The organism is Bacillota bacterium, from assembly GCA_012518215.1.
Classification (GTDB): domain Bacteria; phylum Bacillota; class Dethiobacteria; order DTU022; family PWGO01; genus JAAYSV01.
In genome coordinates this window covers 1-57,671 of record JAAYSV010000029.1, presented here as the reverse complement: position 1 = coordinate 57,671, position 57,671 = coordinate 1, and the positions used below count along the sequence as shown (strand labels likewise).

The following is a 57,671-nucleotide window of genomic DNA, read 5'->3' as shown; positions in this document are numbered from 1 at the left end:
GCATGTTTCCACGGGGGAAATACTGAGAGAGGCAATCAAGAAGGGTATGCCCCTGGGAATCAAGGCCAGGGAATATATCGATCGGGGGGAGCTGGTTCCCGATGAAGTTATCGTGGGGGTCATCGAGGAAAAACTGGAAAGTGATGGCGGAGCAAATGGCTTCCTTCTGGATGGTTTTCCCCGAACCGTAGCTCAGGCACGCTCGCTCGACGGTGTTCTGGAAAGGAAAGAAAAATCGATAGATGGTGTTATTCTTATCGATGTGGATGAAGAAGAGCTGGTGTTGCGGTTGACCGGGCGCAGGGTGTGCCGGGATTGCGGCGATGGGTATCATGTCAAATTTCTTCCTCCCCAGGTTCGGAATGTTTGTGATCGATGCGGGGGAGAACTTTACCAGCGGGATGATGACAATATAGAGGTTGTAAAGCAAAGAATGCATGTTTATCGGGAACAAACAGAACCCCTGATAGCCTATTACAAGAACAACAATTTACTTGCCAGGGTTGATGGCACTCAGGATGTAGAAGGTGTTTTCAGGCAGATCAGCAGGTTGCTGGACAATATGGCCTGAATGTGGGGTGTCGCGCTGTGGCCAAATATTCGCTGGGGCAGATTGTAAGTTTGAAAAAAAAGCATCCCTGTGGCGAGAATCGGTGGAAAATAATCCGTATAGGCATGGATTTTCGCCTCAAGTGCGAAAAATGTGGGAGGAGCGTCCTTTTACCCCGGGCCAGGTTCGAGCAGCGGGTAAAAGAAATTCTTGAAGATAACAAATAAACAAACATTACCTTGGAAAGGATGAATTGTTTGTCGGTTAGCTGTGGGATAGTCGGGTTACCAAATGCAGGCAAGTCGACCCTTTTCAAAGCATTAACCTCTATACCTGTGTTGATAAAGGATTATCCCTTCACCACAATCGAACCGAACGTGGGCCTGGTTCCTATCGTTGACGAACGTCTCGATTCCCTGGCTCTCATCTCCAAACCAGAAAAAATCACCCCCGCATATCTAAAAATTGTTGATGTGGCAGGGTTGGTTGAAGGTGCCAGCAGGGGGGAAGGTTTGGGGAATCAGTTTCTGGGGAATTTGAGGGAGGTTGATCTGCTTATTCATACGCTTGCCGACTATGAAAAGGGACTTCAGGGAAGTGCATCAGGGGAAGAACTGGTCGAGAAGGCTGAAACCGTGAACCAGGAATTGATTCTATCCGATCTGGCGGCAATTGAACGTCGCATATCGAAGACAGAGAAAAAAACGAGAGGCGGAGAAGATGCTGCCGAGGAATTGGCAAGCTTGAAAAGGGCGCATGTTCATTTAAATAATGGGCAGCCACTGGTCATGATGGAAATGAGTGGCCATGAAGTCGACTTCTTGCAGGAATCAAACTTGCTTACAGGAAAGCGATCGATCTATGTCCTCAACCGCAATGAAGAGAATGTACACGATGAAATACCGCTTGAGATAAAAGAATACGCTGAAAGGCAGAAGGCGTCATTGGCAGTGGTATGTGCCAAGCTGGAGGCCGAGCTTCAGGAGCTGGAGCCCGGGGAAAGGGAACTCTTTCTGACGGAATACAAACTGGGCAAAACAGCATTGAACAACATCGTGGACATCTGCCGAAAGGCGCTGGGGCTGATAACTTTTTTTACCATCAAGGGTGTTGAGACCAGGGCATGGCTGATCAACGACGGCACCAGAGTCGGCGTTGCAGCCGGCAAAGTGCATTCTGATATGCAAAAAGGATTCATTTCTGCCGAGGCAATCTCTTTTGACAAACTGGTAGAATGCGGATCGTTGGCTGCAGCCAGGGAAAAAGGTTTGATCAGAACGGAAGGCAAGAATTATGTTGTCCATGATGCCGATGTCCTCCTTTTTCGTTTTTCCAGTTCATAAATATTTCCCAGGGAATAAAGCCTCTTCAAATTTTGTTGATTTCTCCGGGGGAAAGATAAAGAAAACATTTGTATCTATGCGGGTAACGGAATGCATCTGCGGATTTCGTATACGACAGGGCAAATCGGGAACTGTCCAAAGTGGCGTTTTTACATGACTGAAGCGGGAATTGATGGTTGACAAGTTGGGTTTCAAATAGATATAATTTTAAAGATAATTAATCGATTGTTGAGGGAGCAATGGGAAGCTCGGAGGGTGGTACCTTCTAGCACAATTTGTGGTTCATGCAAATTGTTGGCTTGTCCCTTTGGGCTTCAATCCGGTCATTCAGATGCAGGTGAATTTTCAGCCCCGTGAAGGAAAACGGTCAACATTGATATGGTTACGGGGTTGTAATCAGGTCAAGCCTTTGCCTGCAGAGGCGGGGGCGTTTTTATTTGTAATATTCTTGGAGGGATTATATTGTCGTTAAAAATTTATTTGAACGGGAAAATAGTACCAGAAAATGAGGCCAAAGTATCAGTTTTTGATCACGGGTTTCTTTATGGGGATGGAGTCTTCGAGGGTATCAGGGCATACGGGGGACGTGTTTTCATGTTACGAGAACATATCAAGCGCCTCTATGATTCTGCACGGGCTATAACGCTGGCAATCCCCTGTTCCCAGGAAGAAATGGCCGATGCGGTATTGCTTACTGTGAAGGAAAACAAACTCATGGATGCCTATATCAGGGTGGTGGTTTCCAGGGGGACCGGTGACCTGGGACTGGATCCCCTGAAGTGCAAAAAGGCTTCCGTGGTCATCATTGCTGACAAGATCAATCTTTTTCCGGACGAGCTCTACAGAAAAGGTTTGAAAGTGATCACCGTCAGCACTCGCCGCAATATACCGGACGCTCTTGCCCCGCAAATCAAATCATTGAATTACCTGAATAACATCATGGTAAAAATTGAAGCAAACAACGCCGGAGTGATGGAAGCCATCATGCTCAACAACAACGGTTTCGTGGCGGAAGGATCCGGAGACAACATTTTTATCATGAGGGGCGGCAAACTGATCACGCCTCCTTCCCATGTCGGGATACTGGAAGGGATTACGCGCAATATTACTATCGAATTGGCCAGGGAGATAGGGATCCCGGTTGAAGAAGCGCCCTTCACCAGTTATGATCTTTATGTCGCCGATGAATGTTTTTTGACAGGTACTGCCGCGGAAATAATTCCTGTAATTGAAATAGATGGCCGGACCATAGGCCAGGGGGTTCCCGGTGAAAACACCGTGCAGTTGATGAAATTATTCAAGGAGCAGACCGACGTCAGCGGGACAGAAGTATATCCTCAATAAAAAGGGCCCCACAAAAAATTGCAGGCATTGCCAGGAAGGGACAGAATGATTGTTAACATGATAGGCAATGGGACTTTTTTCTTTGAAACCGGTGGCGGATGGGAGAAAACCACAGGGCTTGAAATCGGGAGGTCTGAACATGCGTAGTGATGATGTTACCAGAAGTGCCGAAAGGGCGCCCCATCGCTCGTTGTTTGCAGCCATGGGATACCATGAAAAGGAATTGAAGGGCCCGCTGGTGGCCGTTGTAAACTCGGCCAATGAAATCGTTCCCGGGCATATTCATTTGCCCCGTATTGCCTCCGCGGTCAAGACCGGGGTGGTTATGGGTGGAGGGACACCGATTGAATTTTCGACAGTGGGTGTCTGTGATGGCATCGCCATGAATCATCAAGGAATGCACTATTCCCTGGCCAGCAGGGAAGTGATTGCCGACAGTATAGAATGCATGGTCGAAGCACATCGTTTCGATGCCATGGTCATGATTACAAATTGTGACAAGATAACCCCGGGGATGTTGATGGCGGCTGTCCGCCTGAATATCCCCGCGCTGATCATCAGCGGTGGGCCGATGCTGGCCGGTGAGCTGGATGGGAAAAAGATAGATCTGAATACGGTTTTTGAGGGGGTCGGGGCTGTCAAGGCGGGCAGGATAACCCCGGAGAAGTTTGATGAATTGACTGTTCGTGCTTGCCCCGGCTGCGGCTCGTGTGCGGGGATGTTTACCGCGAACACGATGAATTGCCTTTCGGAAGCCCTGGGAATGGCGCTTCCCGGCAACGGAACGATACCGGCCATAAGCGCCGAACGAATTCGCCTGGCCAAGGAAGCGGGGATGCGGGTAGTTGAAATTTGGCGAGAAAACAAGTGCCCCCGCGACATCGTCACGGCAGGCGCACTGAGGAATGCGCTGGTCCTGGATATGGCCCTGGGGGGGTCAACCAATACTTTGCTCCACCTGGCTGCCATCGCTCATGAGGCTGGTATGTCTTTGGATTTGAAACTTGTAAATGAGATCAGCGCTTCTACCCCCCAGTTATGTTCCCTGAGGCCGGCGGGAGATGACCATATCGAAGACCTGAACAGGGCGGGGGGGATCCCGGCTGTTATGAAAGAATTGAATCGTGAAGGGCTTGTTGATCGTAACAATCCCGCCGTTGGTGGAGATACGATTGCGGATTGTTTTGACGATGCACCCGAAGTGGATGGTACGGTTATCCGGCGCCTTGAGGATGCGTACCGCCCCAGCGGAGGGCTGGCCGTTCTGTTTGGCAACCTTGCTCCCGAGGGAGCGGTGGTGAAACAGGCGGCCGTGTCGCCGGAAATGCTTTGTTCCAGGGGTGTTGCACGTGTCTTTGAAAAAGAAGATGACGCCGTGGCCGCTGTTCTTGAAGGGAAAGTCAAGGCCGGCGATGTGGTGGTGATCAGATACGAAGGGCCCAAAGGGGGGCCGGGAATGAGGGAGATGCTTGCAGCCACCTCGGCGGTGATTGGTATGGGACTTGGAACAAAAGTTTCGCTGATAACCGATGGCCGCTTTTCCGGGGCTACCAGGGGAGCAGCGATCGGGCACATCTCGCCGGAGGCGACCGAAGGGGGAATCATAGCCGCTGTTGAAGACGGTGATAATATTCTTATCGATATTCCCAACCGGCGCCTGGAACTTCTCGTTCCGGAGGAACAGATCCAGCAACGCTTGAATAATATTGTCAGCCCTGAACCAAAGGTCAACCACGGTTACCTTTATCGATACAGCAAGATGGTTTCCTCGGCAAGCAGGGGAGCAATACTGGAGGTCAAGGAATAAAGATGAAGCTTAAAGGTTCTGATATGGTCATCTCGGCTCTTGAGCATGAAAAGGTGACGACGGTATTCGGTTACCCCGGGGGAGCGGTCCTGCCCCTCTATGATAGTTTGTACGATTCATCTATAAAACATATATTAACCCGCCATGAACAGGGGGCTGCTCATGCCGCGGATGGCTATGCCCGGGCCAGTGGCAAGCCCGGTGTGGTCTTTGCCACTTCCGGTCCCGGTGCTACCAACCTGGTTACCGGCATTGCCAATGCTTACATGGATTCAGTGCCCGTGGTTTTTGTTACCGGCCAGGTGAGCACTCCTTTCATTGGCACTGACGCGTTTCAGGAAGCAGATATCACCGGGATAACCTTGCCAATTACCAAGCACAATTACCTGGTCAAGGATGTTGGAGAACTGCCGCGGATTTTCAAGGAAGCTTTCCACATTGCCACGACGGGAAGGCGCGGCCCCGTCCTGATAGATATCCCCAAGGATGTTCAGAATGCCGTTGGCGAGTTCGTTTACCCGGAAAATGTCGATATCCCCGGATACAGGCCCACGATCGAGGGGCATCCCGGACAGATAAACCGGATGGCCAAAGCGATAAAAGCATCACGCCGCCCGGTAATCATCGGTGGGGGCGGGGTTGTCAGTTCGGGATCGGGCAAATATTTGTTGGAACTTGCAGAAAAAGGGCAGATTCCGGTGTCATTGACTTTCATGGGGCTGGGGGGGGTGCCTGGAAGCAACCCGTTGTTCCTGGGGATGCTGGGCATGCATGGAACCAAGGCGGCCAACTACGCGGTCATGGAAGCGGACCTGATCATTGCTATAGGGATGCGCTTTGATGACCGGGTTACAGGTTCCCTGGATTCCTTTGCGCCCCATGCCAAGGTTATACACGTTGACATAGATCCGGCGGAGATAGGCAAGAACATAGCTGTGGATATTCCCATTGTCGGCGATGTCAAGAAAACATTGAAGAGATTGATGAAGGTCTTCAAAGCGGGGCAGACGGAAAAATGGCTGGAAAGGATAAAGAGTTGGAAAACGGAGGAATACGACGGAGCAACTGATAAAGACTCTTTGAAGGTTCCCAATATCATAGAGGCCATTTCCAGGCTGACCACGGATCGCAAAACGATAGTCACCACCGATGTGGGTCAGCACCAGATGTGGACAGCACTTCATTATTGTTTCGAGGAGCCCCGAACGCTTGTTTCATCGGGAGGGCTGGGCACGATGGGCTACGGTTTCCCTGCTGCAATCGGGGCACAGACGGCTTCGCCGGAATCAACGGTTTTCTGCATAGCCGGGGATGGAAGTTTCCAGATGAATATCCAGGAACTGGCCACGGCAGCCAACTACAATATTCCCGTTAAAGTGGCCATAATGAATAACGGTTATCTGGGAATGGTCAGGCAGTGGCAGGAACTTTTCTTCGGGAAGAGGTATTCCAGTACAACCTTGTCGGGCAGTCCGGATTTCTGCAAGGTCGCGGAAGCGTATGGAATAGCAGGTATACGCGTCGATTCCCCCGGAAAGGTGGAAGAGGCGATCAACCGGGCCCTTTCCGTGCAGGGGCCGGTGGTGATGGATTTCCATGTAGAACCGGAGGGCAATGTTTTTCCCATGGTGGCCCCTGATAGCCCACTCGATGAGATCATGGATGGGAGGGATGGTCAATGAAGCATGTTCTGGCCATACTGGTCGATAACAAGCCGGGAGTGCTGACCCGGGTTTCGGGTTTGTTCAGCCGCCGTGGATTTAACATCGACAGCCTGGCGGTGGGGGAAACTCTTGATCCGGGCATTTCGCGCATGACCATAACGGTTAGCGGCGATGCTTCCACTCTCGAACAGGTTGTGAAGCAGCTGAACAAATTGGTAAATGTCATCAAAATAAGTAACATTACCGAGGAACCTGCGGTAGTAAGGGAGTTGATGATGATAAAAGTGCAAGCTGCTCCGCAGACGCGCAGCGACATCCAGCAAATTGTGGAGACGTTCAGGGGAAAAGTAGTCGATGTATCCCTTGACTCGATGGTCATAGAAATTACCGGCAATGAAGAAAAACTTGAGGCCATGGAAATCCTTCTGCAACACTTTGGCATCAAGGAATTGGTCCGTACGGGCAAGGTGGCCCTGTTGCGAGGAAGCAAAACCACCCGGGAATACAATGCTTGATCGTCACGGAAATGAATTATATGGGCGAATCTGCTTCCGGGGAGGTTGCCACTGCAAGAATCAAGAATAACAGGAGGTGGTAGGGGATGGGGCTGACGATGATAGAAAAGATCCTTGCTCGCGGGGCGGGGAAAAGCCACGTGCGCCCCGGCGACATCGTCAGGGTTAAAATTGATATGTGTCTGGGCAATGATATTACCGCTCCTGTGGCCATAAATGAATTTGAACGTATGGAAGCTTCCAGGGTTTTTGATCCTGAACGTATCGCCCTGGTTCCGGATCATTTCGCACCCAACAAGGATATTGCCTCCGCGCAACAGTGTCAACGCATGCGAGATTTTGCCCGAAAACATCAAATAAAACATTATTTCGAGATAGGAAGGATGGGAGTTGAACACGCTCTCTTGCCGGAAAAAGGCCTGGCCTTGCCCGGAGAGATCATCATTGGAGCGGATTCCCATACCTGCACGTACGGGGCGATGGGTGCTTTTGCCACCGGGGTCGGGAGTACCGATCTGGCAGCGGGAATGGCCCTGGGAGAAGCCTGGTTCAAAGTGCCTCCCACATTGAAATTTGTTTACAGGGGGAAACCGGGAAAATGGATCGGCGGAAAAGATCTTATTCTCTATACCATTGGCAAGATCGGTGTTGATGGGGCACTGTACAAGGCGATGGAATTTTCGGGAGAGGCCATCGACGAATTGAGTCTTGAAGGGCGGCTGACGATGACCAACATGGCCATTGAAGCCGGTGCAAAATGTGGCTATATGGAGCCTGATGAGAAGGTTCTATCCTATGCTCGGGAAAGGGCGGCACGGCATTACGAGCCAATATATGGCGATGCCGATGCTATCTATGAACAGACTTCGATTTTTGATATCGGTGAACTGGAACCCCAGGTGGCTTTTCCACATCTTCCTTCCAACGTTTACCCGGTGACCGAAGCAGGCGATATCAAAATAGATCAGGTTGTTATCGGTTCATGCACAAACGGAAGAATTGAAGACATGAGGCAGGCGGCGTCTATTTTGAAGGGCAGAAGGGCTGATCCCTCGGTGCGTCTGATCATCATTCCCGCAACACAGGAGGTTTACGCCCGTTCATTGCAGGAAGGGCTGATAGATATCTTTATCAGCGCGGAGGCGGCCATCAGTACCCCTACCTGCGGGCCCTGCCTCGGTGGACACATGGGCATACTGGCACCCGGGGAAAAAGCGCTGGCGACGACCAACCGCAATTTTGTGGGGAGGATGGGGCATCCGACCAGCGAAGTATATCTGTGCAGTCCCCTTGTGGCTGCATCTTCCGCGATTACGGGGAGGATAACACACCCGCAGGAGGTGTCTTGACACATGATTACGGAGGGAAGGGTTTGGGTTTATGGTGATGATGTGGACACCGATGTGATCATACCGGCCAGGTATTTGAACACATCTGACCCCGAAAAACTGGCCCGGCACTGCCTGGAGGATCTGGATCCTTCGTTTGCTGCGGAAGTGAACCCCGGGGATGTGCTGGTCGCCGGAAGCAATTTTGGCTGTGGAAGTTCTCGTGAACATGCACCCATAGCATTGAAAGCCACCGGTATTGCGGGAGTTATCGCTACCAGTTTTGCCCGGATATTTTATAGAAATGCTTTGAATATCGGTTTTGCCATCTGGGAGTGCCCCGGGATCGTATCGCAAGTGAAGACCGGAGACAGGATAAGCATAGATTTTGAAGAAGGCAACTTCATATTGCCGGAAAAAGGCCTGAGTTTCACGGCCAAGGCCTTTCCTCCTTTCATGCGTCAACTCATAGAAGAAGGCGGACTGGTTAATTATGCCCGGAAAAAATTGAAGAAATTATAAGACAGGGAGGATGTTTTATGTCAAAATACGATATCAGTCAGGTCAGGAATCTGGCACTTATTTCTCATGGCGGTGCCGGGAAAACCTCATTGGCAGAAGCCTTGCTCTATGTTTCCAGGGCAACCAACAGGCTGGGTAAAATCGAGGCCGGAAACATGGTGACCGATTATGATGACGAGGAAATAAGAAAGCAGATCACAATCAACACTGTCCCCGCCCCCCTGGATTGGAAGAACCACCGGATCAACCTGCTGGATACGCCGGGATACTTCGATTTTATCGGGGACGTTCTAGGGGCGTTGCGTGCTGCCGATGCTGCATTGCTCGTTGTTTGCGCGGTGGGTGGCCTCGAGGTTGGAACCGAAAAAATGTGGAATTACGCCCAGGAGAACAATTTGCCACGCCTGATCTTTATCAACAAACAGGATAGAGAGAACGCCAACTATTTCAAGGCGGTGGATCAGTTGCAGAAAGCCTACGGGAACAAAGTTGTACCGGTCACCATTCCCTGGGGTGAAGAAGCTGACACCAAAGGGGTTATTGACCTGATTGGAAGGAAAGCGATTTCTTTTTCTGATACGGGGCGGTCTTCGCAGGAGGAAGAGATTCCGGCAGAATACATGGACAAAGTAGAAGAGTTGAGAGAAAAACTGATGGAACTGGTAGCCGAAACCGATGATGATCTGCTCATGAAATATCTGGACGGCGAACCGTTGACGGACGATGAGATAAAAGATGGGCTGAAGAAGGGTACCGTCTCCAATACAATAGTTCCCATTCTTTGCGGTTCTTCGACCATGTGTATTGGAATCCAAACATTGCTGGACTTCATCAGCGACTACATGCCTTCTCCCGAAGACAGCGGCTCCGTGACCGGGCAGATTCCGGGTAAAGAAGAAAAAATTGAACGACGGCCATCGCGGGAAGATCCTTTTTCAGCGATAGTTTTCAAAACGCTGGCTGACCCCTACGTGGGCAGAATCAATTACTTCAGGGTCTACTCCGGCGTTTTGAAGCCGGACACCCAGATTTTCAATTGCAGCCAGGAAAAGACTGAACGGATCGGGCAGGTCTTCTTCATGAGAGGAAAAACCCAGATTCCGGCAGAAGAGATCATGGCGGGGGATATCGGAGCGGTAGCCAAGCTTCAGACCACTTCAACCGGTGATACGCTTTCAGATCGCAATGACCCGATCTGCTACGAACGCATATCATTCCCGGAGCCGGTGATTTCTTTCGCGGTCGAGCCCAAGACCAAAGGGGAGGAAGAAAAAGTGGGTAGCGGGTTGGCCCGTTTCCTGGATGAAGATCCCACTTTCCGGCTGGAAAGAAAGATTGAGACCAGGCAGACCGTGATCTCGGGGATGGGCGAGCTCCAGTTGGAAAATATTGTTAACAATCTTCAAAAAAAGTTCGGCGTGGAGGTTGTTCTGTCAACGCCCAGGGTGCCTTTCAAAGAAACGATAAAGGGCCAGGCCCGCACCGAGGCCAAGCACAAGAAGCAGAGTGGTGGCCGCGGGCAGTACGGGCATGTTTTTCTTGAAATCGAGCCTGATATTGAAAACGACTTTACCTTTGAAGACAAGATCTTTGGGGGGGTTGTTCCCAAACAGTACGTCCCGGCCGTCGAAAAAGGCATCAGGGAAGCGATGGAGGAGGGCGTTCTGGCCGGTTACCCCGTGGTGGGCATCAGGGTGGCCCTGGTGGATGGTTCATATCATACCGTGGATTCTTCAGAACTGGCATTCAAGATTGCGGCTTCCGTGGCCTTCAAGAAAGGTTTCATGGAAGCGGAGCCAATTTTGCTGGAACCTGTCATGGACGTTGAAGTAACGGTACCCGAGGATTTCATGGGCGATATAATGGGAGATTTGAACAGCCGCAGGGGGAAAATCCAGGGTATGGAACCTTCAAACGGTATGCAGATGATCAGGGCCCAGGTTCCGATGGCCGAGATGTTCCGTTATGCCATCGATCTTCGTTCCATGACCCAGGGACGAGGGTTTTTCCTGATGAAATTTGCCCGTTACGAAGAAGTTCCGTTCCAGATAGCGGAGAAGATTATCGAGGCGGCCAAAGAAGAGAAAGAAAGCGAATAGAGGAAGTGCCACCGGGGAAAAACAGACATATAATGTGATGTGGGGGCTTCAATCCAGAACCCGGAACGGGTGTGTATAGTTGATGACCAAAATAAAAATCGCTGTGGTTTTTGGTGGGCGTTCGGGGGAACATGAAGTTTCGCTGCGTTCGGCAGCTTCGATAATGGAAACCCTGGATCGCAAGCGTTACGAAATCTTGCCGGTGGGTATTACCCGGGAGGGAACGTGGATTGCCGGGGGTAATTCCTGGGGGGTTCTGTCAAAAAATGAAACCCCGGAAGACTGTTTTCGTGCCACATTGGTGACGGATCCTACCTGTCCCGGCTTTTTTCTATGGGCGGGAAGGGACGATGGCGAGAAATATGATATCCAATCTTTCCGGAAAGTAGATGTTGTTTTTCCTGTTCTTCACGGTCCTTATGGCGAGGATGGGGCCATTCAGGGACTGCTGGAAATGGCCGGGCTACCGTATGTTGGTTGCGGGGTTATGTCCTCGGCAGTGGGTATGGACAAGGCCGTGATGAAGGAGCTGTTTGTTCAGCACGGTCTGCCCGTGGGCCGCTACCTCTATTTTGGACAGCGGGACTGGCTTGCGGATCGGAACGCATGGGTAAGCCGGGTTGAGGCAGAAATAGGCTATCCATGTTTTGTAAAACCTGCAAACCTGGGGTCCAGCGTGGGGATTTCCAAAGCATACTCCGATGAAGAGCTGGTCCGGGGAACGGAAGAAGCATTTGCCTACGACGAAAAAGCGATTGTGGAAGCTTTTATTCCCGGCAGGGAAATAGAGTGCAGTGTCCTCGGAGATTGGGAGGTGCGGGCTTCATTGCCCGGAGAAATTATACCGAACCATGACTTTTATGATTACAGGACCAAGTATATCGATGACCACTCCGAATTGATCATTCCCGTCAGACTTGAAGAGGCGCTGATCGAGGAAGTGCAGGAATTGGCGATAAGATCTTTCAAGGCCATAGATGGCAGCGGCATGGCCCGGGCGGATTTTTTTGTTGATACGGAGAATAGAAATATTTTTATCAATGAGATCAACACGATTCCGGGGTTTACCAGCATCAGCATGTATCCAAAACTATGGGAAGTCAGCGGACTTTCATACCGGGAACTGATCGAGGAGTTGATTCAAATAGCCATGCAGAGAAATGAACGGCGTAAAAGGTTGAGCAACTTGCCTCCAATTTAAGAACGACAGCATAAAACACATTATATATACAAGAACGGATATCACACAATGTTGAAAACGGAGGAGGAGCAGGAAAAATAATGAAAAAAGAATATCTGATGATTCCCGGGCCGACGCCCATTCCCCGGGAAGTATCACAGGCTCTGGGTGCAGAAATTTTCAATCATCGCGGCCCCAGATTCAGAGCCTTGATCGAAGAAGTTACGGGGAAATTGAAAAAAATATTTCAAACCAGCAATGATATATTCATACTTACTTCATCAGGAACCGGCGCAATGGAAGCCGGTATCGTCAATCATATTCCTCCCGGGGAACAGGTTCTATCTCTTTCCAACGGGGTGTTCGGGGAACGTATGGCAGCGATAGCCAAAGCATACGGCGTAGAGGTCGTCGGCATAAATTCTGAATGGGGAAAACCACTCAACTACGATGTGCTGGCCCAGAAATTGGCGGTGGACACCGCCAGAAAAATAAAGGCCATCCTGATGGTACACAATGAATCATCCACCGGGATGATGAATGATGTGGAGAAAGTCAGCAAGATCCGCGGCGAACATCCGGCCCTACTGATAACGGATACGGTCAGTTCCCTGGGTGCGGTCCCCCTTCCTGTGGATGATTGGAAGATCGATGTCTGCTTTACCGGTTCCCAGAAGGCATTGATGTCTCCACCGGGCCTTGCTTTTGTGAGCGTCAGTCCCAGGGCGTGGGCAGCACAAAAAAATGTTTCGGGTTGTTATTATTTCAACCTGAAAAAGGCCAGGGAATTCATGGAGATAGGGCAGACTCCGTTTACGCCGGCTGTCCTGCAGGTTGAGGCATTGAACACGGCATTGGACAAGCTTCTGGAGGAAAACCGCGACCGGGTGCATGAACGGCATTTACGCATGATGAGGGCGGTCAGAGGCGCGGCCAAAGCCTTGCGGCTTGACCTTCTGATTTCCAACGAGAATGATGCTTCCCGAACTGTTACGGCGATCAAATCCCCCCGTAACATTGACGTTAAAAACCTGCGCCTGATCATGCATGAAAAATATGGTGTGGATATTGCCGGCGGACAGGGAAAGCTGTCCAACGAAACTTTCAGGATCGGACACCTCGGGGCTGTTTCCGAATTGGACATCGTGGCTACCATTGCTGCTCTGGAAATGAGCCTTCTGGAAATGGGCTACAACCTGGAATTGGGATCCGGAGTAAGCGAAGCCCAGAAAATAATTATGGATATATAGAAGCGGCAACGATGAATTGATGGAGCCCGGGAGGGCTCTTTTTTTTATTGCAAGTGGTGAATAAAAAGGATTTGTCAGCTGAACGTGGAATAATTTTAAAGACTGTACATATCGGAGATAATATTAAAAGGTTGCAGATCACCGTATCGAAGATTGCCGATTGGCTCGCGAAAAACCGGATTGATCAGGAGGGAAGATGGAACGAGTTACAGGTGGGCAGAAAGATCTGCTCAGCTTGATAAATGATGGTTCCGGGGAAAGTAAAGATCAACCTCGGGCAATGACCATCGAGAAACTGGAAAAGCAGTGTTTGGCCTGTAGACGGTGCTCGTTGAGGGATGGCTGTATACAGGTCATTTTCGGAGCCGGTTCCCGGAAGGCCCGAATCATGTTGGTGGGGGAGGCTCCCGGCGCGAGTGAAGACCAACAGGGTATCCCCTTTGTTGGCAGTGCCGGTCAGCTACTGACCAGGATTTTGGCTGCGGTAAACATCAACCGGGAAGAAGTATATATCACCAATATCGTAAAATGCCGGCCACCGCGGAACAGGATGCCCGAACCTGAAGAAATCAGTTCGTGTCTTGCATATTTGCACCAACAAATTGCGCTTATCAATCCTCGTATAATCGTCTGCCTGGGATCTCTGTCGACACGTACACTTATCGATGAAAAAGCGCTGATCACGAGGATGAGGGGGCAATGGAAAAAAATCGGCTCGCGGATGTACATGCCCACATTTCATCCGGCGGCATTGTTAAGGGACCCCCGCAAAAAGCGGCCGGTCTGGGAAGATTTCAAACAGGTTGAAAAAAAATATCGTGAGATACTAGATCAGGGAGGGTAGTTCATGTACAAGAAAGTGTTAATCGTGGATGATGAGAAAACCTTGGTAAAAGCGTTAAAGTTCAACCTTGAAAAAGAGGGTTTTCAAATCGATGCAGCTTATGATGGCAGAGAAGCGGTCGAGAAGATAAATGATCCCGAACAGAAATATGACCTGATAATTCTGGATCTGATGCTGCCCGGTATCGATGGGTTTGAGGTCTGCCGTATCATACGCAAAAAGATGGATACCCCGATAATTATGCTTACGGCACGCACCGAGGATATAGACAAGGTTCTGGGGCTGGAGCTGGGTGCTGACGATTATCTTACCAAGCCCTTCAACCCCCGTGAATTGGTGGCGAGGATGAAGTCGGTTTTGAGAAGGGTCGAATCCCGGCCGGAAGTCCTCAAAAAACATATCAACGTGGGGGATATCCGCATCGATTTGTTACAGAGAAAAGTCCGTCTGGGGGAAGAAGAAGTTGAACTCACATCGAAAGAATTTGCATTGCTCAGCTTCTTTGCAACCAACACGGGCAAAGTATTTTCCAGGGAAGAATTGCTGGAACAGGTTTGGGGTTACAATTATTACGGAGATGCGCGGACGGTGGATGTACATATCAGGCACCTGAGGGAAAAAATCGAAAAGGATCCCGGGAACCCCGAACTGATCATTACCGTATGGGGGACCGGTTACAAATTTGTAGACCATTCCAATGTTTAAAATTACGAGCATCCGCAACAGGTTAATGTTATATTTTCTGCTAGTTATCTTGCCGGTAATGCTTGTGGCCAGTCTGACATTGTACAACTGGCTCAAGCATTATTATTTTGTTCATCAGGAAGAGATGCTGGTGCGCAGCGGCACCCTTGCGGCAGAGTTTGTCAGGGGTTACATGAAAGACGACATCGACCAGCCCAGATTGATCTCCCTGACCGAGAACATCGGTCATCAGACCCAGCCACCAACGCGCCTCATTGTTGTGGACAGTAAAAAAAATGTGATAGGCGACTCGTTGAGAGTCAACAGCAAGCTGGGCAAGAAACTTGACCGTGTTGAAATCAACGATGCCTTGCGTGGGGAGATTGGCAGGAGTGTACAGTACAGCGAGGAATCCCGGAACTGGATCATGCAGGTTGCGGTACCCGTCAAAAGTGATGAAAATGACAATTCCCCCCCCATCGGGGCCATCTTCCTGTCTGCCTCCCTTCTTGAGGTATATCAAATACTGGGGGATATCCGCATGCTCCTCTTCTGGACAACCATGGCCGCTGTTTTCCTGGTTGCCGTGGCATCATTTTTGTTGGCGCGGCGCTTTTCGGAGCCCCTGGGAGCTCTGACCCTGGCGGCACAAAAGATGGCTGACGGGGACCTCGATCAGAAAATAAAGATTCCATCCGGGGATGAGATTGGCAGGCTGGCGGGACAGTTCAATGTTATGGCCGAACGCATCAACTATATGACCAGAAACCTCCAGGCTTTTGCGGCCAATGTGTCTCATGAACTGCGCACCCCGCTCGCCACCCTGAGCATATTGATACAATCTTTGAAAGAACATGAAATGGAACCCGAACAGCAGCGGGATTTTTTCGAGGATCTGGACCAGCAGACCCAGAGATTGACCAATCTTGTAACCGATCTTCTTGAGCTGACCAAATTGCAACACACCAAAGTCAAGGAACACGGCAAGCATTTTTCCCTGAGAAACATCTTGCTGGAGGTTATCGAGCAGATGTCCCACTGGTTCACCCGGGCCAATGTGAAATTCGTTCATGAAATTCCGGTTGCCGTGCTCATGATTTCGGGTTCCCCGGGACAGATAAGACAGGTGTTCTACAATCTGCTTGACAATGCGTTGAAATTTACCGGAGCGGGAGGGCAGGTAAGCATCACAGCATGGGAAGAGGCAGATACAGTAGAGATAAAAGTGGAAGATACGGGAAAAGGGATACCGATGGATGAACAGAAGCTTATATTCGAGAGGTTTTTCCGCGTGGACACCGCTCGTTCGCGTGATGAAGGGGGAATAGGTCTGGGGCTGGCTATTGCCCGTGAAATTGTTGAGGTTCACGGGGGAACGATACGCGTGGAAAGTCAGGAAGGGCGGGGCAGCAGTTTTTATGTCTCCCTTCCCCGGGTTATCGTTACACAGAAACCGGAAGAAAAGTAGGACGTCAAGGAGAAGAAACCGGGATGCGCCCCGGACTCCACGGATATCTGCAGTTAGTTATTAGCAAGATTTAATCTTGCTGTCCCGGATATTAAAACTTGTTAAACCTTTTGATCATGCAAAGGAGTAAAATAATAATAGCATCCATATGTCGCAATATCAAAGCAATAACAACAGACAGGGCGGATCATCATGGAAAAAAGAAGCAAAATTCTGGGACTGGTTGTGATTGTGGCAGCCTTGCTTTATCTCGGGGTTGCCCTGTACTATGGCCTTTTCCCCTTCAAAAAAACAGACGCGGTTCCGGTTGAGCCATTTATCAGTTTCAAGCATGACGAGGAGAACCTTTTTGAATTAAAATATTACCCCTGCTCCGATGTCCAGGTCCTTGATCTTTCCATCAGCCGCGACGGGGCGGACATATTCTTTGGTAGCGATATAAAGTCAGTTGTATTGACCGATAACGGGGGAAATTTGAAATGGGAAAAGGATTTTGAAAGCGATCCCTTGCAGACAAAGATAAGTGCCTGCGGGCAATACCTGGCGATCGGAACCTCATCGGGAGGCCTTTTCTTGATCAAAGAAAACCAGGAGGTGATCAGGGAAAGTAACTTTGAAGGCCCGGTCACTCACCTGGCCCTTTCTTCTTCCGGAGAATGGCTGGTATCGGGGAGCGGGGGCAAGAACGGCTCTGAACGGCTTGCATATTACAATCATCGGACAGGTCAGGAATGGGATGTGGAGACAGGGACAATTCTCTGCCTCGCGGCATCATCAGATGATCAAGAGATTTACTACACGGAAAAGGAGGAGGACTCTTGCAGCACCGTGGTTCTTGACCTGCAAGGGAAAGAACTATGGAGGATTGAAGGTTCCGAGTTGAAAGCTTTGTCACCTGCGGGCAACTTCCTTGCGATGCAAGATGAAGTCGGCAATATCGTTGTTTACAACAACCTGATGGAGGAGATATGGAGAACGGCATGGAGGATGGATCCTGCGGAAGTTTTCATCAATCCCGCGGGTGACAGGATGCTGGTTTTTGATAAGCAGGGCAACCGGAAAAACAATCTTTATTTCTTTGATGCCCGGGGGAAACTGATCTGGGAAAATCTTGTCGACGTTGATGCCCGGGTTGCCTTTTCCCCGGACGGACGGGGTACAATATACTGCGCCGGGGTCCTGGAGAACAAGGTAAATAAAACCAGGGAGAGTTTTAGCAGGATGGTGCTGGTGAACGAGAAAGGCGAACCGGACAGGGAGATAGATCTTCCCATCAAGGTTGAAAGGGTCGTCGCTTCTCCGTGCAACAATGTATTTGTTATTGGCAATGATGGCAGTGTATATCAGGTCAATCTACTTGGCCGGAAGTAAACCAGAAGAATCCGCCACCCGTTGAAAAACATTTATGTCCCCCGATCCCATCTTTGAGAATATGAACAGATGGGTTTTTTTCGGTCAAAATATGGCCATGGCCGGCCGGGAAGCAATTGTTTTAATGTAAATTATGGGATAAAATATATAAAAAAAGGAGGAAGCAATAGGATCATGCTGAGACTAAAAAAAGAAATCAGTCAGTTGCTTTCCCCCTGGACAAATATAGATGCGGAGCAGATCCAGGAACTGCTGGAAATCCCCCCGGAAAAAAACATGGGGGATCTTTCCTTTCCCTGTTTCGTTCTGGCCAAGGAGAGACGCAAACCGCCGGCATTGATTGCCGGGGAACTGGCGGACCGGTTGCGCCACCAACAGGGGATCTACTGGAATGCCGTGGATTCCAAAGGCCCCTACCTGAATTTCCATATGAATTTCAACGCACTTGGCGGCAGGGTCATCGAAGAGATTCTTGCCGGAAGGCAATGGAATGAATGGTGCCATGAAGGCGAGGGGGGCACGGTAGTGATCGATTATTCTGCACCCAATATCGCCAAACCTTTTGGGGTCGGGCACCTGCGTTCCACGATCATCGGTAACGCCCTGTATCTGATTTACCGTGCTCTGGGGTACAATTGCGTGGGAATCAACCATCTCGGGGATTGGGGGACACAGTTCGGGAAACTGATAACCGCATACACCCTGTGGGGAGAAGAGCAAAAATTGCAGGATGATCCCGTTGATTATGCCTACGAGCTCTATGTCAAATTCCATCAGGAAGCAAAAAACCAGGAAAGCCTGGAAGACGATGCCCGCGATTGGTTCAGGCGCCTCGAGGGCGGTGAAAAGGAAGCCCTGTCTCTCTGGAAAACCTTCTGCCAATTCAGTCTGGAGGAGTTCAAGCGTGTCTACAGGATCCTTGGCATCGAATTTGATTATTATCACGGGGAAAGCCATTACAATCCATATCTGGAACAAACCCTGAGCCTGATAAAAGAAAAAGGCATCACCAGGATGAGTGACGGGGCACTGATCGTTGATCTGGAAAAGTACGGCCTGCCAACAAGCATTCTGCAGAAAAAAGACGGTACAACTCTTTACATGACCAGGGATATAGCCGCGGCAATTTACCGCCACGAACAATTCAATTTCTCAAGGATGCTCTATGTGGTGGGGTCGGAGCAGACTCTGCATTTTCAGCAGATGTTCAAGATACTGGAGTTGCTCGGCTACGATTGGGCCGAAAATTGTGTTCATGTCCCGTTCGGGCTTATCCGTTTCAAGGAAGGGCGGATGTCCACACGGGAAGGGAATGTTATCCTCCTTGAAGAGGTTGTCGACAGGGCCATCGCCCTTGCCGGGGATATAATAGAAGAAAAAAATCCCGATCTGCACGACAAGGAAAATGCGGCCCGCATTGTGGGCCTGGGGGCCATAAAATTCGGTGATCTGAGCAATGATCGTATCAAAAATATCGATTTTGATTGGGAGAAAGTCCTGGATTTTTCGGGTGAAACGGCTCCCTATATCCAGTATGCCCATGCCCGTATCTGCAGCATAACAAGGAAGGCCAGGGAGGAGCATCGCCACCTGCTGTCCGGGCATACCGATACAATGGAAATGATCAAAGAATTTACCGCGGAAGAGGAAGAATGCCTGGTAAAGGAACTGGCACTGATGCCCGATGCAATCTTGCGTTCGGCGGAAGCTGACAAGCCATCGCTGCTTGCCCGTTACCTCATCAATGTGGCGCGTGAGTTCAATCGTTTTTACCACAACTGCCCGGTTCTTGGTGCCGGGGACGACAAAAAGACATCATCCCGGTTGATTCTGATCGATGCCACGCGGATAGTGCTGGCCGGTGGACTGGAATTGTTGGGTATCGAAGCCCCGGAGGAAATGTAAGACAATCAGGGGATGGAGCAATGCTATGGGAAAGGGAGGTATCAACCATTGCTGGACGTTAAATTTATCAGAGACAATCCGGACGTGGTCAGAAGAGCGATGCAACTGAAAGGCGACGAGGCCAATCTTGACAGGCTGCTGGAGCTGGACAACAACAGAAGGGTCATGCTCAAGGATGTCGAGGAACTGAAACATCGACGCAATGTAGTCTCCAAAGAAATCGGCAATCGGAAAGCAAAAGGGGGGGAGGCCGGGGAGAAAGTTGCAGAAATGCGGCAGGTTGCAGACCGTATCAGGGAGATGGACGACAAATTGCGCCTGCTCAACGAGGAGATGGAGCAGATACTCCTGCATATCCCCAACATTCCCGATGAAGAGGTCCCACCGGGTGCTACCGAGGAGGACAATGTGGAAACCAGGCGGTGGGGAGAGCAACCACGGTTCGACTTTGAACCAAAAACTCACTGGGACCTGGGAGCCGATCTGAACATTCTCGATTTCCCGCGGGCCGGAAAGATAACGGGAAGCCGCTTTGCAATATATTACGGATTGGGGGCGCAACTGGAACGTGCCCTGATCAATTTTATGCTCGATCTGCATGTCCGGGAACATGGCTATCATGAAGTATTCCCTCCCTTCATGGTCAACAGCGAGAGCATGACCGGTACGGGCCAGCTACCCAAATTTGCCGAGGATGCCTTCAAGATCGAGGGACGGGATTACTACCTGGTGCCCACCGCGGAAGTTCCGGTAACCAACCTTCACCGCAACGAAATACTGCAGGAGGATGAACTGCCCATTTATTATGTGGCCTATACCGCATGTTTCAGGGCGGAAGCCGGCGCTCATGGTCGGGATACCCGGGGGCTGATACGCCAACATCAGTTCAACAAGGTAGAGCTGGTGAAATTCGTGACACCCCGGAGTTCTGATGACGAGCTGGAAAGCCTGGTGGCCAACGCGGAGAAGGTATTGCAGCTGTTGAATATTCCCTACCGCGTGATGCTCATGTGTGCAGGGGATCTGGGTTTTGCCGCCGCCAAAAAATACGATCTGGAGATATGGATGCCCTCTGCCCGGACCTACCGCGAAGTATCCTCCTGCAGCAATTTCCGCGATTTCCAGTCCCGCAGGGCGCAGATACGTTTTCGCCCGGCGGACAGGGAAAGGGTAGAATTTGTCCATACCCTGAATGGCTCGGGGCTGGCCATAGGCCGCACGGTTGCTGCATTGATGGAAAACTATCAACAGAAGGATGGAAGTATTGTCATTCCCGAGGTTCTGAGGAGATATTTCCCCGACCCGACGATTACCGTTATCCATTCGAATCGTTGAAAGGATGATACCTCCGAAAATGGGGTTAAAGAGTGATATTTGTAAAAGCATCGCAGGATTGCAAGTAAAGGCTGACGGCAGTCATTTCCTTTTTCACGGCCTTTGAATCAAATTGCCCCTATGTTTCTTTCAGACCCTCGATGAAAGCAAGGACGTTTCTACCCAGGACGTAATGATTGTAACCGCCTTCAAGGATGCCGAAGCAGCCTCCCCCGTTGCGTTGGGCGGCTTGTTTCATCAGCCGGCCCATGCAGGTATAATCTTCCGTTTTCAGCAGCCCGCCCCAGTCGGCTTCGTGATTGTCAAATCCGGCGGAGGCGGCGATCATATCCGCATCGGTTTCGGCCAATTCATTTTCCACCTCTTCCAGATATTCGGGCCGCTTCTGTGCGGAAGGATTGCAGATCGTAACGTATTCCCTGTTGCCCAGGATATTGACATTTCCATCACCGAAGTGCAGATCGAAATCCAGAATAAATGCCTTTCCGATTTCCCCCCGGTTTTTCAGGTGTTCCAGGGCGATGGCCATGTTGTTGAAATAACAAAAACCCCAGGAACTGTTTGCCGATGCGTGATGGCCGGGGGGGCGGATGAGGGCAAAACATGGTTCGGAAAGGGCGATCTCGGCAGCCTTGATGGCGCCCCCTGCCGCCAGTGCTGCAATGTCATACAAACCGGCCCTTTCCACGGATTTTACATGTTCCGGTGTATGTATCGATAGAATAATTTCTTCCGATGCCGGTTCCGGTTCAACAAATGAAACCCTTCCTTCAAGGGCCTTTACAACCGCCTGGATCCTTCCTTCGGAAGCGGCTGGATCGGATGTGTAAACCTCGTTATAATCTTCATGGTAAACAACCTTCATTCCGGATAACTCCTTTTTCAAACCGATTTTGTGATACACCGCTACAGGTGGAGGCAGGCCGGAATGGGATCATGATGGACCGGGTGTAGCCGCCCCCGCACGGTTTCTCTGCTTGTTTTATTCTGCACGGGTGAACATATTTCCTTTTTGTCGGAATACAGGACACTGACCCCCGGGGGTTCTCTGATTTTTTCTGCAGCAGGTGACACCGTCCTGGCTACCTGTACAGATTGACTATGTAAACAGGATTGTGTTATACTGTTTTCGCACCCGGAGGGGTGTCCGAGAGGTTTAAGGAGCCGGTCTTGAAAACCGGTGACCCGAGAGGGCCGTGGGTTCGAATCCCACCCCCTCCGCCACGAATCAGGGAGAGATGGCCGAGAGGTCGAAGGCGGTCGCCTGCTAAGCGATTAAGCGGTTAACAGCTGCTTCGTGGGTTCAAATCCCACTCTCTCCGCCAAAAGAATTGGGCGCCCGTAGCTCAGTGGATTAGAGCGACTGACTACGGATCAGTAGGTCGGGGGTTCAAGTCCTCCCGGGCGTGCCATAAATAAAACCCGCTGACGGAGCGGGTTTTATTTATTAACATTCCGTGACATGGAACGGCCTGATCGTATATTACTTGTGTTATAATTTGTGGGAAGAGTTTGCAGGTAGTTGAAAATCGGGGGATGTGAGACAGTGCCACACAATCTGGAAAGGATCTGTCAATATATCGATCATACCCTGTTGAAGCCCGAGGCCACCGCCGTGCAGGTGGTGCAGCTTTGCAAGGAGGCGCGGCAGTATGGTTTTGCTTCCGTATGTGTGAACCCCTGTCACATACCGCTTGTTGCGCGGGAATTGAAGGCCACCGGGATCCGGACCTGCTCGGTGGTCGGGTTTCCCCTGGGGGCCCACAGGACGGAAATAAAGGCTGCGGAAGCTGCGCTGGCAGTTGAAGATGGTGCCGATGAAATTGACATGGTGCTTGACATCGGTGCGCTGAAAGATGGCCGGGGCAACCAGGTATCGGAAGATATCAAGGCGGTGATCAGGGCCGTGGCGGGGCGGGCGCTGGTAAAGGTGATCATCGAGTGTTCTCTCTTGACCGCGGCGGAGAAAGTTACGGCCTGCCGGTTGGCCGTCGGGGAGGGGGCCGATTTTGTCAAAACCTCCACCGGGTTCGGCCACGGTGGGGCCACCGTGGAAGATGTTCGCCTGATGCGCAGCACGGTGGGGCCGGACATCGGGGTCAAGGCTTCCGGGGGAATCAGGGACCTCGAGACCCTGTTGCAGATGATCGATGCCGGTGCCAGCAGGATAGGAAGCAGCTCCGGGGTGGCTATTGCCAGGGAGCTTGAAAACAAAAAATAATATTTTTAACTGCATGAAGGGCATCGTATGTTCAGGAAAATATTTTTGGCGTGGAGGCAGGAACCACGGAAAGAAAGGAGTTTGCACGGTGAAAGATCGGGTCAGCAGCCTGGAACAGGAACGCGAGAAGTTGAGGCGTTACATGCAGGAACATGCCTTCAAGGTAGGGAAATTCCGTCTCACCTCGGGCAAGATGAGCGGGTATTATTTCAACAGTAAAAATGTAATTCTCACTGCAGAAGGCGCCTATCTCGTGGCCCGGGCTTTTCTGGAGAGAATCAGGGGCATCGAAGTTGATGCCATAGGCGGAGCGGCCATGGGGGCTGTCCCGCTTGCAGGCTCGTTGGCGCCGCTATGTTACCAGGAGGGGCTCGCCCATATCAAATTTTTCATCGATCGTAAAGAGGCCAAAAAACATGGCGACTCCAAAAGGATCGAGGGGCCACCGCTTGAACCGGGGGCCAGGATAATCGTGGTCGAGGATGTGGTCACCACGGGAGGCTCTGCTCTGGGAACGGCCTCTTATCTTCGCGAAAAGGGGTTTGAAATTTTAAAAGTGCTGGCCTTGCTTGATCGCAAGGAAGGGGCTGCCCGGGCCTTTGCGGGGGAGGGTTTTGTCCTGGATGCGGTATTCACCATAGATGATTTCAACCTCGGGGACTGAGGATGGTTTGCCCGGGCGGATGGTCGGTGAGGGGCCATGGTCAAGGCTTTACAAACGGCGGCAACGGATATATATTGGTAGGGGGGAAGGTCCATCTACGAGGCAGATCTTGAATATATGCAGTTGGCATTGGAGGAAGCCCGTGAAGCCTTCCTTGAAGGGGAGGTTCCGGTGGGGGCGGTGCTTGTCGGTGACGGGAAAGTGATCGCCTCCGACCATAACCGCAGGGAAAAAAGCGGCGATGCCACGGCACACGCCGAAATGCTGGTCATCCGGGAAGCATGTCGCAAATCGGGGAGCTGGCGCTTGACGGGAACCACGGTCTATGTCACCTTGGAGCCCTGCTCCATGTGTGCCGGCGCCCTTGTGCAGGCCCGGGTGGAAAGGCTGGTTTACGGTGCGGCTGACCCCAAGGCGGGGGCGGTGCGCAGCCTGTACAATCTGGTACAGGATGAACGGCTGAATCACCGTATGAAGGTAACACCGGGAGTCCTGGAGGAAGAGTGCGGCGAGCTTCTGTCGCGTTTTTTTCAGATGCGTCGGGCATGAAAGTAGCATGGAGAGATGGCCGAGCTGGACGAAGGCGCTCGACTCGAAATCGAGTAAGTGGTGATGAGCCGCTTCCAGGGTTCGAATCCCTGTCTCTCCGCCAGATCATGAAAGGCAGCTTCGGAAGAGGCTGCCTTTTCATCTTTCCAGAATTCAAAGATTCCGTGTACAGGTTTTGTGGCCCGGATTCGCCGGAAAGCACGCACCGGTACCTTGAAAAACTTTTCGGGGGAGATGGTGAAAGCATCATTTGCTGGCCGGGAATTGCTGTTTATGCAGGCAGGGCTGCAAGGATTATTTTTCCGTTGGGAGTTGATGGTCCACGTTGCCAAAGATGAGGCGGTCGAGGTCTTTTTTGCTCGTGGATTGATATTTTTTTTTCATCAGGGCATAGAATACAACCCCCAGCACGGACCATACGATCAGTGCAACCAGGGATTGATGGGACAGGGATGAGGGCATTCCCGGCAGGAGCAGCAGAAAAAGAAAAGAAACGGAGAGAATCGCTCCCACGAGCCCGAGCGTCCTGGTCTTGCTGGCCGAAACATCCCTGATACCCCTGGCCAGGACGAACACCCCGAGACTGGTATAGAGATAGGCGATTGCGCCACCGGTGGAAGCCATATCCACTACCCAGAGAATGACTTCCCGGCCGAACCAGGGGGTGGCCAGGGATATGGCCATGGAAAAAAGAAGAGCGTTGGAGGGCGTATGATAGCGGGGATGGATCTTCTCGAACCAGGTCGGCAGTGCCCTGGCCCTGGACATGGCAAACAGCAGGCGGCTTGCAGCCACATAAAAACCGTTTATTCCTGAAACGATGGCAGCGGTCAGAGCCAGGCCCAGGAAGATCATGCCTGTTTTTCCCAGGAGCTCTTCCGTAGCCTGCCCCGTGGCCCAGATGGGGTTGCCGGCGATAAACTCTTCCCAGGGAAAGACCATGGCGGTAACCGCGGAAACGGCGACATAACAGAACGCGCCACTCCCGATGGCCAGGGCCATGAGTTTGAAGGTTTTTTGGGGTGAGAAATCAAATTCTTCGGCAGCCTGCGGGATACAGTCGAATCCGATGTAAGCCCATGGTGCTATGGCCACAATGGCCAGTACGCCGGTCAGAGGGACACTTCCCGTGGGGAATCCGGGCAGAAGATTGCGGAAGGAGGCCTGTGGGCTGACAAACGCCGCTGCAATCAGGACGATTACCGAACCGAGCAGTGCCACGACCATGATGGTCTGCATGAATCCGGCGATCTCCACGCCGCGATTGTTGGCGTAAGCGAAAAAAATCAGAGCGATGCAGGCTATCGCTATCTCCCCGGCGTAGACTTCCCAGCCGGCGATGGAGTACATGTAACCTTTCTGAAAAACACCGGGTATCATGTAACGGCCGATAAGCCCGAGGGTTGTAGCATTCAAAGAGACGATGGAAAGATAAGTCAGGACCAGAAACCAGCCGCATACGAAGGCATGAACTCTCCCAAAACATTTGTATGTATAGGCGAATGCACCTCCTGCCACGGGCAGTTTCCTGACCATGTAGCCGTAGTTTGATGCTATAAGAATGGTAATCAGAGCCCCCAGGGTCATTCCTATGGCTGTCCCCAGGGGGCCTGCGGTGGGCAGAAAAAGGTTGCCGGGCAACACGAAACACCCGAAACCGATGATGCTCCCCATCGCAATGGCAAAGATGGGAAACGGTTTCAGTGATTTTTCCAATTTTTTTCTTTCATTTTGCATTGCTACGGCCTCCCTGTGTTGTAAATATTACCCGGTTATGAACACAATTCCTTGTTTGTTCAACATTAATATCATAAATCAAAAAGTCGGATATGGCAATCGGGCAGCCCCGGAAAGGAAAAACTCAGTCCGGAACGGGGGCGTCGGGTGGGGAGAAAGGAGATGCCGATATGGGGTGGTGATTCCGGTGGGAAAAGGCGTAAAATACTGCCGGATGATGCCATCGGGCCGGATTGCAATGGTTCAGTCCGTTCGGGAGAGGATGTTGACTATGAGCAAGTTACGCCCATTTTTATCGATGTTGAGGAAGCGGAGGCATTATTGATTTTTGTTGGCGATGTTCTAAAATATGGGGACGGTTGGCCCGGAGGGGTCAGCCTTTTGTTCAGGATTCAAGTAACAGGAAGAAAGGAGGTCAGTAGAGTGTTTGAAGCAAAATGGACCGGATGGCTCTGCATGTTGATGGTGTTTGCCCTGGTGTTGTCATGGTATCCACCTGCGGTTGATGCCGCTGCCCGCGAGTGTATGAACAAACAGAGCCCGGTCAAGGCAATATTTGCCGACAATCTGATCGGCAAGGCAGCGAAGAAAGCAGATAAAAGTTCCGCCGTCCGGCCAAATTGCCCGTGCAGATCGGAGACGATAAAATGGGATCTCACTCCCGAGGAAATGAAGCTTTTTGCACAACTGGTTCATGCCGAGGCCAATGGTGAACCGTACAGCGGAATGGTTGCGGTTGCGGCAACGGTGCTGAACCGTATCCATGACAAAAATTATCCTGATGACCTCAAGGGTGTGATCTTCCAGCTGGAATCCGGGCATTACCAGTATTCACCCGTAAGGGATGGCCGTATCTGGCAGGAAGCGGAACAGCCCGCATTGCGGGCAATCAAGGATGCGCTCAAGGGAGAGGATCCATCCGGAGGAGCTACAAGTTTTTACAATCCACGCAAGACAGATGACCGATGGGTCAGGCGGCAACCGGTAACCAATGTTATCGGCAACCATGTGTTTTTCAAAAGCAGGTGAATGATTTCAAGGCGTGGGGGCGGCCCCGGCCAGAGAGGGCGGCCGCCCCATGTTGTGCCCCGGTGTAGCGGTTGCCCGGGAGCTGCCGCGGGAAAATGTTTGGGGAAGATCTTCACCGCGACCCTGGAAAGAATGACATGTCAATCACTGACATTATCGATGGTGGGCGTAGCCATTGGCGGGCAATATTGCGCGACATATTTCCCGGGAAATAAACAAAAACGGAGACAATATCCATGCAACAGGGTTGTTACATCCTGTAAAAGAGTAAAAAGATGGGAAAAGGTGACGGATTTTGGTGGTGTAAGCCCGAAGAAGAAGCGTTGCAGGGGAAAGGGGAAGATGGTATGCGCATTTTGGGCCTGCACGGTTGGCATGAAAAGTGGTGTTGAACGGATCAAGATGAGAAGGCTCCTGATGGAAATTAATGTCATCTGATCGACAGGCGGTCATCGAACTTTTCAGGGAGAGGACGGCATTTCGCGAAGCAGCAGGGATCGTTAAAGGCGAACCTTGATCTACAGGGGGAGCTGGTAAATCCGGGATGTTGAAGAAGATAAGAAAGTACAGGGGCCGTTCATGCAGAACGGCCCCCTGTATTGATAGTTTCATTCCGTTGTTCAAACCTGTGAAACATTCTTTGCTTTTCTTCTGCGGATTATCAGGTAGACCAGTAGCAAAAGCAGCAATCCTGCAGGCAGATACCAGACCTGCAGCGGGACACCTTTACCATAATTCACCCGCCCCATGGTCGATTGATAGTAGGATGGAATTTCGGGGTATCCGGATTCACCCACCGGCTGTTTCAATGCATACTCGACCACCGTCTGCCATACTTTCAGCTGTTCACCCTCCGGCGAATATACGATCAGGGTATCCAGATCTTCCACCGGGTTGCCTGCACTGTCTTTGGGAACTATTTTCATCATCGGCAGAAAGTCCCCGATCATTGGCAGATAGGAGAGAACATACAGGTCTGTTGCCACCGAATACAGCTTTTCAGGATCGATCGGCTGATAGTCCCCGTCATCGGCAGTCTGTACTCCCTCTTTCACATATGCTTCCGATTCAAGGACAGCATGAAGTGAAGGAAGGGGGAAGATGGTGAAGGGGATTTTGAATATGATGGTTCTGTCCGGATCGTAGGTGAAGCGCAATCCCGACCATTGGAGGAAAAATTCATTTCCGAATGCTTCGGGAAGCAAGGCGGCGATCTCCAGAACGCGGGAAATTTCCTTGCCGTTCAGATAGAACGAGACCATGGGGTAGCCGGGATCACCGTCGGGGTCGCTGCCCAGCCCGACCTGCTCCACGATATCGTAGAAGGAAATGCGGTTCAGGGAATAGGGTTCTGTTCCGGGAATAATACTGCCACGTATGGAGCCATTGGCCTGGACGGCAAAATCAACCTTCTTTCCCGTTTTCTCCTCGGTGATGAGGCGCATTGCATCGGCGACAAAGTTGCCCAGGGTTGATTCTTCAAGCGGAGGTTTGTTGGGCAAGGGAAAGTCCGCATAGGCAATGGTATCCATGATACTGTTTACTTTCCCGCCGGTGCGTTCACTGATAAAGGAATCAAGTTCGCCGATGTATTCCTCCAGGGCGTCCATCATTCCGGGGTGAGGGGGGACAGTGCCATCCAGAGGGCGCAGATAGGGAACTCCATTTTCTGTGTTGCGGAGGCGCACTTTCCCCGTTTCAGGGTTGTAGGCGACTTCCAGGATCCCCATGTAATGAAGAAGCGAACCGGTCTGCACGATGATCGTCTCGCCCTCGATCACCGGTTCTTCCAGGACGGTATGACTGTGGCCGCCGACAACGATATCTATTCCTTTGACCTTGCGTGCCAGCTGCTGATCTTCATCCACACCGCAATGGGTGATGGCGATGATGATATCGGCCCCCTGTTCTTTCAATTCGGCGACCGCTTCCCTGGCGGCCTCTGTCTGGTCGGCAAAATCGATGTCCTTGACATTGGAGGAAGCAAAGATAACGGCTGTCTCCCCGATCAGTCCAAACAGACCGATTTTCAACCCTTCAACTTCCAGCATGTGCGTGTTCTTGATGAGTCCCGGTTCCCCGAGCGGATGATCGGGTGCCAGAATATTCGATGATATCAATGCAGTTTTTTCATGAGCTTCGGGATAGCCCGCTTCTTTCAGATAGTCGAGCAAGACATCTTCGCCAAAATCAAATTCATGGTTGCCGATGGTGACGGCATCGTACCCCATCTGTTGCAGCAATTTCAACTCCGGGGCGGAGCCTTGAGTGGACAGCCAGGCGAAAGATGATCCCCCAAGGTAATCGCCGGCAGAAAAAAGCAGAACCTCTTCACCCTCACTGTTTTTGCGTTCCCTGACCTCTTCGATAGCCGTGGCCAGGCGCGCGAAGCCCCCGATGGCGTTATTCTTTTTTTCGGGATCGAAATCGATGGCCGGGGAATGTGCCAGAAGGGAGGAATGTTCATCGTTTGTATGCAGAATGGTAAATAATATTTCCCCGTCCACAGCCTCTGCTGCAACAGCAGGGCCGTATAACAGTTGCATGAAGGGGGAGAACAGCAGGGCCAGGACCAAACAGATGGTTAAAGCAATATTGTACTTTCCAGGGGACATGAATGATCACACACCTCTCCTAATCTTTTATAAATTATTATAACATTGTAGCATCATCTTTCAAAGTTGACTGCAGGGTGGCGGGGGGAGATTTCCCATGTTTCCGTTCAGGTTTTTTGAAGCCGCCACGCAAATCCTGTTTGCTTCATATGTGGCGGTGTCCGCGTCGGGTTCATGCAATAAAAAGCGGGGATCCCGGCAAAAATAAAGTGGTTTGTACGGAGCCGATTCACGAGTCCGGCCTGTTGAATACAGCAAGGCAAAGTGTTATACTGAATGGTGCCAGGAGGCAAATTGCTTTGTATGGAGAGATGGCTGAGTGGACGAAGGCGCTCGCCTGGAAAGCGAGTAGATGGGGCAAAACCTCGTCTCGAGGGTTCGAATCCCTCTCTCTCCGCCATTGTTTTTGGGTCGTGCTAGACGGGAAGGTAGCGGTGTCCTGTACCCGCAATCCGCTATAGCGGGGTTTAATTCCTGCCCTCGGGCTCTTTGGTCCCCAGGGCTGCCTCGGGAAAGTGACGAAGAAAGTTCGGTCCTGTGCGGCGCAAGCTCATAAATCCCGTCAGGTCCGGGAGGAAGCAGCGGTAAGTGAGATGTTGCGGGTGCCACGGGGTAGCCGAACCGGAGTTAACTGCCCGGGTTCCGCCTGGAGACGGAGGACAAAGGCAGGTGCACGGCCTAAATTGTATCTTTTTCCATTTTGGCTGAAAGATTCGCTGTACAGGAGGATCCATCAAAAGGTGTCTTACCGTAGTTTGTATCGGCGCTGGCGTCCCCTAAAATTCAATCAGATAGTCGGCCAGGAACATATCACGCGCACGCTTCAGAATGCGCTTTTGCGTGGCAATGTTTCCCACGCTTACCTGTTTTGTGGGCCAAGGGGCACGGGAAAAACAACAGTTGCCAAGATTATTGCCCGTGCCGTCAACTGTCCCAACCTCTCGCAAGAGGCAGAACCCTGTGGCGAATGTTCCTCCTGCAGACAGATCATGGAAGGTTCTTCGATGGATGTGCAGGAACTTGACGCTGCTTCGAACCGTGGCATCGATGAGGTGCGTGATTTGAGAGAAAAAACACGGTATGTTGCCACCCAGGGGCAGTACAAGGTTTATATCATCGATGAGGTACACATGCTTACCCATGAAGCTTTCAATGCCCTGTTGAAGACACTTGAAGAGCCGCCCCCGGGCGTTATTTTTATCCTGGCCACCACGGATCCTTCCAGATTGCCCTCCACGGTGATCTCGCGCTGTCAGCGTCTTGACTTCCGCCTTCTGACCTCGGAGGAAATAAAAGAGAGAATGGCGGAAGTGGCCCGCAAGGAAGATTGGCCTTTCGAGGAGGAGGCGCTCCGGCTCATTGCCCGGCTGTCTGAAGGGGCGATGAGGGATGCTCTTGGATTGCTGGAACAGGCTCATGCTCTCGGAGAAGGCAAGGTCATGGCCGAAAACGTCTATATTCTGACGGGGCTGGCCAGGGAAGAAGCGGTGGGACGGGTGGTGGAGGCCCTGGTAAAGGAGGATATCGTGGGCGGGCTGGCAGCGGCCCGGGAGATTGCCTTCGGGGGGAAGGATCTCTATTTGTTTCTCAAGGAACAGATCATCTTTTTCAAGCAACTGCTGGTAGTCCAGTCGGCGGGATTGGAGGCCCTCGAAGATAAAAGATATGAAAAATATTTGAAGCAATACAGCAATATATTCTCGGATGACGTCTTGCTGGAGATGATTTCATTGCTGCATGAGACAACCGGTGAGATACGTTTTGCCGAGCATGCTTTTTTTATACTGGAAACACTTTTCTTGAATATGTTGAAAGTGGCAAAAAGCAATGCCATGGACAAATCCATGAGACGTCTGATACAAAGGATTGAAAAACTGGAAAAAGGATCTGTCAACGCCGGGGCGGAGCAGAAATCATCTGATCCGGATGCTGACTTGCAGGAAGTGGAGAAGAACGGCAAGATGGCCGCGGATGTTGAAACAGCCGGGGAGATCGCCGTGGAAAAATTGCCCCGTGCAGACGAAAAAGAGAAGGTTACCCCTTCTTCCGGGGGCGTTTCCTCTGGCGGCGATCCCCTTTCATCGGCAGGCAAACTTCATGCTGCGATAGTCGGGCTTCTCAGGGAGAAGAAAAAAGGGATCAGCACATTGACTCTGCTCGAGATGGTCCACCCCGTATCGTTGACCCGTGGAGTTCTTACCCTTTCGTATGATAGCAATCTGGATTTTTTGAAAGGCAAATTGACCGAACCGGGGCGGCTGAGGCTGCTGGAAGGGGTTGCGGCTCAATTGGCGGGCAAGAAGATCCGTATCAAGCTGGAACCCCGGATTTCTTCCCGGGACGGGGAAGAAGACAGGCCCGGATCGCCCGATGGTATTCCCGAAGGCGAATTGGAAAAAGAACCGCCGCCGGGCCCGGAAGAAGCCAGGCCCGCGGTGACATCGGCGGCTGAAAAATCGCATTCCGCGGAGAAAGAAGCCAGGGGGTACCGGGGCAGTTCTGCAAAAAAGGCAGAGGCCGGGGACGATTTGATATTGAATGAGGCTTTGAAGTTATTCAAGGGCAAGATAATTGAAAGCGAAAACTGATTTTACTATCAAGGGGAGGTTACCAGATGGCCAATTTGGGGAAGATGATGAAACAGCTCCAGCAAGTTCAGAACAAGGTAATGAGAATGCAGGAAGAGATTGCGGAAAGAGAGATCGAAGCCACCAGCGGCGGTGGCGCGGTGCGTGTGGTCGCCAGCGGGGCCAAGAAACTGCTTTCTGTTTCCATCGCTCCGGAAGCGATTGATCCGGATGATCCGGAGATGTTGGAGGATCTGATTGTAGCAGCGGTAAACGAGGTTATGGACCGGGTGGATGCGGTCACTGCCGAGGAGATGAAAAAAGTAACCGGTGGAATGGAACTTCCCCCGGGGTTGCTGTGATTTATGAATATAACGGTAGGGCTCGATAGAGGGGATCGATGATGAACTATCCGCCATCATTGCAGAATCTGATAGAAATGTTCTGCCGTTTTCCGGGGATAGGGCCGAAGACTGCGCAGCGCCTTGTTTTCTTCCTGTTGTCGCGGCCCCCGGAGGAGGCCGAGCAGATGGCCAGGGCCATGGTCCGGGCACGAAAAAAAATACGTTATTGTTCCATCTGTGCCGGTTTTACCGAAAATGACCCCTGCAACTTGTGCACGGATGCCCGGCGTGACCAATCCATCATCTGTGTGGTTCAACACCCGCATGATGTGATGGTCGTCGAGAAGACGGGGCATTATCGTGGGCGTTATCATGTTTTGCACGGAGCCCTCTCGCCCCTGGATGGGATCGGACCCGAGGAGTTGAGAATACCACTATTGAAAGAGAGAGTTGCCTCGGGGGAGGTCAAGGAAGTTATCGTTGCTACCAATCCCAATGTGGAAGGGGATGCCACGGCTGTTTTCATTGCCCGCAACCTTAAACCCCTGGGCGTGAAAGTTACCCGGATTGCTTTTGGCCTGCCTGTAGGTGGCGATCTGGAGTATGCCGATGTGCAGACCATGGGTCGTTCATTGGCAGGCAGAGTAGAAATATGACAGGCTTTACTTCGGCAAACGATGAAAAAAAAGAAATTTGTTTTATTATCAATCGTTGTTCTGATCACCACTTCTTTTTTCGTACTCGCTGTCCTTTCTTGCTTTAACTTGCTTCCACGCAGGTTCTACAGAGCCGAAGATTTTGGGATCGAAACCATATACAGCAAGAATGATTATAACCATAACGGCGTTGATGACTATACCGATATTCTGCACGGGGCAAGGAAAGATGCCTCCAGAAGGCCCCGCTACAGGAGTCTTTATTATGCGGGCGGTTATCCCCCGGAAGATGAAGGCGTCTGCACTGATCTGGTCTGGCGGGCATTTGCCAGCGCGGGATATTCACTGAAAGAGATGGTTGATGAAGATATAGAAAATAATTTATCGATGTATCCGCGCGTTGATGGCAAGCCGGATCAAAATATCGATTTCAGAAGGGTGCCCAACTTGAAAGTGTTTTTTGAACGACATGCCCGCTCCCTGACCCTTGATCCTTACGCAATCGAGCAATGGCAGCCAGGGGATATCGTTATCTTTGGAGAAAACTACAATCATATCGGTATTATTTCGGACAGGCGCAACATCGATGGAATCACGTATCTGATTCACAATGCCGGGCAACCGGTGCGGGAGGAAGATGTTCTGATACACTGGCACGGGACGCACGGGATCACGGGGCATTACCGTTTTGATTACCGGCCATGAAATGGCCTCTTTTTTTGGCTGAACGGGCAGAGTGACGATTTGACGAAGCAGGTTGAAACCTGTTTTTTTTATGGTGTTTTCTGATTCCCCCAGGAATTAATGTTTTATACGGTGCATAGATATTATCAACGGGGAGGGAGGCGCCATGCGTTTCTTGATTCGGTGGGCAAAAAAATTGTCCAAGCACTTCTTCCCGCGGGAAACACCGGCGGAAAAGGAAGCCAGAGAATTTCTGGGCATCATAAAAAAAGCACACCAGGAATGGGAAGAGGCCCGGAATTACTTTGATCAGGTGAATGAAAGTGAACTTGTTGATTACGCCATATATGCTGTATGTGCAGCTGAAAAAAAATATGTGTACCTCTATCAAAAAGCCAAGAGGCAGGGGTATCTGTTCGCCAGTCCGGATATGTATGCGGATATGATCAGCATGGGAGGTTGATTGTAAATGTCGGACCTGCATATCAGTATTGCTTTGACTGTTATTTTTAGCATTCTGGTCATCTATGTACTGGCCAGATTGCTTTATCATCCCCTGCGCTGGTTTTTTCGTCTGCTGGTGCATGTTGCGGGGGGACTGATAATCCTGGTTATCTTCAATTTCCTGGCCTCTTTCTGGGGAATTTCCATCGGGGTCAACCTGGTTACAGGTTTGCTGGTTGGACTGATGGGGGTGCCGGGACTGGTTCTGCTTGTCTGCCTGCAACTGATATTGTAAAATCACTTTGTTTTTGCCGCGCACTGCAATGAAGGGCCCCGCGTTATCGGCGAGGCCCTTCATCTTGATGATGATCTGGATTCAATCCCTGCTCCGCCAGATTCTATCTTCCGGGAATTCATGGTCCGTTTCTTGATTCTTTTCAGGGAATCGAACCCCGGATGGTGGATCAAAATGTAAAACTTCCGGAGGCGAAAAATCCTGTTTGGATTCCAGGCCGTCAAAGAAGGAATCGGGTAACCCTGACTCGAACTTACCGGTGGTGCCCTTGCCAAAATCGGAACGGGGGGAAAGTCGAATATGGAAAAAAGTTACGATGTCATCGTTGTTGGAGCCGGTACGGCCGGGACATATTTTGCAAAGTTGATGGCTGCCCGGGGATACAAAGTTCTGGTGGCTGAAAAAGCGGCCAAAGAAAATTTGGGCCAACGTCTTGACATATTCCACATCGATGAAGAACTGTTCGAGGAGTTTGATGTACCCGTTCCTTCGGCTACCGACGAGGACTATGTGGGTGTTTTCAAATATGCGATCAGCAAATCAGCGTTTGATCAATATCCCAAGCGGACGGATTACCCTTTCGTGGTCATGCATCTGCCGTTGTTTCTGGCCAGACTGGCCCGATGGGCGGAAGGATTCGGGGTTGAATACGCATACGAGACCGAGTTTGTGGATTTTGTTTATTCCCGGGGTCGGATTGAAGGAGCAAAGCTAAGGCAAGGCGGTAACATTCATGAGGTGTCTTCAAGGCTGGTTGCCGATGCTTCGGGCATCTCCTCGGAAGTGCGCCGCAAGCTCGGGGACGGCTACGGGGTGGAAAATTTCGAGATCGGCCCCGACAGCAAATTTTATGTGATCTTGCGCTACGTAAAACTGAAAAATCCGGAAACCGACCGTGTTGACATTACAACCAACTGGCCTTTCTACAAGACCTGGATTGCCCCCCAGCATGATCCGGATGGGGCTATAATCGGTGTCGGCGCCAACTTTTCCTTTGAATACGCGGAAGAGATCTACCAAAAATTCACGGCCCGGGTAGAACTGCCCCCCCATGAACTGCAATATTTCGAAAAAGGGACTACCCCATACCGCCGCCCCCCTTACTCTTTTGTGGCTGACGGGTTTGTGGTACTGGGAGATTCTGCCTGTTTGACCAAACCGTACAGCGGCGAAGGTATTACCGCCGCATGGGTGCTATGCAAGATCGCTGCAGAGGAATTTTCAAATGCGATGCGGGATGGCCGCTATCCCGACACCGGAAGCGTGTGGAATACGAATGTACGCTATCAACGGGGCCAGGGTGCGAAATTTGCCTACATCATGGCTACACTCATCGGCGCGGTAAACGGCACGGCAGAAGAAAATCATTACCAGTTCAAAAAAGGCATTGTTTTCAATGAAAAAGACATGACGGACATGAACCGGGATTTCGGTGTCAACCTGGGTATCGGTTCCATCATATCACTTGTACTGAAAATAATTGGCGGGGTTTTGACCCGGAATATCTCGCTCCACACGCTCAAGGAACTGATCAGGGCAGTGCTGGTTGCCGACAAGCTTCAGAAACACTACGAGAAATTTCCTGCAGATATCTCTGCCTATGAAACATGGAAACGAAAGGCCGAGGCACTCTGGGCTTCGGCGGGATCCATGGCTGATACGGCCAAGCATTAGGCCTGTTCGGCCATGCTATTCCAGGGCTGCCTGCATTTCCCCGATTATCAATGCTGGCAGGTGGGCGTAGTCTTCCGTGGGAAGATAGTTTGCTGCATGCGCATCGAAAAGAATATTGGCCGAAGCCGGAAATTCCTCGTCTCCTTCATGCAGTATAAAATTTACAGGAACCCGGGGCATGACAGGGATGACCATGCTGTTTTTTCCTGTTTGAGCATGGGGGAATCCTCCTATTTTGGCAGCTGCCCGGGCAAAGGAAGCGGCGGAATTACCGAAAGCTTGCACAAAAGGGGTAACAGCTCTTCTGTTGAAGGGATTGGCATAGATCTGCCCCCCCGGAAGTTCCTGGAATGATATCCATCGACCCGCCAGCGGGGACCCATCAGCGGTGTTAAGATAATGCAGGATAATGATGCTTTGATAAAGAGGTGCTTTCTCACCGTCGGAGACAAGGATTTCGCCGGAAGGATGAAAAACTTTGTAATTTTTATTCAACAACTGGATACTGAATGAATTTCTGTCCTGGTCATATTCAACAGCGCTTTTGCGTGCAATATCGTACGGTTCCTTGATCGAAAAATCATCAATGGCATAACGCAGGGTTGTTTCCAGGTTCAGGAAACCACCTTCCTTTTTGCGGTTCATTGCAAGCCTCCCTGTCCAATTCAATGAAATTTTAAATCAGGTTCATGTTCATATTAGCATAAAATCGGGGTTTCGGGGGCTATAAATATGGTATGCTTGGAAAAGAAGTTGACAGGAGAGAGCAAAAATGTATCTGATCAGTGCCTGCCTTCTGGGGATAAGGAGTAGATATGACGGGGGATCCAGCCCCTGCCGGTTGTTGTTGAAAAGCAGGGATAGATTGGCTTTGATACCCATCTGCCCTGAACAGTTGGGAGGCCTCCCCACTCCGAGGGAGCCTGCGGAGATAAGGGGAGGCGATGGCAATGATGTCTTGCAGGGAAGGGCCGCTGTGGTCACAAGGGAAGGCCATGACGTGACGGCAAATTTCGTGCGGGGGGCGGAAGAAACACTGAGGATGGCCATCTTGCTGAAGGTCAGGGGAATCATCCTCAAAGAGGGTAGCCCTTCCTGCGGTTATGGAAGGATTCATGATGGGAGTTTTACGGGAAGATGGCGGGAAGGGCATGGCGTTACCGCCTCCTTGCTGGAAGCAAACCATTTCAAAATATACACGGTGAACAATTTACCATCGGTATAATTGACACCAAAAAAAAGGTTTGTTATGCTAGCCTAAACAATCAAAGTCCAGAAAACAAAACAATAGAGGGAGATGTGATGTTGTGGCTCAGGAAAAGGTTGTCCTTGAGGGGATTACTTTTGATGATGTTCTGCTGATACCATCCAAATCCCATATCTTGCCCCGCGATGTTGATATCGCTACCAACCTGACCAGAGATATAAAATTGAATGTACCGATTGTCAGTGCCGGAATGGACACGGTTACCGAATCACGTATGGCTATTGCCATGGCACGTGAAGGGGGTATAGGTGTAATACACAGGAATATGCCTGTTGACAAGCAGGCAGAAGAGGTGGACAAGGTCAAGCGTTCGGAGCACGGGGTAATTACAAACCCTTTCTACCTCTCTCCCGATCATCGTGTCAATGATGCTGCCGCGCTGATGGAAAGATATCGTATATCCGGTGTGCCCATTACCGTGGCGGGAAAGCTTGTGGGCATCATCACCAACCGTGATCTGCGTTTTGAAAATGATTATTCCAAATTCATCGGCGATGTTATGACCAGGGAGAACCTGGTTACAGCGCCGGAGGGTACGACACTCCAGGAAGCGCAGGACATCTTGAAAAAATACAAAGTGGAAAAATTGCCCATTGTGGATGCCGACTTCAATCTTAAAGGGCTTATCACCATCAAGGATATCGAAAAAACCATCCGCTATCCCCGTTCGGCGAAAGATAAAGGCGGGCGTCTGTTGGTGGCTGCGGCGGTAGGTGTGTCTTCAGATATGGATTCCAGGGTGGAGGCCCTGTATGAAGCAGGCATGGATGTATTGGTGCTTGATTCCGCCCACGGCCATTCTGCCAAGGTTCTGGACGCTATTTCACGTATCAAGAAGAAATATCCCGATCTGCAGGTTGTTGCCGGAAATGTGGCCACCGGTGAAGGCACCCTTGACCTGATCAAGGCCGGTGCTGATGCGGTGAAGGTGGGGGTTGGACCCGGATCCATTTGCACGACCAGGGTTATTGCCGGAGCGGGAATGCCACAGATAACAGCGATCATGGAGTCCTGCAAGGTTGCCAGCAAGCATGGAGTACCTGTTATCGCTGATGGAGGCATAAAATATTCGGGAGATATAACCAAGGCTATTGCTGCCGGGGCGGATGTGGTGATGATCGGAAGCCTTTTTGCGGGAACGGAAGAGAGCCCGGGGGAATTCGAGATTTATCAGGGCCGCAGTTACAAGGTGTACAGGGGAATGGGTTCGTTGGGGGCCATGAAGGAGGGCAGCAGGGACCGTTATTTTCAGGAACAGGAGGCCAAGCTGGTACCTGAAGGAATCGAAGGAAGAGTGCCTTACAGGGGAACGGTCGGGGATATGGTATATCAACTCGTGGGCGGCTTGAAGGCCGGTATGGGTTACAGCGGAGCAAGCAATCTGCATGAGCTGAAGACCAGAACATCTTTTGTGAGGATAACCGGCGCCGGCTTGCAGGAGAGTCATCCTCATTCAGTACAGATTACCAAGGAAGCGCCCAATTACAGTGTTTGATAGAATGAAAACGGGTAAATATCCTTTAATCGAAGCTCTGCAAGAACAGCTGGATCGGGTCGACTATCGCTTTCATGTGCCTGCTCATCTGGCGGAACACGGGGTACATCCGGCTTCCGCTTACGATCTTACTGAATTGCGGGGCCTGGACAATCTTTTTGAACCCGTCGGGGCAATTGCAAGGTCGCAGGAGCTGGCAGCCGATTTTTTCGGTGCGGATGAGACTTGCTACCTGGTTAACGGAAGCAGCGCGGGATTGATAGCGGCGATATGGTCTTCCTGCCGCCGGGGCGAAAAGGTAATTCTTGGTCGCAATGTTCATCGCTCGGCGATAACTGGCTTGATATGGAGCGGGGCGGTGCCCCGCTTTATCCCCGTCAAGGAACATATCTGGGGCATCCCCTTGAATATAAATGTAGCGATTGTGGAAGCGGCGTTATCGGAAAAAGGGTTTTCCCCGACGGCGATGGTAATTACCAACCCTTCCTATCACGGTATATCCACCGATGCCGATGCCTTGCGAACCATAACCGCGAGGAAGGGGATGACGTTGATCGTGGATGAGGCGCATGGGGGGCACTTTGTATTTTGTTCCGATTTTCCACGTTCAGCTGCCTCCATCGAAGCCGATCTGTGGGTAAATAGTGCGCATAAGACTCTCGGGGCTCTGACTCCCGGGGCCCTGCTCCATCGCAAGGGAAAACGGGCCGATCCGGCCAGGCTGAAGAATGTGCTGGGCATGGTGCAGACATCGAGCCCGTCTTATGCCGTTCTGGCCTCACTGGAAATGATTCAAGGAGAACAGGAAGATAGCTGGAAAGAGGCAATCAGATTGAGCCGCTATGCCAGGCGGGAAATAAATGCGAGGGGAAAATTCATATGCCTGGAAGAATCCATGCTTCCTGCCGGTTTCTCCATGGATCCCCTGAGGCTTACAATCAGGGCGGATAAAGTGGCGCTGAACGGATTTCAGATAGCGGAACTACTGAAAGATGAGCATCGCATCGAGGTGGAACTGGCCGGATACAATAATCTTGTAGCCATTATTCATCCCGGACATCGGAGGGATGACATCGACGCTCTTGTTGTGGCATTGGAACGGATAGGGGAGCGCTATGGTTCACCCGGTGGAAAGGAATCCGACCGGGAGATTTATCCTCTTCCGGCGATGGCTCTTGCACCGCGGGATGCCGCGGAATCACCCTGGAGAGAGTTGCCCCTTGGGAGTGCATGCGGCTGTATCTCCGCGGTTACCGTTCTGCCCTTTCCCCCCGGCACCCCCGTGTTGATTCCCGGGGAAGTGATTTCCCGGGAGATTGTTGAACAGATCATCGCGGATTGTGAAAGGGGCTACAATTTTTTGGGGTTGGGGTCCGGACCGTCACGGCCGATCATGGTCGTGGATGATGATCGGGAAAAAGTGGGGGAGGGATTGTCTTGAAAAGGGGCTTGTTCCTGACCTTTGAGGGAATAGACGGCGCCGGGAAAACGACACAGATAGGATTGCTGGAGAAAAAATTGGCCCGTCAAGGGATCGCTTCCCTGTTTGTCCGTGAACCGGGATCGACGCAGGTCGGGGAAAAAATACGCCAGATATTGCTGACCCCGGAAAACAAAGGGATGGCACCGGCAACGGAAATACTGCTCTATGCTGCTGCCCGGGCTCAGATCGTAACGGAGAAGATCAGGCCGGCATTGGATGAAGGTAAAATGGTGGTCTGCGATCGTTACATTCATTCAAGTCTTGCCTATCAGGGGTTTGGCCTGGGCTACGCACAGGAGAAGATCAAAATGATCAATGGGGAGGCAACGGGTGGGCTCTGGCCGGATTTGACCTTTGTTTTTGACATTGAGGTGGCTGAAAGTAGCCGCAGAATCGATCGGAAGGAAGACAGGCGCGCCGGGAAAGACCGTATCGAGCAGAGAGATTCCGGGTTTTACAATCGGGTGCGTCAGGGGTACCTTGCCCTGGCTGCCGGGGATCCGGAAAGGATGGTCGTTATACCTTCACATCTGTCCATCGAAGAGGCGCATGCCACGATATGGGAGGAATTGAAGGGGAGGGTTACGATTGGGACTTGAACGTTTGGTCGGGCAAGAAATGATCATCAAAGTTTTGCGGCATTACCTTGTCAATGATCGCTTACCCCATGCCCTGCTTTTTTCCGGCCCGCAGGGTACTGGAAAAAGCACCATGGCCCTGTTGATTGCGCAATTTCTCAATTGTACGGCTCCCGCCCCGCCTTGTGGAGAGTGTATCTCCTGCAAGGGCATTGCTGCGGGGAGGCACCCCGATGTGGTGGTGGTTGAAGCGGAAGGGCAGAGTATTAAAATAGATCAGATCAGGGCGGCCAGAAAGCAGTTTGTTTATATTGCGCATGGTCCGGGTAGAAGAGTCTGCATTATCGAAGATGCCCATGACCTTACTCCCGAAGCAGCGTCTTCCCTGCTCAAGATCCTCGAAGAACCTCCCGAGAGGCTGGTATTTATCTTGACTACGTTCAATCCGTCCCGGCTTCCACCGACAGTGGTTTCGCGCTGTCAGCATTTCATGATGAGGCGGTTGAATGATCGGGAGATGGCCGATTTGCTATCCCAAAAAAGTCCCGCATCATCGGAAGAAGATATCGATCTGGCGGTAAAGATGGGAGAGGGAATTGCCGGGCGTGCCCTGGAAATACTTGTTGATGGGGAGTGGGGGGCGCGACGACAGGAGGCTTATGATCTGGGTGCAAGGATGGTGGCACCGGGTCAGTCGGCAGTTGATCAATATCTGCTGGACAGGGCCCAAAGCTGGGTTGAACGCAAAGACCTTCCCTATCTATTGGAATTGCTTGCCACCTTTTTTCGGGATGGGCTTTTCTGGAGTTTGTGCAGGGATCCGATGATGTTGACAGATATAACGCGGCAAGCTTTCTGGGAGAAGCATAACACCAGTGATTCTGTTTTGATGGATTGTTTGAAAATCCTCAACCGCACACGTCGGATGTTGTTTTCCAATGTGAATTTAACACTGGCCATCGAGAATGTTTTTTTACAGATCAGAAGGAGGGTAGAAAATGTATAGAGTAATTGGTGTCAGATTTCGCAAAGCGGGGAAAATATATTATTTTGACCCTGAAGATAAACAATTGAGAAATGATGACATGGTTATTGTGGAAACATCCCGTGGCCTGGAATTGGGCAGGGTAGTCGAGGAAAGCAGAAAGGTTCGTAAAAAGGAGCTTGTACTCCCGTTGAAAAAGGTTTTGCGCAAGGCGACATCGGCCGACCTGTATCAGCTGGAGGACAACAAGCGCAAGGAAGAGGAGGCCTTCAAGATATGTCAGCAGAAAATAGCCAAACACGGGCTTGAAATGAAGTTGATCAAGGTGGAATGCACTTTTGACCGCAACAAGATCATCTTTTATTTCTCGGCCGAGGGGAGGATTGACTTCCGCGAATTGGTCAAGGATCTTGCTTCTGTCTTTCATACCAGGATAGAACTTCGGCAGATAGGTGTAAGGGATGAGGCCAAGCTTGTTGGAGGGGTGGGGCCCTGCGGGCGGCCTTTCTGCTGTACAACTTTTTTGGAGGATTTCGAATCGGTCTCCATCCGCATGGCCAAGAAACAGAACCTTTCTTTGAATCCAACCAAAATATCCGGCTTGTGTGGCCGTCTGATGTGTTGCTTGCGTTTTGAAGCCGAGATTTACGAAGATCTGGAAGATAAATATCCGGCGGTGAAAGATCGAGTGATTACCCCCGATGGAGAGGGCAGGGTTGTGTCCGTGAACGTGGTAAGTAAAACGGTACAGGTGGAATTGGCGGAAATGAAACGAAACCGCGAATTTCCCGTGGAAGAAATAGAACCGCTGGCAGGGGGGAATGAGTAAAATCGCAGGCAATGGCCACGGCATTCTTTATCTCTGTGCAACACCTATCGGAAACCTTGCGGATATAACCATTCGCGCCTTGGATATTTTGCGCGAAGTCGAAATAATCGTATGTGAAGATACGAGAAGGACCTCGAAATTATTACATCATTACGGAATAAAACCCCATAAATTGATCAGTTATCATCAGCACAGTCCTCCGGAGCGTGTCGATTACATCCTGAGGTTCCTGGAAAAGGGAAAAGACCTGGCCATGGTTACGGATGCGGGGATGCCCGGACTATCAGATCCCGGTTCGGAACTGGTTTCCCATGCATGGAAGAACGGATTTGAAGTAACCGTTCTGCCCGGGCCATCAATGGTTACCGCAGCTCTTGCCATCTCAGGCATGCCCGCCGATAGTTTTGTTTTCCTTGGTTTTTTGAATCGCTTTTCCCCCGGGCAGCGTAAAGAAATCCTTGGCAAACTCCGTTGCAGCAAGGTTACAATCGTTATCTTTGAAGCGCCCCATCGTATCATGGAGACACTGCAGGAACTGGAGGAAATTTTCGGGGAGGCATGTGAAATTGCGATGGTCAGGGAACTGAGCAAAAAATTCGAAGAAGTTACCCGTGGGACGCCCGGTGAGCATCTGCGCCGTTTTCAGAAAAAGGAACCGCGCGGCGAACTTACGATGGTACTTGCCCCGGATCCACCGGGGAAGGAACAGGCAGCCGACCAGAAGTTGTACGATGATCTTGTCACTTTGGCCCGTGCCGGGATTCCGCCGGGATTTGCCGTTAAAGCTGTATCCTTGTTGAGGAAAGAACCGCGCAACCGGGTTTACAAGCTACAGTTGAAACTGAAGAAGGAAAGATAGAAAAACAGGAATAAAAAAAACAAGCAGCTTCAAAAAAGTGCTTGTTTTTTTTCCTTTTAAAAAATTTAATCGTTGCTACCCGACATGATGGAGATGCATTCCTTGCAAACATTCTTTCCTTTATATTTGACCATGTCGTCCGCACTATTGCAGAAGATACATGCAGGTTCATACTTCTTCAAAATAATGCTTACCCCGTCGACGTAAATTTCCAGCGCATCCTTGACTTCTATGCCCAGCGTTCTACGGAGTTCGATAGGGATAACTACTCTGCCAAGTTCATCTACTTTTCTTACGATTCCTGTTGATTTCAAAAGATATTCCCCCTTTTTTTTGTAACGCTCTAAGAGATATTATACCAATTACTGTAACCATGTCAATGCTTTATCATGGAAGCCATTGGCATACAAAATATGCCAGAAATCATGACTTGAAAACACCTTTCCGGGCACCGTAAAAGTGCCTTGCGGGGCGGTAGAAGCCGCCACAATCAGGAGGTATTTTCTTGACACGGATATTGGGTTTGCTATAATTGTTGTATATGTTTGGCAATTTCGTTTCCGTATCAAAAACGATCCGGAAGGCCCGTTTTTTTAAGATTGATTCTTTTTCAAGATTGAACAAATACTAAAGATGCAGATCCATCTTATCGGGGGTAGCAGGAGGATATCTTTTCATGAGCAAGGGTGAAAGTTTTTATATTACCACTCCCATATATTATCCCAGCGACAAACTTCATATCGGGCACTCGTACACCACGGTTGCCGCCGATGCGTTGGCCCGTTTCAAACGGCAGGCCGGTTATGACGTGTTATTTTTAACGGGCACGGATGAACACGGGCAGAAAATACAGCGTCAGGCCGAAGCTGCCGGAAAGCCACCTCAGGTTTTCGTGGATGAAATTGTAGAATGGATCAAGGAACTTTGGGAAGAACTGGCGATTTCTTATGATGATTTTATTCGCACTACCCAGGAAAGACACAAGGTGGTGGTGCAAAAAATTTTCAACCGTTTTTTTGAAAATGGCGATATCTACAAAAGCAATTACCGGGGATGGTACTGCACGCCATGTGAAGCTTTCTGGCAGGACAGGCAGGTCGAAGAAAGCAAATGCCCCGATTGCGGGCGGGAAGTGGAACTGGTTTCCGAGGAAGGATATTTTTTCCGCATGTCCAGATATGCGGATAGATTGCGTTCCTACATAGAAGAAAATCCGGAATTTATCCAACCCCCCTCGCGAAAAAACGAGATGATCAACAATTTTCTTGAACCTGGCCTGGAAGACCTCTGTATATCACGGACCGCTTTCAAATGGGGGATACCCGTTCCTTTTGACCCCGACCATGTTGTCTATGTATGGCTCGATGCACTGAGCAACTATCTTACCGCCCTCGATTATCTGGGTGAGGATGACCGTAAATTCAACCGCTACTGGCCTGCCGATGTCCACCTTATTGGCAAGGAAATCGTGCGTTTTCACACCATCTACTGGCCCATATTCCTGATGGCACTGGATCTGCCCCTGCCCAGGAAGGTTTTTGGCCACGGGTGGTTGATATTGAATGAGGGAAAGATGTCCAAATCCAAGGGCAATGTTGTTGACCCGCGGGTATTGATAAAGAGGTACGGGGCGGACGCTATCAGATATTATCTTCTGCGGGAGATACCTTTTGGTGCCGACGGTGTATTCAGCATTGAAGCGTTGGTACAGCGAATCAATTCCGATCTGGCCAACGATCTGGGCAATCTTGTAAGCCGTACCCTGACGATGATGGACCGCTATTTCAACGGTGTTATACCCGCGCCTGCCGGGGTTGCCATCGGTGATGATGAATTGGTATCGCTGGCGTTGCAAGTTCCGGGGAAGATGGAAACGTTGATGGACAGGTTGCAGATCAGCAATGCCCTGGCCGAGTTATGGCAACTTGTGCGGCAATGCAATAAATATATCGACATGAATGCTCCCTGGGATCTGGCCAAGGATGGAGGGGAGGCTGCCAGGGGGCGTCTCCGGACGGTAATGTACAATCTGGCCGAGGGTTTGAGATTTATCGGGGTGCTGTTGTGTCCCTTCATGCCCGGTACTCCGCAGAGAATGTGGATCCAGCTGGGCCTCGCCGGAGATGAAGAGGGACAGAGCCGGGAAAGCCTTGACCGTTGGGGAGGGATCAAGGCAGGTTTGACAACCAGGAGGGGGGAAGATCTTTTTCCCCGCTTGAACCTGAATGAAGAGATAAACTGGCACAAAGGCAACGATGAATCACGGGGTGAACGTGTCCGGCAGGATGATGACGGGGACAAGCGGGGCCTCATCAGCCTGGAAGAGTTCCAGAAAGCGGAATTGCGCGTGGCCAGGATACTATCGGCCGAAAAAGTGGCCAGGACGGATAAACTCTTGAAAATAACCCTGGAATTGAAAAATGGTGAACTCAGGCAGGTGGTGGCCGGGATAGCCCCGAGTTATTCACCGCAGGAGCTGGAAGACAAGAAAGTGGTGCTGGTTGCCAACCTGCAGCCGGTCAAACTCAGGGGGATCCAGTCCGAGGGGATGCTGCTGGCGGCCGAAAATGATGACGGTGAATTGAGCCTTGTAACGGTGGACAGAGATATTCCCGCCGGTACTATCATAACGTGAGGGATCTCCATTGATCGACACCCATGCCCATCTTGATTTTCCCGATTTCAAAAAAGATCTTTCAGCAGTTCTCGAACGAGCCGCTGCACGCGGAGTATCGGCTATTGTTTCTGTTGGAATTGACGAGAAATCTTCGTCGCGGGCAGTGGCTATCGCCGCGGAAACTCCGTGGATATGGGCAACCGTTGGGATTCACCCCCATGAGTCTGCGCGTGTTACTCCCACTTTTCCCCGCTCTTTAAAAGAGCTGGCGTTTCTTCCCGGGGTAGTTGCTATCGGGGAGATGGGCCTCGATTATTATCGTGATCATTCTCCACGTGATGTTCAGCAACGAATATTTCGTACCCAGATAGATGTTGCCCGCGAGGTGAAGAAACCGGTGGTTATTCATTGCCGGGATGCTTATGACGATCTGGCGAAAATAATGGTTGAAAAAGAAATAGGCCGGGTGGGGGGGATCCTCCATTGTTTTTCCGGGGATGAATCGTTTGCTCGCAAGAGCCTGGATCTGGGCCTGTATATTTCTATTGCCGGCCCCGTTACCTATCCCCGGGCAGATCGTTTGAGGGATGTGGTCAGGATGATTCCTCTTGACCGCCTCCTCGTTGAGACCGATGCTCCATTTTTGACCCCCCAGCCATACCGCGGTAAAAGGAATGAACCTTCATTTATTCACGCCACATACGAAAGGATTGCAGCCCTCAAAGGGATATCCCCCGAGGAACTGCAGAGACAATGCCGCCGCAATTTCCAGCGCTTGCTGGGCATTTCTATCTCCCGATAATACTTCTGCAATTGGCACAATAGTCCGAATAATTGAGAGAGAGCTTGTATATAATAAATGGACAAACTTTCTGCGCCGTATCGGGGCAATAAAGGAATATAATGGCAAATATTGACCGGGAATTGTCTGTATCCGAAAGAAGTCAGGAGATAAATGGCAAAATAAAGATCAATAGGGATACTTATCAATGTAGAGCGTAATCTTTCAAATTATTAACGTATCTTAATAATAAATGGGGGGTTTGACAAATTTTCTTAACAAATATAAGATGTTGCCAAGCAGGGGGGCTCTACAATGAGTGGTTTATCCATAAATGAGGAACCTGAAGCCTGTATACTGGTTAGATCTGAAACAAAACAGCGAAGGTATGAAAAACGTTTAAAGCGTCAAAGACGGCAAGAGATCAGGAATGATTTCAAGGAAAAAATTTCCGCCTGGTTGCCTCGGAAGTCCAAGATGCTTTTTTTTGCAGGCATAATTCTTTCCATGTTTCTTGTATATCATGGATCGTTGAATACAGCCCGGGTTTATGTAGATGGCCAGTTCGTGAAGGAAGTAAGAACAGTCAGCCGCACCCCGGAGGAATTGTTGGATGAGTTGAATATGGAGACACACCCCCGGGACAGGATCGTGCCAGGCGGAAGAGATTTGTTGTGCAGAAATGAGCATGTTTACATAGAAAAGGCTTTTCCAGTTATCTTGTGCGCCGACAGCGAGGTCGCTGAATTCTGGACTTCACCCGTTTCGGTGGGAGATTTTCTTGTGGCAGAAGGAATTGAAATCGGTGAATTTGATGAAGTCGATCCCGGTTTGAATGAAATACTCGGCCCTTACGATGAGATTTCCATCGTAAGGATCGAAAAGATTTATACGTCTGCCGAGACGGCTATCCCGTTCAATTCGGTATACCGGGAGAATCCGGCCATGGACATGGGATCAGTCTGTGTCGTCTGTGAAGGCGAGGAAGGACTGAAAAAAGAGACGATGGAAATAGTTCTGGCCGATGGCCGGGAGGTAAGCAGGGCTGTAATCGATGAAACGATCATAAGTCCGCCTCGCAACAAGATAATCGAACGGGGAACCAGGGCGGTGGTCCCCGGGCTGGATATCCAATTTGTCAAAATGCTGAATGTCAATGCCACCGCTTATTGCCCCGGCACTCCGGGTTCCGGCTGTCCGGTTGATTCGAGGGGCTATTCGGTTTGTACCGGGAAAGCCACCGGCAGGACGGCGACGGGAGCAGTGGCACGCGGGGGGGACGGCACAAAACAGAACCCCTACATTATTGCTGTAGACCCGAAGGTTATCCCCCTGTACAGCAACGTGTACATCGAGGGTTATGGATATGCCGTGGCTCTTGATACCGGCGGGGCGATAAAAGGGAACAAGATCGATATCCTGTTTTCAACTCATAGCAGCGCGTTGCGTTTTGGAAGACGTAACTTGAAGGTATATTTACTCCCCTGAACAAGTATATATTTCTGAAGGGCCGATAAGGATAACGAGTTTGATACATAAATGAAAATCAATCTGGCATCGCCGCGTGAAATCAAAAAGATCATGACTGAATTTTGCCTCCAGCCTAGCAAGAAATGGGGGCAAAATTTTCTTGCCGATGCCAATATTGTCAGGAAGATTGTCACCGAGGTTGATTTACAACCGGGCGATCACGTTGTGGAGATCGGTGCCGGTTTGGGTGTATTGACCTTGCCGTTGAGCCAGGGAGCGGACAGAGTTATTGCCATCGAGATCGACCGGGGTCTGGTTCGTTTTTTGAGACAGTTGTTTTCTTCCCCGACCAATGTAACGCTGGTAGAGGATGATGTCCGCGAACTGAACATGGAGGATCTTTGTAATTCGGTCTGGGGCTCTGAAAAGAGGTCTGTCAAACTGGTGGGGAATTTGCCCTATTATATTTCCTCGCTGTTTATTTACGAACTTCTGGAGGGGGATATCTTCTGGCGCAAAGCAGTTTTTATGCTTCAAAAAGAGGTAGCGGAAAGAATTGTTGCCCCGGTTTCAACCCCGATATATGGTTCTTTATCTGTCCTGAGTCAGTGTTATCTCGATCTGAAAATAGCTTTCAATGTCCCGCCCAATGTTTTTTATCCCGTTCCCGAGGTAGATTCAACGGTGTTGGTTGCCAAACCAAAAATTGTTCTCCCCGACATGGGCGACAAAACTTTGTTCAAAAAATTGGTAACGGGGGTATTCAAGTATCGTCGCAAAACCTTGTTGAACTCTCTGGGATATTGTTTTGGTTACGAGAAACCATACCTGACTTCATTGTTGAAAGAGGCTCAAATTGATCCGCAACAACGGCCGGAATCGCTTGCTGTTGCAGAATTTGCAAACCTTTGTCGATTGATTTATAATGCTAGTGATAGACAATCCTGACCGATAATTTCAGTGCCAGCGTCTAGATCGAAAATGAAAGGTCCGGGCAGATGAATTTCATTAGTCCCTCCAGAGGCAGGCTTTCCTTCGATGATACTTTTGCAGAACTAACCTCCTATGTAAACGAAAGTCATGAGGAAAATTACAAGCTTATTATCGGTACCGATTCCCATGCATACATCAACGACAAAGTCGTTTTCGTTACGGCAATTGTGATACACAGGGTGGGCAAAGGCGGGCGTTATTTTTTTCACAAACGAAGGCATCGCTACATGGAGAGTATGCGTCAGAGAATCTTCTACGAAACTTTGCTGAGCCTGGAGGTCGCCAGCCGGCTCACAGACAAATTGTTACAGAACGGTTTCTCGGAACTGAACATTGAAATACATCTGGATGTGGGGGAAAAAGGCGAAACCAGGGAAATTATCAAAGAAGTTGTGGGCATGGTGATAGGCAGTGGCTATGATGCACGGATCAAGCCCGATTCGTACGGTGCTTCCAAGGTAGCAGACAGGTATACCAAATAACAATTTTTTCTGTCAAAATGATATTTGGTGAGTGGCGAGCGGACAGCAACATTTTCCCCGATTGTTTCAGGCGGACAGGGTTCGAAAAAACAGTGTATCCAGAAACCCGGGAGACAATTTGTTTTCAGCGCCCCGATGCCAATATTTCCCAGAAGAAGCTTGACCCTGCCCGGGAATTATGTTAATATAAAGCTGTATGATATGCTTGTGTTTATATGGTACAGAATAATTGCTGAGGTGATAAGATAGTGGCCAAAAATGTTCTGTATGAGATCCGCAAAAGCCTGGAATCTCGTGTAGGAGAAAAGATCAAATTGAAAGCCAACCGGGGAAGACGCAGGACTTTTGAAAAAGAAGGAGTGCTGGAGAGTACCTACCCATCAATATTTGTTATCAGGGTTGATGAACCAAACTACTATCAAAGATTTACTTTCAGTTATGCCGATGTTTTGACGGAAACGGTTGAACTTAGTTTTTTCAATGAAAACAAAGTGTTTGCTTCGGGAAACTAGAAGTTGAATGGAAATATCTTTAAAAGAACCTTTGAAAGAAAAAGGTTCTTTTTTTGTTTTAAATTTGAAAGCAAGTGGATAACTATTCATAAATCATGGTTCATTTTCATCAACTGGATTACATTTTCTCGTATTTGAAAAACGTATCGTGGCAAAATAATCACGCCACCATTTTATTTAAAGGAGTTGATGCTGAATGGCCCGTCGTCGATCAGTAATGTCCGAAGCCATGAAGTACGAAATGGCCAGGGACATGGGTGTTGCCGACATTGTCGAAAGGGAGGGCTGGGGCGGAGTTACCTCCCGACAATGCGGGAATATGGTCAGATTGGCTATCGAGAAAGCTGAGCAGATGCTCCGGGATAATAACATCAATAATAGTTAAGGTGGCAGGGTGCGTCCTTCAAGGGCGCACCTTTTTTGGAGGAATTATTATGAACCATGTGGAAGAAAAGATGATCAGATCCAGGGAGGGGAAGGTAAAAAAACAGCATCATGGATGTGGTTTTCAACGCTCCGGCAAAAATCAATCTTGGTTTGAAGGTGCTTCAAAGGCGGCCTGATGGTTATCATGAAATAGAAACGGTCATGCAGCAGATTGGCCTTTGTGATTACCTGATATTTCAGGAAATTCAGAACAGCGGGATCAATCTTTGTACCAGGGGAGCCGTTATTCCCCGGGATGAAAACCTGGCCTACCGTGCAGCGATTGCATTGAAAAAAAGGGCCCGGATCAACAGGGGGCTGAACATAACGCTGTACAAAAATATACCCATGGGAGCCGGACTGGGTGGAGGGAGTGCAGATGCGGCCACTGTACTGACTGCACTGAACAGGATATGGAATTTGCAGATTTCGCGGGATGAGTTGGCGGCAATTGCTGTTGAACTGGGCTCCGATGTGCCTTTCTGCCTTCAGGGAGGAACTGCCCTGGCCCGTGGACGGGGGGAGATACTGGAACGGTGGCCTTCTTTGCCTTTTTCCTGGTTGGTACTGGCCAGGCCCGCGGGTCTTGTGATTCATACCGGCGGGGTATACAGGAAGTTGCCCCGTGAATTGCCTGCTACTACTTCTGGCTATGATCGTTTAAGGCGGCATCTGGAGAGGGGGGACCGGGAAAATATTTTGAATTGGCTGGCCCGGGATTGCGTCAATATGCTGGAAGAAATAATATTCCGGGACAATACTTCGTTGGATCGGCTGAAAAATCTTTTCAGAGAATCGGGGTTGCTGCCCTTGATGTCGGGAAGCGGCCCGGTTATGTTTGCATTGACTGATTCTCTCGAGATGGCGCATGCCGTTGTGTTTATCCTTGAACAGGAAGGATATGAAGCCTGGATCAGTTGGACTCTTTGAATTGTTTTGCCATAATGTGACAGGAGGAGGGATCGGTATCGTGTTGAACGTGGTTATCCTGGCGGGAGCTACCCGCAGGGGCGATCTGGAAATCATGGAGAAAGTGGAGAACAAAGCCTACATAAAAATTGAAGGACGTACAATGATCGAAATTATAATGGGGACCTTGAGAGAAGTGCCTGAAATTGGAGATATCATCGTGGTAGGAATGCCCGACGAGCTAGAAAAATTGAATATTGACCGTTACAGTTTCCAGTCGATCACCCCCCGCGGTTCGTTTCTTGACAATATTGCCGCCGGTCTCGGTGAATTGGACCCGTACAGGCCCTGTTTGATCATCTCGGCAGATATACCTCTACTTTCCAGGGAGGCAATTGAAGATTTGATGGAACGTTGTTCCCCTTACGAGCATGATTTTTACTATCCGATCATCACCCGGGAAAGCTGTGAGAAAAACTATCCTGGAGTGAAGAGGACTTATGTGCAACTCAAAGAAGGAACTTTTACCGGTAGCAATGTCATGATGACCAAGCCGTATTGGATTTTGGAGCAGATTGACGATATTGAAGTATACCTGTCCTATCGAAAAAGACCGTGGAAACTGGTACAGACTCTGCCCCTGATTTATATCATAAAATTTCTTATCAAACGTCTGTCGATCAAAGAACTGGAAACCTATTTATCGGGACTTTTCAAGGTCAAGGCACGGGCAGTGGTTACCCCTTATGCAGAGATAGGCGTGGATGTGGATAAGCCTTCGGATCTGGAGTTGGTTCGCAAATTGTTATCTACAGAAAATTAATAAATTTAAAGAAATATCTTCAATTTGAAGGATTATGGAATAATCTGTAGAATTAGTACACAAATTAAAAAATCCTGTTTATCCGGGGGTGTTACCTTTTGATTATCACCGATGTAAGGGTCAGAAAGATAAATAATGATGGAAGAATGAGAGCGATTGTATCAGTAACGTTGAATGACGAATTTGTCATCCATGATGTGCGGGTTATTGAGGGTAATAACGGATTGTTTGTGGCGATGCCCAGCAAAAGAACGCCTTCTGGTGAATTCAAGGACATAGCCCACCCCATTACTTCCGAGGCCAGGGGAAAGATAGAAGAAGTGGTTATCGAAGCTTATCGTCAGGAGCTGGCGGAGAAAGAGGAGATTGCCAGGCAGGAATTGGATGTACACGATACACAGGATGTACAGGAAGAAGATACCTTTTTGTAAGGGACGGGGGCCACGGAGGCCTAATAAATCCAATTATTCCAGAAAAGAGGAATGGATACATCATTCCTCTTTTTTGGTTTCCTTCTGCCGATATTATTATATAGTAAGGTTAGGTTGGAAATAATTAATTTGATGGAGGTTGTCAGTTCATGAGCTGTACAGCAGCAATAATATTGTTGATCGACGGGGTTGCCCCCTGCACAGATTCATGCCGACCCCGATCGGGGCAGGTGCTTTGTGGCAAGCCGATGCTTGAGTATGTGGCAGACGGTGCTCGTTTATTGACGAAAAATCTTATCTTTCTGGGTGGTTCTGAAGGAGAGTTGCAGATGTTGCACGGAGCGGGGGGGGCGCACTGTATCCCGGGAGCATGGCAACAGAATCCCCGCGCGAAGGTAGAATCATTGGTGGACGTTCTTCCGGATTCCGGATCGGTGCTTGTTCTTCATGGAAACATGCCGTTACTTTTACCACGGACTTTGAAGAGGATGGCAGAAGCGGCGCAGGAAAGAGATGTCGTCTTGCTTGCCGCGAAAATACCTGAACTTTCCGGATACAGAAGGATGATCCACAACGCAAATGGAGACATTCAAATTGTGGTCGATGATGGGGAGGCTCTGGCCGGGGAGAAAACGATTGAGGAGACAGACACGGGAGCGTACTGCCTGGCGGCCCGGACACTCAAGAAATACCTGAAACAGACCGGGTCCCGGGAAATGGCTGATGGATGTTTTTTTGCCAGTATCATTTCTTCAATGATCAAGGATGGCCTGAATGTAGGGGCGGTTGTGGCTGAAGATTTCGGGGAAAGTATGAAGATCGATGATTATTTGCAATTGGCCGAAGCAGTCAGGATATTGCGCGGCCGTATTAACAGGAAGTTGCTTGAAACAGGGGTTAATATCATTGATCCGGACTCTACTTTTATGGATGACGGGGTGGAGGTGGGCAACGGCACGACGATCTATCCACAGACAATTGTTGAAGGAAATTCCAGGATAGGGAACGATTGCCGGATTGGGCCGGGAACGCATTTGCGGGATACGTCGGTCGGTGATGGATGTTCGGTAAAAAATTCCGTGGCGGAAGAAAGTACCATCAACGAAGGGGCAAATATCGGCCCCTTTGCTTATTTGCGCCCCGGAACTGTGATCGGCGCGGGGGTCAAGATCGGTAATTTTGTCGAGGTTAAAAATTCCGATGTAGGAGCCGGGTCCAAGATTCCGCATCTCAGCTACATCGGCGATGCAGATATAGGAACCGGCGTCAATTTTGGTGCAGGTTCGATCATTGTCAATTATGATGGTCAGATCAAACACCGTACCTGCGTACAGAAAAATTCTTTCATCGGATGCAACAGCAATCTCATTGCTCCCATCAAGATCGGTGCAGGGTCTTACGTGGCTGCAGGTTCAACGCTCAACAAAGATGTTCCGGCCGGGGCGTTGGCTCTGGGACGTGCTCCCCAGATCAACAAGGACAGGATGGCAAAACGGTTTCTAAAAGATAGTAACGATTAAAAGGATAAAAACTGTCAAATAGAGAAGCATAGAGTTGGATCATTTTTGTAAAATTTGGGGGAGGGATAAAAGAAGTGGTAACCGATGGTATAGAAAACAACATCAAAATATTTAGTGGAACGGCCAATCCGTCTTTGGCGCGGGAAATTGCAAATCATGTAGGTGTTCCCCTGGGCAAAGCAAAATTGAACCGTTTCAAAGATGGTGAAATTACAATTTTTATCGAGGAAAGCGTCAGGGGAGACGATTCTTTTATCATTCAACCTCTTTGTTCCCCCGTCAATGAAAACATTATGGAACTTCTTATTTTGATGGATGCTCTCAAAAGGGCATCGGCCAAATCGGTGAATGCGGTGGTTCCTTATTACGGATATGCCCGGCAGGACCGTAAATCAAGGGGACGCGAACCGATTACCGCCAAATTGCTGGCGGATCTGTTAACCACTGCCGGGGCAAACCGGGTCATCGCCATGGATTTGCACGCCGGCCAGATTCAGGGTTTCTTCAATATCCCATTCGATCACCTGACCACGATCGCCATTCTGGCCAAATACTTCAAGGACAAGCATATTGAGGATGGGATTGTCGTATCTCCCGATCTGGGTGGGGTTACGCGTGCACGAAAATTGGCCAATTATCTGGAAATGCCGATAGCCATAGTTGATAAAAGACGATACGCCCCAAATCAGACCGAGGTGATGAATCTTATCGGTAACGTTGAGGGCAAGACTGCTATTCTGATGGATGATATTATCGATACCGGTGGGACGATCATCCTGGCGGCCGAGGCCCTGCTTGAAAAGGGGGCCAGGAAGACCTATGCTTGCTGTACCCACCCTGTTTTTTCGGGGACTGCCCTGCAAAAGCTATGTGCGTCCAGTTTGACAGAAATAATTGTTACCAATACCATTCCCTTGAGGGAGGAATGCCCTGAAAAAATAAAGATCATGTCAGTGGCTCCGTTGATCGGAGAGGCAATAGTGCGTATCCATCAACGCAGGTCGGTCAGTGAACTTTTCGAATAACAAATTGACCTTCTGTACAGGCTTATTGTATACTATTTGTTACTGTTGAGACGTTAAAAAGGGGGTTTTGATTATGGACAGGATAGCCCTGGAGGCACAGTTGCGGCCCGGGCGTGGAACCAGGGGTGAGCTCAACCGGCTTCGTCAGGAAAATCTGGTCCCGGCCGTTGTTTATGGACGCGGGAAAGAAACAATTTCTTTGTTGGTAGACGGGGGGGCGCTGAGCAAAGCTCTTTCCTCCGGTGCCGGAGAGAATGCAATTGTTGAATTGAAAATAATAAATGGAAAGAAAACGGGTGAGAAGGCCGTTGAAACGGTAATGTTCAAGGAACTTCAAAGGGACATTCTGTACAGTGATCGTCTTCTTCACATAGATTTTATCCGCATTTCGTTGACCGAGAAGATTTTGGCGGATGTTCCCTTGCAGGTGGTGGGGGAAACGGAGTCGCCGGGTGTCAGGGAAGATGGGGTTGTGCAGTTGTTGAGGCGTGATGTGCAGATTTTCTGCCTGCCGGCCGAAATCCCCGATTTTCTGGAGGTAGATATTTCATCCCTGGAAATTGGTGATGGTATCCTGGCCCGTGAACTGGAACTGCCCGAGAATATCGAATTGGAAACCGATCCGGAAGAGATTCTTGTCCAGGTCCTCATGCCACGGGAGGAGGAGGAGGAAGAAGAGGAGGAGGAAGAAGAAGTAGACGAGGTCGAAGAACTTGCTGAAGAGGGCGAAGAAGTTCCGGCAGAAGACGAAAGCAGTGAAGAAACGGCTCCGGAAGAATAAAAGCCATGCTGTGGAAGAAGGGGAAGACCGTTGAACAATTGATTGTAGGTCTTGGCAACCCCGGAAAAAAGTATGAACATTCCCTTCATAACGTTGGATTTCGTGTCATCACAAGGGTGTTCCGGAAATTGGGTGGAGGGCAGGTTCGCCGAAGGGGTTTTTACGTTTACGCCGAAAAAGACTACAGGGGTAAAAGGTTGGTTCTGCTCCAACCTTTGACCTATATGAACTTGAGCGGCAGGGCCGTCATCGAAGCGTTGCGTTGGTACAAGCTCCAACCTGCACAGCTGATGGTTATATACGACGATATGGATCTTGAACGCGGAGTGATACGCCTGCGTCCGCAGGGAGGCAGTGGAGGACATAAGGGGATTGTTTCGATTATTGAAAGCCTCGGCACCGAACATTTTTCTCGCCTGAGGGTGGGGGTTGACAGGCCGCCTCCTGGCATGGAACCCGAGTTTTATTTATTGAAAACGCGGGGTGTTGCCGATTCAGAAATCATGGCCCGGGCAGAGGAGAAGGCGGCCGAAGCGATACTGGTAACGATCGACGAAGGTCTGGATGCAGCCATGAATAAATTCAATGTATGTCAAGGAAAAGGGAAAATGTCCTGAAAATGAGTAAACATTAGCCCCAAGGTATAGCTATAATCAAGAATAATTTGCTGTTGTGTACAGCAAATCTTCGTAGGTTAAGCCCTCTGGAATTTCCCGG

General features: G+C 50.2%; 56 protein-coding genes, 5 tRNA genes and 1 other RNA gene (1 of these 62 running past the window's edge). 56 read left to right on the top strand and 6 right to left on the bottom strand.

Features of this window, described 5'->3' with window-relative positions; translation table 11 throughout:
* From GX364_05205 to serS, 18 genes are all read left to right on the top strand, one after another.
* On the top strand, nucleotides 1-571 hold the 3' portion of the coding sequence (locus GX364_05205) for an adenylate kinase (protein NLI70240.1). Its footprint begins 80 nt before the window's first position; 571 of the gene's 651 nt are visible here — the last part of the coding sequence; its start codon lies off the left edge, out of view; the stop codon is at nucleotides 569-571.
* A 17-nt stretch (nucleotides 572-588) separates the two neighbouring features.
* Nucleotides 589-777, top strand: coding sequence for a DUF951 domain-containing protein (locus tag GX364_05200; GenBank protein ID NLI70239.1), 189 nt, complete (start codon nucleotides 589-591; stop codon nucleotides 775-777).
* A gap of 30 nt (nucleotides 778-807) precedes the next feature.
* Nucleotides 808-1,893 (top strand): redox-regulated ATPase YchF, encoded by a 1,086-nt coding sequence (ychF, locus tag GX364_05195; GenBank protein NLI70238.1) that lies wholly within the window; start codon nucleotides 808-810, stop codon nucleotides 1,891-1,893.
* A gap of 462 nt (nucleotides 1,894-2,355) precedes the next feature.
* The gene (gene ilvE, locus GX364_05190; GenBank protein ID NLI70237.1) at nucleotides 2,356-3,237 is read left to right on the top strand and encodes a branched-chain-amino-acid transaminase; all 882 of its coding nucleotides are present in this window, start codon (nucleotides 2,356-2,358) and stop codon (nucleotides 3,235-3,237) included.
* A gap of 139 nt (nucleotides 3,238-3,376) precedes the next feature.
* A complete protein-coding gene (ilvD, locus tag GX364_05185) occupies nucleotides 3,377-5,044 on the top strand; it encodes a dihydroxy-acid dehydratase (GenBank protein ID NLI70236.1) in 1,668 nt (555 codons plus the stop codon).
* Between the two features lie 2 nt (nucleotides 5,045-5,046).
* A complete protein-coding gene (gene ilvB / locus GX364_05180) occupies nucleotides 5,047-6,726 on the top strand; it encodes a biosynthetic-type acetolactate synthase large subunit (protein NLI70235.1) in 1,680 nt (559 codons plus the stop codon).
* A complete protein-coding gene (gene ilvN / locus GX364_05175; protein ID NLI70234.1) occupies nucleotides 6,723-7,223 on the top strand; it encodes an acetolactate synthase small subunit in 501 nt (166 codons plus the stop codon). Before ilvB ends, ilvN begins: the two co-directional genes overlap by 4 nt.
* Before the next feature lie 86 nt (nucleotides 7,224-7,309).
* Nucleotides 7,310-8,572 (top strand): 3-isopropylmalate dehydratase large subunit, encoded by a 1,263-nt coding sequence (gene leuC, locus GX364_05170; GenBank protein NLI70233.1) that lies wholly within the window; start codon nucleotides 7,310-7,312, stop codon nucleotides 8,570-8,572.
* 3 nt (nucleotides 8,573-8,575) lie between these two features.
* Nucleotides 8,576-9,073: a 3-isopropylmalate dehydratase small subunit gene (locus GX364_05165; GenBank protein NLI70232.1), complete on the top strand. Its 498-nt coding sequence runs from the start codon at nucleotides 8,576-8,578 to the stop codon at nucleotides 9,071-9,073.
* A gap of 17 nt (nucleotides 9,074-9,090) precedes the next feature.
* Nucleotides 9,091-11,172 carry an elongation factor G gene (gene fusA / locus GX364_05160; GenBank protein NLI70231.1) on the top strand — a complete coding sequence of 694 codons (2,082 nt, stop codon included), beginning with the start codon at nucleotides 9,091-9,093 and terminating at the stop codon, nucleotides 11,170-11,172.
* A gap of 82 nt (nucleotides 11,173-11,254) precedes the next feature.
* Entirely contained in the window at nucleotides 11,255-12,373 is a 1,119-nt protein-coding gene (locus tag GX364_05155; protein NLI70230.1) for a D-alanine--D-alanine ligase, read from the top strand.
* A gap of 80 nt (nucleotides 12,374-12,453) precedes the next feature.
* The gene (locus GX364_05150) at nucleotides 12,454-13,602 is read left to right on the top strand and encodes an alanine--glyoxylate aminotransferase family protein (GenBank protein ID NLI70229.1); all 1,149 of its coding nucleotides are present in this window, start codon (nucleotides 12,454-12,456) and stop codon (nucleotides 13,600-13,602) included.
* A 280-nt stretch (nucleotides 13,603-13,882) separates the two neighbouring features.
* Nucleotides 13,883-14,446 (top strand): uracil-DNA glycosylase, encoded by a 564-nt coding sequence (locus GX364_05145; GenBank protein ID NLI70228.1) that lies wholly within the window; start codon nucleotides 13,883-13,885, stop codon nucleotides 14,444-14,446.
* A gap of 3 nt (nucleotides 14,447-14,449) precedes the next feature.
* A complete protein-coding gene (locus tag GX364_05140; protein ID NLI70227.1) occupies nucleotides 14,450-15,151 on the top strand; it encodes a response regulator transcription factor in 702 nt (233 codons plus the stop codon).
* Between the two features lie 64 nt (nucleotides 15,152-15,215).
* On the top strand, nucleotides 15,216-16,598 hold the full coding sequence (locus GX364_05135; protein NLI70226.1) for a cell wall metabolism sensor histidine kinase WalK: 1,383 nt from the start codon (nucleotides 15,216-15,218) through the stop codon (nucleotides 16,596-16,598).
* Nucleotides 16,599-16,790: 192 nt separating this feature from the next.
* Nucleotides 16,791-17,969 carry a hypothetical protein gene (locus GX364_05130; GenBank protein NLI70225.1) on the top strand — a complete coding sequence of 393 codons (1,179 nt, stop codon included), beginning with the start codon at nucleotides 16,791-16,793 and terminating at the stop codon, nucleotides 17,967-17,969.
* A 174-nt stretch (nucleotides 17,970-18,143) separates the two neighbouring features.
* Complete coding sequence (argS, locus tag GX364_05125) at nucleotides 18,144-19,874, top strand: arginine--tRNA ligase (protein NLI70224.1); 1,731 nt, start codon at nucleotides 18,144-18,146, stop codon at nucleotides 19,872-19,874.
* Nucleotides 19,875-19,922: 48 nt separating this feature from the next.
* The gene (serS, locus tag GX364_05120; GenBank protein ID NLI70223.1) at nucleotides 19,923-21,209 is read left to right on the top strand and encodes a serine--tRNA ligase; all 1,287 of its coding nucleotides are present in this window, start codon (nucleotides 19,923-19,925) and stop codon (nucleotides 21,207-21,209) included.
* A gap of 118 nt (nucleotides 21,210-21,327) precedes the next feature.
* Here serS and GX364_05115 read toward each other — a convergent pair whose 3' ends face one another.
* Nucleotides 21,328-22,074 carry a histone deacetylase family protein gene (locus GX364_05115; GenBank protein NLI70222.1) on the bottom strand — a complete coding sequence of 249 codons (747 nt, stop codon included), beginning with the start codon at nucleotides 22,072-22,074 and terminating at the stop codon, nucleotides 21,328-21,330.
* Nucleotides 22,075-22,346: 272 nt separating this feature from the next.
* On the opposite strand from GX364_05115, the gene GX364_05110 reads away from it, so the two are divergent.
* From GX364_05110 to GX364_05080, 7 genes are all read left to right on the top strand, one after another.
* Nucleotides 22,347-22,433: transfer RNA gene (locus GX364_05110), tRNA-Ser, on the top strand.
* A gap of 8 nt (nucleotides 22,434-22,441) precedes the next feature.
* Nucleotides 22,442-22,534: transfer RNA gene (locus GX364_05105), tRNA-Ser, on the top strand.
* Between the two features lie 10 nt (nucleotides 22,535-22,544).
* A tRNA-Arg gene (locus tag GX364_05100) sits at nucleotides 22,545-22,621 on the top strand.
* 146 nt (nucleotides 22,622-22,767) lie between these two features.
* A complete protein-coding gene (deoC, locus tag GX364_05095; protein NLI70221.1) occupies nucleotides 22,768-23,430 on the top strand; it encodes a deoxyribose-phosphate aldolase in 663 nt (220 codons plus the stop codon).
* 88 nt (nucleotides 23,431-23,518) lie between these two features.
* Nucleotides 23,519-24,094: an orotate phosphoribosyltransferase gene (pyrE, locus tag GX364_05090; GenBank protein NLI70220.1), complete on the top strand. Its 576-nt coding sequence runs from the start codon at nucleotides 23,519-23,521 to the stop codon at nucleotides 24,092-24,094.
* Nucleotides 24,095-24,211: 117 nt separating this feature from the next.
* Complete coding sequence (locus tag GX364_05085) at nucleotides 24,212-24,643, top strand: nucleoside deaminase (GenBank protein ID NLI70219.1); 432 nt, start codon at nucleotides 24,212-24,214, stop codon at nucleotides 24,641-24,643.
* A gap of 9 nt (nucleotides 24,644-24,652) precedes the next feature.
* Nucleotides 24,653-24,746: transfer RNA gene (locus GX364_05080), tRNA-Ser, on the top strand.
* A gap of 191 nt (nucleotides 24,747-24,937) precedes the next feature.
* Here GX364_05080 and GX364_05075 read toward each other — a convergent pair.
* Nucleotides 24,938-26,380, bottom strand: coding sequence for an APC family permease (locus GX364_05075; protein NLI70218.1), 1,443 nt, complete (start codon nucleotides 26,378-26,380; stop codon nucleotides 24,938-24,940).
* 147 nt (nucleotides 26,381-26,527) lie between these two features.
* On the opposite strand from GX364_05075, the gene GX364_05070 reads away from it, so the two are divergent.
* Nucleotides 26,528-27,409: a cell wall hydrolase gene (locus GX364_05070; GenBank protein NLI70217.1), complete on the top strand. Its 882-nt coding sequence runs from the start codon at nucleotides 26,528-26,530 to the stop codon at nucleotides 27,407-27,409.
* A 140-nt stretch (nucleotides 27,410-27,549) separates the two neighbouring features.
* On the opposite strand, the gene GX364_05065 is transcribed toward GX364_05070, so the two are convergent.
* Both GX364_05065 and GX364_05060 read right to left on the bottom strand, forming a co-directional pair.
* Nucleotides 27,550-27,810 carry a hypothetical protein gene (locus tag GX364_05065; GenBank protein ID NLI70216.1) on the bottom strand — a complete coding sequence of 87 codons (261 nt, stop codon included), beginning with the start codon at nucleotides 27,808-27,810 and terminating at the stop codon, nucleotides 27,550-27,552.
* 219 nt (nucleotides 27,811-28,029) lie between these two features.
* Nucleotides 28,030-30,024 (bottom strand): bifunctional metallophosphatase/5'-nucleotidase, encoded by a 1,995-nt coding sequence (locus GX364_05060; protein NLI70215.1) that lies wholly within the window; start codon nucleotides 30,022-30,024, stop codon nucleotides 28,030-28,032.
* A gap of 305 nt (nucleotides 30,025-30,329) precedes the next feature.
* Between GX364_05060 and GX364_05055 the strand changes: the two genes are divergently transcribed.
* The 9 genes from GX364_05055 to GX364_05015 all read left to right on the top strand — a co-directional run bounded on the left by GX364_05055 (nucleotide 30,330) and on the right by GX364_05015 (nucleotide 36,688).
* Nucleotides 30,330-30,424: transfer RNA gene (locus GX364_05055), tRNA-Ser, on the top strand.
* An 11-nt stretch (nucleotides 30,425-30,435) separates the two neighbouring features.
* Nucleotides 30,436-30,701: signal recognition particle sRNA large type (gene ffs / locus GX364_05050), an RNA gene on the top strand.
* 63 nt (nucleotides 30,702-30,764) lie between these two features.
* Nucleotides 30,765-32,612 (top strand): DNA polymerase III subunit gamma/tau, encoded by a 1,848-nt coding sequence (dnaX, locus tag GX364_05045; protein ID NLI70214.1) that lies wholly within the window; start codon nucleotides 30,765-30,767, stop codon nucleotides 32,610-32,612.
* A 26-nt stretch (nucleotides 32,613-32,638) separates the two neighbouring features.
* Entirely contained in the window at nucleotides 32,639-32,953 is a 315-nt protein-coding gene (locus tag GX364_05040) for a YbaB/EbfC family nucleoid-associated protein (protein NLI70213.1), read from the top strand.
* 41 nt (nucleotides 32,954-32,994) lie between these two features.
* Nucleotides 32,995-33,591: a recombination protein RecR gene (gene recR / locus GX364_05035; protein NLI70212.1), complete on the top strand. Its 597-nt coding sequence runs from the start codon at nucleotides 32,995-32,997 to the stop codon at nucleotides 33,589-33,591.
* A gap of 21 nt (nucleotides 33,592-33,612) precedes the next feature.
* Complete coding sequence (locus GX364_05030) at nucleotides 33,613-34,296, top strand: DUF1287 domain-containing protein (protein ID NLI70211.1); 684 nt, start codon at nucleotides 33,613-33,615, stop codon at nucleotides 34,294-34,296.
* A 145-nt stretch (nucleotides 34,297-34,441) separates the two neighbouring features.
* Nucleotides 34,442-34,738 carry a DUF2508 family protein gene (locus GX364_05025; GenBank protein NLI70210.1) on the top strand — a complete coding sequence of 99 codons (297 nt, stop codon included), beginning with the start codon at nucleotides 34,442-34,444 and terminating at the stop codon, nucleotides 34,736-34,738.
* 6 nt (nucleotides 34,739-34,744) lie between these two features.
* Nucleotides 34,745-35,014 (top strand): SigmaK-factor processing regulatory BofA, encoded by a 270-nt coding sequence (locus GX364_05020; protein NLI70209.1) that lies wholly within the window; start codon nucleotides 34,745-34,747, stop codon nucleotides 35,012-35,014.
* Between the two features lie 300 nt (nucleotides 35,015-35,314).
* Nucleotides 35,315-36,688: an NAD(P)/FAD-dependent oxidoreductase gene (locus GX364_05015; protein NLI70208.1), complete on the top strand. Its 1,374-nt coding sequence runs from the start codon at nucleotides 35,315-35,317 to the stop codon at nucleotides 36,686-36,688.
* A 15-nt stretch (nucleotides 36,689-36,703) separates the two neighbouring features.
* On the opposite strand, the gene GX364_05010 is transcribed toward GX364_05015, so the two are convergent.
* On the bottom strand, nucleotides 36,704-37,333 hold the full coding sequence (locus GX364_05010) for a DUF3786 domain-containing protein (GenBank protein ID NLI70207.1): 630 nt from the start codon (nucleotides 37,331-37,333) through the stop codon (nucleotides 36,704-36,706).
* 127 nt (nucleotides 37,334-37,460) lie between these two features.
* Here GX364_05010 and GX364_05005 point away from each other — a divergent pair, with 127 nt between their 5' ends.
* From GX364_05005 to rsmI, 7 genes are all read left to right on the top strand, one after another.
* Nucleotides 37,461-37,913, top strand: a complete 453-nt coding sequence (locus GX364_05005) for a DUF523 domain-containing protein (GenBank protein NLI70206.1) — start codon at nucleotides 37,461-37,463, stop codon at nucleotides 37,911-37,913.
* Nucleotides 37,914-37,995: 82 nt separating this feature from the next.
* Nucleotides 37,996-39,450, top strand: coding sequence for an IMP dehydrogenase (gene guaB, locus GX364_05000; GenBank protein NLI70205.1), 1,455 nt, complete (start codon nucleotides 37,996-37,998; stop codon nucleotides 39,448-39,450).
* Complete coding sequence (locus GX364_04995; GenBank protein ID NLI70204.1) at nucleotides 39,443-40,891, top strand: aminotransferase class I/II-fold pyridoxal phosphate-dependent enzyme; 1,449 nt, start codon at nucleotides 39,443-39,445, stop codon at nucleotides 40,889-40,891. Before guaB ends, GX364_04995 begins: the two co-directional genes overlap by 8 nt.
* On the top strand, nucleotides 40,888-41,532 hold the full coding sequence (locus GX364_04990; GenBank protein NLI70203.1) for a dTMP kinase: 645 nt from the start codon (nucleotides 40,888-40,890) through the stop codon (nucleotides 41,530-41,532). The genes GX364_04995 and GX364_04990 overlap by 4 nt, the downstream gene beginning before the upstream one ends.
* Nucleotides 41,522-42,517 carry a DNA polymerase III subunit delta' gene (holB, locus tag GX364_04985; GenBank protein NLI70202.1) on the top strand — a complete coding sequence of 332 codons (996 nt, stop codon included), beginning with the start codon at nucleotides 41,522-41,524 and terminating at the stop codon, nucleotides 42,515-42,517. The genes GX364_04990 and holB overlap by 11 nt, the downstream gene beginning before the upstream one ends.
* Nucleotides 42,510-43,325 carry a stage 0 sporulation family protein gene (locus GX364_04980; protein ID NLI70201.1) on the top strand — a complete coding sequence of 272 codons (816 nt, stop codon included), beginning with the start codon at nucleotides 42,510-42,512 and terminating at the stop codon, nucleotides 43,323-43,325. The genes holB and GX364_04980 overlap by 8 nt, the downstream gene beginning before the upstream one ends.
* Complete coding sequence (gene rsmI / locus GX364_04975) at nucleotides 43,318-44,184, top strand: 16S rRNA (cytidine(1402)-2'-O)-methyltransferase (protein NLI70200.1); 867 nt, start codon at nucleotides 43,318-43,320, stop codon at nucleotides 44,182-44,184. Before GX364_04980 ends, rsmI begins: the two co-directional genes overlap by 8 nt.
* A 65-nt stretch (nucleotides 44,185-44,249) precedes the next feature.
* Here the strand turns inward: rsmI and GX364_04970 are convergent, their stop codons facing one another.
* Nucleotides 44,250-44,498: an AbrB/MazE/SpoVT family DNA-binding domain-containing protein gene (locus tag GX364_04970; protein NLI70199.1), complete on the bottom strand. Its 249-nt coding sequence runs from the start codon at nucleotides 44,496-44,498 to the stop codon at nucleotides 44,250-44,252.
* A gap of 362 nt (nucleotides 44,499-44,860) precedes the next feature.
* On the opposite strand from GX364_04970, the gene metG reads away from it, so the two are divergent.
* The 14 genes from metG (at nucleotide 44,861) to GX364_04900 (ending at nucleotide 57,571) form a co-directional block, all read left to right on the top strand.
* Nucleotides 44,861-46,819, top strand: a complete 1,959-nt coding sequence (metG, locus tag GX364_04965; protein ID NLI70198.1) for a methionine--tRNA ligase — start codon at nucleotides 44,861-44,863, stop codon at nucleotides 46,817-46,819.
* A gap of 10 nt (nucleotides 46,820-46,829) precedes the next feature.
* Nucleotides 46,830-47,603: a TatD family hydrolase gene (locus GX364_04960; protein NLI70197.1), complete on the top strand. Its 774-nt coding sequence runs from the start codon at nucleotides 46,830-46,832 to the stop codon at nucleotides 47,601-47,603.
* A gap of 294 nt (nucleotides 47,604-47,897) precedes the next feature.
* Nucleotides 47,898-49,070, top strand: coding sequence for a DUF348 domain-containing protein (locus GX364_04955; protein NLI70196.1), 1,173 nt, complete (start codon nucleotides 47,898-47,900; stop codon nucleotides 49,068-49,070).
* A 51-nt stretch (nucleotides 49,071-49,121) separates the two neighbouring features.
* Entirely contained in the window at nucleotides 49,122-50,000 is an 879-nt protein-coding gene (gene rsmA, locus GX364_04950) for a ribosomal RNA small subunit methyltransferase A (GenBank protein NLI70195.1), read from the top strand.
* 50 nt (nucleotides 50,001-50,050) lie between these two features.
* On the top strand, nucleotides 50,051-50,527 hold the full coding sequence (locus GX364_04945; protein NLI70194.1) for a hypothetical protein: 477 nt from the start codon (nucleotides 50,051-50,053) through the stop codon (nucleotides 50,525-50,527).
* A gap of 248 nt (nucleotides 50,528-50,775) precedes the next feature.
* A complete protein-coding gene (locus tag GX364_04940; protein NLI70193.1) occupies nucleotides 50,776-51,039 on the top strand; it encodes a Veg protein in 264 nt (87 codons plus the stop codon).
* A gap of 196 nt (nucleotides 51,040-51,235) precedes the next feature.
* Entirely contained in the window at nucleotides 51,236-51,424 is a 189-nt protein-coding gene (locus tag GX364_04935) for a small, acid-soluble spore protein, alpha/beta type (GenBank protein NLI70192.1), read from the top strand.
* A 110-nt stretch (nucleotides 51,425-51,534) separates the two neighbouring features.
* The gene (ispE, locus tag GX364_04930) at nucleotides 51,535-52,395 is read left to right on the top strand and encodes a 4-(cytidine 5'-diphospho)-2-C-methyl-D-erythritol kinase (GenBank protein ID NLI70191.1); all 861 of its coding nucleotides are present in this window, start codon (nucleotides 51,535-51,537) and stop codon (nucleotides 52,393-52,395) included.
* Between the two features lie 40 nt (nucleotides 52,396-52,435).
* On the top strand, nucleotides 52,436-53,197 hold the full coding sequence (locus GX364_04925) for an NTP transferase domain-containing protein (GenBank protein NLI70190.1): 762 nt from the start codon (nucleotides 52,436-52,438) through the stop codon (nucleotides 53,195-53,197).
* Nucleotides 53,198-53,295: 98 nt separating this feature from the next.
* On the top strand, nucleotides 53,296-53,628 hold the full coding sequence (gene spoVG, locus GX364_04920; protein NLI70189.1) for a septation regulator SpoVG: 333 nt from the start codon (nucleotides 53,296-53,298) through the stop codon (nucleotides 53,626-53,628).
* Nucleotides 53,629-53,777: 149 nt separating this feature from the next.
* The gene (gene glmU / locus GX364_04915) at nucleotides 53,778-55,148 is read left to right on the top strand and encodes a bifunctional UDP-N-acetylglucosamine diphosphorylase/glucosamine-1-phosphate N-acetyltransferase GlmU (GenBank protein ID NLI70188.1); all 1,371 of its coding nucleotides are present in this window, start codon (nucleotides 53,778-53,780) and stop codon (nucleotides 55,146-55,148) included.
* An 89-nt stretch (nucleotides 55,149-55,237) separates the two neighbouring features.
* Entirely contained in the window at nucleotides 55,238-56,173 is a 936-nt protein-coding gene (locus tag GX364_04910) for a ribose-phosphate pyrophosphokinase (GenBank protein ID NLI70187.1), read from the top strand.
* 73 nt (nucleotides 56,174-56,246) lie between these two features.
* A complete protein-coding gene (locus GX364_04905; GenBank protein NLI70186.1) occupies nucleotides 56,247-56,954 on the top strand; it encodes a 50S ribosomal protein L25 in 708 nt (235 codons plus the stop codon).
* 5 nt (nucleotides 56,955-56,959) lie between these two features.
* The gene (locus GX364_04900; GenBank protein ID NLI70185.1) at nucleotides 56,960-57,571 is read left to right on the top strand and encodes an aminoacyl-tRNA hydrolase; all 612 of its coding nucleotides are present in this window, start codon (nucleotides 56,960-56,962) and stop codon (nucleotides 57,569-57,571) included.
* Nucleotides 57,572-57,671 lie beyond the last annotated feature (100 nt).

What these genes read in the sequence shown, in the direction of transcription:
- ilvN (NLI70234.1), top strand. Translation starts at nt 6,723, where the DNA reads ATGAAGCATGTTCTGGCCATACTGGTCGATAACAAGCCGGGAGTGCTG.
- ilvB (NLI70235.1), top strand. Translation starts at nt 5,047, where the DNA reads ATGAAGCTTAAAGGTTCTGATATGGTCATCTCGGCTCTTGAGCATGAA.
- GX364_05165 (NLI70232.1), top strand. Translation starts at nt 8,576, where the DNA reads ATGATTACGGAGGGAAGGGTTTGGGTTTATGGTGATGATGTGGACACC.
- GX364_05025 (NLI70210.1), top strand. Translation starts at nt 34,442, where the DNA reads ATGCGTTTCTTGATTCGGTGGGCAAAAAAATTGTCCAAGCACTTCTTC.
- GX364_05130 (NLI70225.1), top strand. Translation starts at nt 16,791, where the DNA reads ATGGAAAAAAGAAGCAAAATTCTGGGACTGGTTGTGATTGTGGCAGCC.
- rsmA (NLI70195.1), top strand. Translation starts at nt 49,122, where the DNA reads ATGAAAATCAATCTGGCATCGCCGCGTGAAATCAAAAAGATCATGACT.
- GX364_04945 (NLI70194.1), top strand. Translation starts at nt 50,051, where the DNA reads ATGAATTTCATTAGTCCCTCCAGAGGCAGGCTTTCCTTCGATGATACT.
- GX364_05030 (NLI70211.1), top strand. Translation starts at nt 33,613, where the DNA reads ATGAAAAAAAAGAAATTTGTTTTATTATCAATCGTTGTTCTGATCACC.
- GX364_05150 (NLI70229.1), top strand. Translation starts at nt 12,454, where the DNA reads ATGAAAAAAGAATATCTGATGATTCCCGGGCCGACGCCCATTCCCCGG.
- GX364_05020 (NLI70209.1), top strand. Translation starts at nt 34,745, where the DNA reads ATGTCGGACCTGCATATCAGTATTGCTTTGACTGTTATTTTTAGCATT.
- GX364_05140 (NLI70227.1), top strand. Translation starts at nt 14,450, where the DNA reads ATGTACAAGAAAGTGTTAATCGTGGATGATGAGAAAACCTTGGTAAAA.
- GX364_05010 (NLI70207.1), bottom strand. Translation starts at nt 37,333, where the DNA reads ATGAACCGCAAAAAGGAAGGTGGTTTCCTGAACCTGGAAACAACCCTG.
- GX364_05005 (NLI70206.1), top strand. Translation starts at nt 37,461, where the DNA reads ATGTATCTGATCAGTGCCTGCCTTCTGGGGATAAGGAGTAGATATGAC.
- GX364_04935 (NLI70192.1), top strand. Translation starts at nt 51,236, where the DNA reads ATGGCCCGTCGTCGATCAGTAATGTCCGAAGCCATGAAGTACGAAATG.
- rsmI (NLI70200.1), top strand. Translation starts at nt 43,318, where the DNA reads ATGAGTAAAATCGCAGGCAATGGCCACGGCATTCTTTATCTCTGTGCA.
- ispE (NLI70191.1), top strand. Translation starts at nt 51,535, where the DNA reads ATGGATGTGGTTTTCAACGCTCCGGCAAAAATCAATCTTGGTTTGAAG.
- GX364_05075 (NLI70218.1), bottom strand. Translation starts at nt 26,380, where the DNA reads ATGCAAAATGAAAGAAAAAAATTGGAAAAATCACTGAAACCGTTTCCC.
- GX364_05145 (NLI70228.1), top strand. Translation starts at nt 13,883, where the DNA reads ATGACCATCGAGAAACTGGAAAAGCAGTGTTTGGCCTGTAGACGGTGC.
- GX364_04900 (NLI70185.1), top strand. Translation starts at nt 56,960, where the DNA reads ATGCTGTGGAAGAAGGGGAAGACCGTTGAACAATTGATTGTAGGTCTT.
- GX364_05040 (NLI70213.1), top strand. Translation starts at nt 32,639, where the DNA reads ATGGCCAATTTGGGGAAGATGATGAAACAGCTCCAGCAAGTTCAGAAC.
- argS (NLI70224.1), top strand. Translation starts at nt 18,144, where the DNA reads ATGCTGAGACTAAAAAAAGAAATCAGTCAGTTGCTTTCCCCCTGGACA.
- GX364_04955 (NLI70196.1), top strand. Translation starts at nt 47,898, where the DNA reads ATGAGTGGTTTATCCATAAATGAGGAACCTGAAGCCTGTATACTGGTT.
- GX364_04980 (NLI70201.1), top strand. Translation starts at nt 42,510, where the DNA reads ATGTATAGAGTAATTGGTGTCAGATTTCGCAAAGCGGGGAAAATATAT.
- glmU (NLI70188.1), top strand. Translation starts at nt 53,778, where the DNA reads ATGAGCTGTACAGCAGCAATAATATTGTTGATCGACGGGGTTGCCCCC.
- ilvD (NLI70236.1), top strand. Translation starts at nt 3,377, where the DNA reads ATGCGTAGTGATGATGTTACCAGAAGTGCCGAAAGGGCGCCCCATCGC.
- GX364_05060 (NLI70215.1), bottom strand. Translation starts at nt 30,024, where the DNA reads ATGTCCCCTGGAAAGTACAATATTGCTTTAACCATCTGTTTGGTCCTG.
- GX364_05085 (NLI70219.1), top strand. Translation starts at nt 24,212, where the DNA reads ATGCAGTTGGCATTGGAGGAAGCCCGTGAAGCCTTCCTTGAAGGGGAG.
- GX364_04905 (NLI70186.1), top strand. Translation starts at nt 56,247, where the DNA reads ATGGACAGGATAGCCCTGGAGGCACAGTTGCGGCCCGGGCGTGGAACC.
- GX364_05115 (NLI70222.1), bottom strand. Translation starts at nt 22,074, where the DNA reads ATGAAGGTTGTTTACCATGAAGATTATAACGAGGTTTACACATCCGAT.
- recR (NLI70212.1), top strand. Translation starts at nt 32,995, where the DNA reads ATGAACTATCCGCCATCATTGCAGAATCTGATAGAAATGTTCTGCCGT.
- leuC (NLI70233.1), top strand. Translation starts at nt 7,310, where the DNA reads ATGGGGCTGACGATGATAGAAAAGATCCTTGCTCGCGGGGCGGGGAAA.
- metG (NLI70198.1), top strand. Translation starts at nt 44,861, where the DNA reads ATGAGCAAGGGTGAAAGTTTTTATATTACCACTCCCATATATTATCCC.
- GX364_05015 (NLI70208.1), top strand. Translation starts at nt 35,315, where the DNA reads ATGGAAAAAAGTTACGATGTCATCGTTGTTGGAGCCGGTACGGCCGGG.
- GX364_05155 (NLI70230.1), top strand. Translation starts at nt 11,255, where the DNA reads ATGACCAAAATAAAAATCGCTGTGGTTTTTGGTGGGCGTTCGGGGGAA.
- fusA (NLI70231.1), top strand. Translation starts at nt 9,091, where the DNA reads ATGTCAAAATACGATATCAGTCAGGTCAGGAATCTGGCACTTATTTCT.